Below are 56,877 nucleotides of genomic sequence, written 5' to 3'. Positions count from 1 at the left end.
CCTGGGCAACTCCTATTTCTACAGCAAGCCGACCCTGGAAGTGATCGCCGAGCACCTGCCGGCGACGCTGGAGCTGGTCATCGGTGCCAGTCTGATTATTGTGTTTCTTTCCGTGCCGATTGGTGTCTATGCCGCTATCCGGCCCCAGGCATGGTTATCCAAATTCTTTATGGGCGTCAGTACCGTGGGTATTTCCATCCCGGTGTTCCTGACGGCCATTGTGCTGATTCAGCTGTTCTCCATTGGTGTGACGGTGAACTGGTTTCCGTCCGATACCGGGTGGGGGCAGTGGCTGAACGACTTCTTTTCCACTGAGGGCGGCCTGCCCTCTTACGGGCGTGGTGATGAGCTGACTCACCTGTTCGCCACCTGGGAATCGGGCTTCTTCACCGGTACCGGTCTGATGCACCTGATCCTACCGTCGGTGTCGCTGGCCTCGATCATGCTGCCGCTGTTTATCCGGCTGATCCGGGCCGAGATGATGGAAGTGCTGCAGAGCGACTATGTGCGTTACGCCCGGGCCAAGGGCCTGAGCGCCGGCCGCATCAACTTCCTGCACGCACTCAAGAACACCATGCTTCCGGTGATCACCGTGGGTGGCGTGCAGATCGGCATTATGGTGGCGTACACCATCCTTACGGAAACCGTGTTCCAGTGGCCGGGCGTGGGCCTGATGTTCCTGGAGGCCATTACCCGCAGTGACATTCCGCTGATCGTGGCTTACCTGATGGTGGTGGGCCTGATTTTCGTGGTTACCAATACCCTGGTGGATCTGATCTACGGTCTGGTGAATCCCACCGTCAAACTGACAGGAAAGAAAGCATGACAACGGCAACGGTTTCCCGCTGGTACCGCTTCCGCGAGTCCTTCTTCTGGTACAGCTTCAAGCGCGACAAGGTGGCGATTGTCAGCTTTGCCGTGCTGCTGCTGATGGTGCTGGCGGCGGTGTTCGCGCCCCTGCTGGCGCCCGCCGATCCCTACGATCTGGCGCAGATCAACATTATGAATTCTGAGCTGCCCCCGGTGGGCATGAGCGGAGCCGATCCGGCATTTCCTCTGGGCACCGACGCCCAGGGCCGGGATCTGCTGTCCACGATTCTTTACGGTACCCGGGTGTCCCTGATGATCGGTTTCGGGGCGGTGGTCCTGCAGGCGTTTCTGGGCATTCTGTTCGGTCTCCTCGCCGGCTACCTGGGTGGCAAGGTCGATGCGGTGCTGATGCGCATTGCCGATGTGCAGCTGTCCTTCTCCACTCTGATGGTTGCCATCATCGTGGGCGCAGTGTTCAAGGCCAGCTTCGGTAACCTGATGTTCGGTGAGATCGCCATTTACATGCTGATCTTCATCATCGGTGTTGCCGAGTGGCCCCAGATTGCCCGGACCGTTCGTGCTTCGGTGCTGGCGGAAAAGAAGAAGGAGTACGTGGATGCGGCCAAGGTGATGGGTTTCGGGACCCGTCGGATCATGTTCCGGCACATCCTGCCCAATACGCTGTCGCCCATCTTCGTTATCGCCACGGTCCAGATCGCCAACGCCATTATCTCCGAGGCGGCGCTGTCGTTCCTGGGGCTTGGCATGCCGGAGACCCAGCCGTCGCTGGGCTCGCTGATCAAATCCGGCTTTGACTACATCCAGGGCGGTTCCTGGTGGATCACCCTGATCCCGGGCCTGGTGCTGGTGGTGCTCGTGCTGGTCATCAACCTGTTGGGTGACTGGTTGCGGGATGTGATGAACCCACGGCTGTACAAGGGGTAACACCATGGCACTGTTGGAAGTAAAAGATCTTGATGTACGTTTTGCCGTGCGTGGTGGCGACCTGACAGCGCTGCGCGGCATCAGCTTCAGCCTGGACAAGGGCGAGCGCCTGGGCCTGGTGGGGGAGTCCGGTGCCGGCAAGTCGGTGGCTGCCTTTTCCATCCTGAACCTGATTGCCAAGCCGGGCTACATCGCCGGCGGACAGATCCTGTTCGAGGGCAGGGACCTCGCCGCCATGAGCGAGCGGGAGCTGCGCCGAATCCGTGGTAACCGTATCGCCATGATCTTCCAGGATCCGATGATGACCCTGAACCCGGTCCTCACCATCGGAACCCAGATGGTGGAGGCTCTCCTTGCCCATCGGAAAATCAGTAAAAAAGAAGCCCGTGCCATTGCTCTGGACCGGCTGCAGAAGGTGCAGATTCCTTCTCCGGAGAAGCGTCTCGATCAATACCCCCATGAGCTGTCCGGGGGCATGCGCCAGCGGGTGATCATTGCCATCGCCCTGCTGCTGGATCCGGAAATCATCATCGCGGATGAGCCCACGACGGCTCTGGATGTCACCATTCAGGCGGAAATCATGGATCTGCTACTGAACCTGTGCGAACAGGAGAACGTGGCGTTGATGCTGATTACCCACGATCTGGGCGTGGTTTCCCAGGTGACCCAGCGAATGCTGGTCATGTACTCCGGCCGGATTATCGAGCAGGGGCCGACCCGGGAAATTATCAACGATGCCCAGCACCCCTACACCCAGGGGCTGATCAACGCGCTGCCCCAGATGGGCGAGCCCGGCGAGCGGCTGTTCCAGATTCCCGGCTCCATGCCATCGTTGAAGAACGTGCCCTCCGGCTGTCCGTTCCATCCCCGCTGCAACTTCGCCACCGAGCAGTGCAAGCAGGCCATGCCGGAGTATGTGCGCTCGGGCAATGTGAATGTGGCCTGTTACGAAGTTGCCAACCTGATTGAACAGGAGAAACGCATGCAGGAGGCCGAATCATGACCTCCCCTCTGGTAAGTATCAGCGGTCTCGAGAAACGCTTTGACCTGTCCGGCAGCCTGCTGGAGCAGATCACCTTTGAGGGTGGACGCTTCCGCCGCAAACAGGAGGCTGTCCACGCCATCAACGGCGTGGACCTGGAAGTGCAGAAGGGCGAGGCCCTGTGCGTGGTGGGCGAATCCGGCTGTGGCAAGTCGACCGTGGCCCGAACCGTGATGGGGTTGCTCTCGCCCAGCGCCGGCGAGATTCACTACGACGGCCAGCGCATCGACAATCTGGAGCGCAAGGATTCACTGCCGTACCGGCGCAAGATGCAGATGATCTTCCAGAATCCCTATGCGTCCCTGAACCCGCGCATGACCATCCAGCAGACCCTGGAGGAGCCGATCCGGTTCCATCATCCGGACTGGTCCCCGGTGCAGGTGCGGGACAAGATCCATGAGGTGATGCATTCGGTGGGCATTGATCAGGACTGGGGCAACCGCTTCGGCCACGAATTCTCCGGTGGCCAGCGCCAGCGGATCGCCATTGCCCGGGCCCTGGCAGTTGATCCGGAGTTCATCGTGGCCGACGAGCCGATCTCGGCCCTGGACGTCTCGATCCAGGCCCAGGTGCTGAACCTTCTGATGGACGCCCAGGAAAGCAGGGGCTTGACCTACCTGTTTATTACCCACGATCTGGCGGTGGTGGAGCATTTCGGCACCCGGGTTGCCGTCATGTACCTTGGGCGGGTTTGTGAGCTGGCGGATACAAAAACGCTGTTTTCCGCGCCCCGACATCCCTACACCCAGGCGCTGTTGTCGGCTATTCCGAAACTGGAGGATGATCGCCCCAACCACATCCGCCTGAAAGGAGAGGTGCCCACGCCGGTGAACCTGCCGTCGGGCTGTGTCTTCCACGGTCGGTGTCCCTACGCCAACGAGCGCTGCCGGCAGGAAATTCCGCAGCTGATCACCACGGATGGCGGTACCCAGGTGGCCTGCCACGCGGTGGAAGAGGGCCGGTTGTAACGGCGCCGCTGCGATAGGCTATGATGCCAGCAGCAGAACTCGCATCGATACAACGACATACCCTCAGGGGACTCCATGGAAGTAAGCTGGTTGGAAGATTTTCTGGCGCTGGCCCGAACGCGCCATTTTTCACGTGCTGCCGAGTTGCAGCACGTGAGCCAGCCTACGTTCAGCCGCCGGATCAAATTATTGGAAGAAGCCATGGGCAGCACGCTGGTCAACCGCCAGACGCTGCCGCTCTTGCTGACGCCTGCTGGCGAGATATTCCGGGAGCTGTGCGAGCGAATCACCCGGGATGTCCGGGATACCCGTGATCGAATCAGCGCCCTTGAAGCCGAGGTGTCTGCCAGGATCAGTGTGGGTTCCACGCAGGGTCTGTTTTCGCACTTTTACCAGGGCTGGGCGAAAGACGCGGGCATTGCCGAGCGTTTGCAGCTAAATCTGAATGCCACCAGTTGGGTGGGGGAGCAGTTTCTGGAGGCGCTGGACAGTGGCGAGTGTGATCTGGTGCTGTGCTATTGGCATCCCGATCTGCCCTGGGGCGGGAGGCTGACTGCCGATAGTTACGACTGGCTGGTGCTGGCTCGCGAATCCCTGGTTCCGGTCAGTGTTGCTGGCGATCAGGGGCATCCGCGGTTTGCCTTGCCGGGCAGCCCGGAACAGCCGGTACCGCTGATCGCTTATCACAGTCGTGGTTTCCTGCAATCGGCGATTGAGGGCCATCTTGCCCGCAACAGGTTGACGGCCAATCTGTTACCCCTGAACGAGAACACCCAGTCCGCCAGCATCAAGGCGCTGGTGAAGCAGGGGTTCGGTATGGGGTGGTTGCCCCGGCGCATGACAGAAAAAAGCGAACAGTTCGGCAGTCTGGTGCGAGCCGGTGACGAAGGCTGGGATGTCCCCCTGGAAATTCGCCTGATCCGTCTCCGTGACACCCGGTCGGACGATCTTTTAACGCTCTGGAAAACACTGGAAGATGGCCATGCCTGATGATGCGCTGTTGTCGCTGCAGACCGATCACCTGAAAGAACTGCAGGCCCGATACGAATCGGCCCTGGCAGAGCATGGCTACGACAGCCTGCTTATTGCTTCCGGCGCCGCGCCTTACCGTTATGGAGATGACCAGGCCTGGCATTTCCAGGGTTATGGTCCGTTTCTGCACTGGACCGGGCTGGCCGGTCGCGAACACTGCTGGCTCTGGATCCGGGCCGGGCACAAGCCCGTGCTCTGGCTGTTCGAACCGGTCGACTTCTGGCACGCCAATTCGCCACTGGCGGAAGAGCCCTGGCAGCAATTCATCGAGGTTCGCAGCAGTGCCTCACCCGAGGCCCCGTTGCTGGATGATCCGGAAAGTCTTGCGGTGATCGGGGATCCTGCCCTGATATCGAATATTCCGGGTGAGAAAAACCCGGAGGCTCTGTTGAGGGATCTGGACGAGACCCGCGTGTGCAAAACGCCCTACGAAATCGAGTGTCTCGCACAGGCGAACCGACTGGCTCTGGCAGGCCACGCGGCGGCCCGGGACGCGTTCCTGGCCGGCGAGAGCGAGTTTGGCATCAACCTGGCCTACCAGCAGGCAACCGGTCAGCGGGAAGCCGAAGCGCCTTATCACAGCATTATCGGGCTGAACGAGCACGCCGGGACGTTGCACTACCAGTATTACGATACGCAGCCGCCGGGGCAGACCCGTAGCCTGCTGATCGATGCCGGGGTCCGTTTTCGGGGCTACTGCTCCGATATCACCCGTACCACGGCAGGTCCGGAAGAGTCGCACTTCGCAGCGCTGATCCACGGTCTCGACCGGCTCCAGGTCAGGCTCTGCGACATGGTCGCGCCCGGGGTGGACTACATCGACATCCATCGCAAGGCCCATCAGGGGCTTGCCGCCCTGCTGTCGGCCACCGGTCTGGTTACCGGCCTGGATGACGAGGGTATCGTCGAAAAGGGCATCACCCGTGTATTCTTCCCCCATGGCATCGGTCACTTCCTGGGCGTCCAGGTGCACGACGTGGCTGGAAAACCAACGCCGCCTCCGGACGACGCGCCGTTTCTCCGTCTCACCCGCCGGCTTGAACCCGGTATGGTGGTAACCATCGAGCCGGGTCTCTATTTCATTCCGTCGCTGCTGGATCCACTGCTGGAAGGCGAGCTGGGGCAATATTTAAACCGGGAGCTGATTGGGCGGCTGAGAGGCTGCGGCGGAATCCGTATCGAGGACAACGTGGTGGTTACCGACGCAGGTTCGCGGAATCTGACCCGGGGTTTGTGAGTCTCGCAACACAAAAGTTGCACAAATTTAAGCCAGAAGGCTTGCATTTCTAGATGCCAATGACAATAATTATCACTAACTTTTATTGTCATTGGTGAGTCACTGCTATGTACGTTTGCCTTTGCCACGGCGTAACCGACCGGGAAATTCGCGAAGCTGCCGATAACGGCGTGTCATCCATGCGCCAGCTTGGCAAAGAGCTGGGTGTGGGCACCCAGTGTGGACGCTGTGCCTGCACCGCCCGCGAAATCCTGCGCGAGAGCCGCACGCCCGATTACCTGGCCATGGCCAACATGCTCGCCCAGCCTGCCTGACCGGCACGATTGGCCGGTTCTGTTTTTCTCCTGCGCCATAAGGGGCTATCCTAAGACACTGATTCATTCGGCCATCAGGGAGCCCGACCATGAAAGGCGATAAAAAGGTCATCCAGCACTTGAACAAGGTCCTCGGCAACGAGCTGACCGCGATCAACCAGTACTTTCTCCATTCCCGCATGTACAAGGATTGGGGTATTACCAAGCTGGCCGCCAAGGAATACGAAGAATCCATCGACGAGATGAAGCATGCAGACCAGCTTATCGAGCGGATCCTGTTCCTCGAAGGGCTGCCCAATCTCCAGGATCTGAACAAATTGCTGATCGGCGAAAACGTCGAGGAAATGATCTCCTGCGATCTCAAACTGGAAGAAATTGCCCACACCGACCTGAAAGAAGCGATCCTCTACTGCGAGGAAGTGCAGGATTTCACCAGCCGTGAACTGTTCCGCAGCATTCTCGATAGTGAAGAAGAGCACATCGACTGGCTGGAAACCCAGCTGGAAATGATTTCCCAGATGGGCATCCAGAACTACATCCAGCTTCAGTCATCCGCCGCGGAGTAATTTCAGACAATGGACTTGTCCTGTTTTAAAGCCTACGACCTGCGAGGCCGGGTGCCGGATCAACTGAATCCGGTCCTTGCTGAAAAAATCGGACGCGCTTACGTGGAAATCACTGGCGCGAAAAAAGTCATCGTGGGCTACGACATCCGGCTGTCCAGTCCCGACATTGCCGAGGCACTCAGCTCCGGCCTCATGGCCGCCGGCGCGGATGTGTTTGATATCGGCCTGTGCGGCACCGAGCAGGTGTATTTTGCCACCAGCCATTACAAGATGGACGGCGGCATTATGGTGACTGCCAGCCACAATCCCAAAGATCACAACGGCATGAAAATGGTCGGCCCTGAATCCCGGCCTATCAGCTCCGATAACGGTCTGAACGAGATCCGCGACCGGGTGCTGGAGCCATTCGGTGATGCACCTCAGCAGGGTCGCTACGAACCACTTGAGGTGATGAGCGCCTACGTGGACCATCTCCTGGGGTATATCGATGCCGGTTCGCTCAGCCCGCTGACCATTGTCTGCAACGCCGGTAACGGCGGCGCCGGCCTGGTGATCGATGAACTCGAACAGCACCTGCCCTTTGAATTCGTGAAAGTGCACCACCAGCCAGACGGCCATTTTCCCAACGGCGTACCGAACCCGATCCTCCCGGAAAACCGGGCGGCGACGGCCGACGCCGTTATCGCGGAAGGCGCTGCCATGGGCATCGCCTGGGATGGCGACTACGACCGCTGCTTCTTCTTCGACGAAAACGGCCGTTTCATAGAGGGGTACTACATTGTTGGTTTGCTCGCCGACCAGTTCCTGCGCAAAACCGGCGGCGGCAAGGTCATCCATGACCCCCGTCTGACCTGGAACACCCTTGATCTGGTGAAAGCCGCCGGTGGCGAAGCCATCGAGAGCAAGACCGGCCACGCCTTCATCAAACAGAGAATGCGTGACGAAGATGCCGTGTATGGTGGCGAAATGAGCGCCCACCACTACTTCCGCGACTTCGCCTATTGCGACAGCGGCATGATCCCCTGGCTGCTGGTTGCCGAACGCCTCTGCCAGTCCGGCCAGACCCTGTCGTCGCTCATCGATGCCCGAATCGAAGCCTACCCCGCCAGCGGCGAAATCAACCGCACCATCGATGATCCCCCCAAGGTCATCGCTGCGATTGAAGCCAAATACAGCGTTGGCGCCAAAAGCGTCAGCCACGTGGACGGCGTAAGCATCGAATTCGACGACTGGCGCTTCAACCTACGAATGTCCAACACCGAGCCGGTTGTACGGTTGAACGTAGAATCGCGGGCGGATATTCCGTTGATGGAAGAGAAGACGGAAGAATTGCTGGCAGAAATGCAGAGATTGAACGAGGAGAGGTAACTCCTTTTTTTGGGGCCGAGTGGGACGCTTGTCCTCATGAAACTGTGCGGAGCCAGGGATGGCGGAGCCCAAGCGTCACAGGGATGTGCCGTTAGGAGCGTGTTTCAGGAGGACAAGCGTCCCAGTCGGTCTTGCACCTGAAGTCAGAGCCAGTCGTTCAGCATAATCCCGATACCGAACCGCTGAATCCGGTGGTTATAGTCGATCAGACTCTCCCCATACCCGTTGTAGTACTGGAAGAACCCCTTAACCGTATCCCCCATTGGGAAACTGTACCCGAACTCCACCGACGTCTTGTTATCATCCGACCGCAGGTTATTCATCAGCCGCAACGAAAACGTCCGATCCTCGGTCAGCTTGTATACCGCATGGTAATTGGCATACCCCAGGTAGCGCTGGATGTCCGCATTATCATCGTCATTGTTCTCCGGAATCCGATACCAGGGCTGGACCATAAAGAGCCAGCGATCATAACTGTACGCGGCTGAGCCCATGATGCGATTCCAGCTCCGGGACTTCGGTTCAGACTGCCCGTTGGACTGGTGATTGAATCCGAGGGTCACGCCATTCAGTCGGCCCGGTCCGATATCCCAGTCGGTCTGGTATCGGGCGAATATCTCCGGCTCGTAGTTGGTTTCCCGGAAAGGCGCGGAGTCGTCCTGGTTGTACACCTGCCAGAACGAGGTCTGGGTATAGCCAAACCAGAGTGTTGTGCGGTCATCCAGAATTCCCGTCAGCAGTGGGACCTTGAAACTGATCTGGTACTTGGCTTCTTCCCGTTCCAGGTCGTAGTCATAACCGATGGACCCTAGCCGGGGACTGGATGGCGATTCGTTCGGGTCTTTCACCCAGCTCACCGGCAGGATGTAGGTGGGCCGGTGCCCCACAAAGCTGCCGGAAAAGGAAAACACGGCTTTCTCGGCGGCCACATAGCGGTCCACCAAGGCAGACATAACGCCTGCGTCGGAATCGCCTTCCAAGGCACTGCCGGCAACGGCATCGAGATCTTTACCATTGGGCGCCAGTTGCTCCGCGCTCTTCTCGGCCTGTTCCTTGGCGCTTTCCGATGCCTGGGCCTGGCTCTCAGTGGGTTTGTAGAGGCTGTCAAAACAGGCCAGTCGCTTGATGCCATCGTCAATCAGGGCGCACTGTTCGGGTGAATCAATGGAGGGCGCTTCCTCAGTCTGTGCCGACACGTTTACAGGCACCGACAGCATCAACGAGAAGGTAATGATGGCCGTGGGCGGCGCCAACAGGTGTGGGGATGTCATCAGGTGCTCTCCTAGCTGGCGGTCAGACTGAACCAGGTGTTGGCAATGCCATAGATCCAGACGCCGATCAGGGTGACGGCCAGAAGTGAGAAAATAACCTTGTGCTTGAACCGGTTGCCACTTTCCGCCGAGGCTACCCAGCGCAGGTACATGAGGCCGATAAAGCTGATGAAGACCCCGAGGCTGGCGAAGGCTGGAATCAGCAGCCAGCCGGCGCTGATGGTCTGACCGTCGCTGGTCTGGCTGGAAAACCACCCCATGGAAGCCAGCAAAACGGCAAGCGCCGTAAATTCGGCAATCAGCAGCGGTTTGCGCAACGGGTGGGGTGAAGTCGGTTCCGAATTGGTCATGGAAACAGGTCCTGAATGATGAAACGTCGGCGAACACCATGGTAACCGGATTGTTCGCGAAACACCCTCTGACTTACGAAATCGCAATTAAAATGGTTGAAATCAATTTATGATTTTGCTGTTTGGTTTTTTTGCCGGGTTTCAGTCGCTATAATGCGGCGACCGAAGATTATAACGCTCAAATGCGAGGTGCATTGTGAAGATGAAGAGAGTCCTGGCTGCTGTGTTGGTCGTTGCAGGCCTGACAGCTAGCGCCGTAATGGCAAGCGTCGAAGATGAAATCCGTGCACGTATCCAGCCGGTTGGCGAAGTGTGTCTGCAGGGTGACGAATGTGGCAGTGCTGCTGCTCCGACCGAGACCGCCAGCTCTGGTCCTCGTTCAGGTAGCGAAGTGTATGACGCGGTTTGCATGGCGTGTCACACCACCGGTGCTGCTGGTGCACCTGTGATTGGTGATGCCGATGCCTGGGCTCCTCGCATCGATAAAGGGCTGGACACTCTGGTCAGTCACGCGATCAATGGCTTCAATGCCATGCCTGCAAAGGGCGGTTGTGCAAGCTGTCCGGATGAAGAAATTCAGGCGGCTGTCGAGCACCTGGTGGCAGAAAGTCAGTAAGGCTATTTTGAGTAAAAGAAAAGCCCCCGATATTCGGGGGCTTTTTCTTATGGCCTTTCGGCCTTCCGGTTTAGGCGGTCAGGGGAGCGGTTTACGCCTCAGCTCGCCGACTATAATCGCTGTTTCGCCGGAGGCGGTTTGCAGGCTGATCGACCAGCTCTGATGTTCTGGTTCCTGGTGATGCATGCTCTCCATCGCTGCCAGGCGTGGGTCTAGCCAGCCAAAACTGGCACTTTGCGACAGCACTGCCCATCTGTCACTCTCCTCAACGGGCGTTCCCGAGAGAGTGGGGGCGTTTGGCAGAGACCGCCAGCTCGGGCTTTCGGTATTGACCATGACGGTCTTGCCAGTAAACCTGAGAAATGCCTCGTCTTGGGTTCCCAATACTGTCAGAGGGGTGTCGCCCCGGTAGCTCAACAGGATGCCCGGGCGTGGGGCATCCAGAATCATCGCGTTCAATCCCTGAATGTTCGGCTGCTCGGTAATGCGGGCCTGCACGATCTCAGAGGGAGCGCCCTCTGCGTCGGGTGCCCCATGCGCCCCCGCTGGCGAGGAAGCCAGCAGGGGCATCAGGCCGAACAAAACCAGTGGCAAGCCGCCAGTACTGATCCGTCCGTTTTTCATAATGTACTCCCGTTGCCTGGTTACAGAATCTCAAGTGTTGATTCGATAATTCCGTCGGCGGTCGTGGTGTCGCCCGCCATCTGGGTTGGCGCCATGCATTCGAGGTTCTCGTTGACCACGGTGATGGGAGCCGATATTGATGGCACCCTTCCTTCAGTCGTCTGTTTGCTCACGAACAGCATGTACTCGCCGGCGGGGACCACGTTGTGGTTGTCTGGCATTTTCAGGGTCAGCTTGTTGCCGTTGCCTCTTTCCATGACCAGTTCAATGGCGCGCTGGTCGCCATCAATCACATGGGTCATGACCGTCCGGCGAATCAGCAGCGCCTTGTCGATCTGGTCGGCCTGGTCAACCTTTATATTGAAGCGATCACCAATGCTCAGGTTGCGCGGCGCGCTCTGGATTTCCGGGCGGTCGTCACGCATGGCATAGGGTGGTGTGTAGATTTCAAAGCTGGGATCCCGTCCGTCATACGGCGCCAAACCGAAGTCCTGAAGATCGACGAAGGTCAGGTAGGCGGTATTGATCGGCGAATGCCCGGCAATCATCACACGACCGTCTTCCATAAGTACCGCTGTATTGTGGTAAGTCCGTGCCCTGTGGCCCGTTGCCATTTCAGTCCACGTGCCCGTTTCCGGATCAAAGCGCTCGGCCGTGCGAATTGGGCCCTCAAGGCCGGGTGCTACGACACCATCGCGGTTGCCGCCACTGAATACCATGACGCTGCCGTCAGGCATGAGAACATTGGTGCCATACCAGCGTGGCTGGTTGAGCGAGCCAGTGAGTCTTGATTCGTAGCCGATGTCATCGCCATTCGTGGTTATGCGGTCGATCCGGCTCTGATCCGTGGGCAGGTAGCCGCCGGGATTGGTCAGTAGAGCGTAACTGGGAACACCACCGGCAGTCAGAAGCTCGACGTCCGTGTACTCACCGTTGGCGTTTGGCTTGAGAGGTAACATGGTTGAGGACGTGGAGCCGCGCATGCCACCGGCAATGGCCATTCGAAGGTCGTCCTCTGAAACGCCCAGCTCTGCGCCGCTCTCCAGCAGATCAGACGGAGCTTCCAGCACATCGCCCAGCAATGAGCCGATCTGGTCCAGGGAAAGATTGGTGATATTCAGTGTGCTGCTGAGCTGGTCCAGCCCGACTTCATCCAGTCTCAGGGGCAGTCCGGCATAGCCGATGTCGTTCCAGCGCTGGGTTGCGGGATTGTAGCTGGCGACAATGTTCCACAAGGCCTGGTCATACCCCTGGCCAAATGGATTGAACGCCTGGCCGCCCGCGTTATAGAGCACGTGACCGTTGGGCAGGAGATGCATTCGCGGGTAAAGCGGCAGTGACCTGTCTGCGGTCGAAGGATTCTCCGTCCACACGCCTGCGCAAGGGTTGTAGGTTTCCGTTTGGACGACGTTGCGTCCGCTATTCAGAGGCTCGTCCGGATAGACGGGCTTCAAAAGCTTGGTGACGCCGCTCGCCACAAAGACGTCGCCATTGCCCAGAGTGACCAGCGACGGGTACCAGCGGCCGTAGGTCATATCACCGCTCTGGCGCCAGGTGTTGGTCGCCTCATCGAATATCCGCGAATTCTTGATGCCTTCCAGCTCTGCAACGCCGAGTGGCAGGCCGTCTATGCCGGGCTCCGAGTAGTAGTCGGTGCCACCGACAGCCATCACATCGCCGTTTGCGAGGCCAATAACATCCGAGCAGAACAGCGCACCGTCGTTTTTACTGGTGTTATCTGCAGTATCAATCAAGCCGTCGAGTTCGGTGCCGTTGAGGAGGGTCTCGCTGTCATTGCCGTCCGGATTGGCACCGGCATCCAATGGGGACGGTTTGAGCCAGGACGGGTTGTCGCTTTCATCAAGCGACAATACACGGGTCTGATCGTTGACCGAGACTTCGCCGAATTCGGCGACGATTGACAGCTCGACGTTTTCGGTACCCTCGAGCGCATTCAGGTAGAGTAGGCGACCGTCTTTCAGCAGGGCCATGGTACCTGCGGCCGGTTTGCACTCATCCATGCCATCGGCCCGGGTGATGCATTTCTCATCGGTTTCAACAGCTTCACCGTCGACGATGATGGTTGGTTCCGCAAAAGGTTCGCTGAAGTAGCCTTTTGCCGGGTCTCTGTCCTGGTTCGTCTGCACTATTGAATCATCGGTAGATGATCCGAGTAGCCCGCCAAGGAGCCCCGCGCTGGCTGGGGTGGCTCCTGCCGTGATGAGAAAGAGCGAACCGGTAAGCTGACACAAGCGATTGGAATTTCTGGACATGAAGTCCTCCTGATCTTGTTGTTGTCGGAGCGGGATGAGGTATCCCACTTGCAGAAACGGATCAGGTCTTCAAAAGTTGCAGTGATTGTAAAAAAATTTGAAATTTACAGGCCGAGATCGCCCAAAAGGGCACTGAGAGTCGCTTTTCCCTTTTTCTGATTGGCTTCCACATCCAGGTCGCCAGTCCCCTCCCATTTGAGGTCTTCCTCGGGCAGCTCATCAAGGAAGCGGCTCGGGATGGTTTCGAGTTTCTCGCCGTACTGTTTCCGGGTCGCCGCGTAAGTCAGGGTCAGCGTTTCCCGGGCGCGGGTAATGCCCACGTACATCAGTCGCCGTTCTTCCTCGATATTACCTTCTTCAATACTGCTTCGGTGGGGCAGGATTTCTTCCTCAAGCCCCATGATGAACACGTGGGGAAACTCCAGGCCCTTCGACGCGTGCAGGGTGAGCAGCTGAACCTTGTCGCTGTCATCGTCCTCTTCCCGCTGTTCCATCATGTCCCGAAGGATCAGTTTGGTGATGGCATCCTCGATGCCGAGCTCATCGGCCGTGCCCTTGCCATCGTCGAGCATGCGCTGGATGGACTCCACCAGGTACCAGATGTTCTCCATCCGCCGCTCGGCCTGTTTGGGGGTGCCGGAGTGCTGGTGCAGCCACTCCTCGTATTCGATGTCCGTGAACAGCTGTTTGATCACGGGTATCGGGTTCTCGCTGTGCAACCGCTCGCAGGTGGCATCCACCCAGTGGGCAAAACGCCGCAGGCGATCCAGCCCCTTCTCGGTCACGTGGGTCTCTGCGCCCATGTCACCCAGGGCCTTGAACAGGCTGACGTTGCGGGACCGGGCGTAGTGACTGAGCTGCTCCAGCGTGCGCGGACCGATCTCCCGGCGTGGCACATTGACCACCCGCAGAAACGCGGCGTCGTCGTCCGGATTGATCAACAGCCGCAGGTAGGACATGGCGTCCTTGATCTCGTTCTTCGAGAAAAACGACTGGCCGCCGGAGATGCGGTAGGGGATCTGGTAGGCCTGCAGTTTCATTTCCAGCAGTCGTGCCTGGTGGTTACCCCGATACAGCACGGCAAAGTCCCGGAAATCGAGCCCTTTTTTTAGTTTCTGGTCGAGGATCTCGGTGGCAACGCGGTCGGTTTCCGCGTCTTCGTTGCGGCATCGGACAATCCGGATTTCCTCGCCGATGGTGTGATCACTCCACAACGCCTTCTCGAACACGTGGGGATTATTGGCAATTACTGTGTTGGCACTGCGCAGGATCCGGGCAGTGGACCGGTAATTCTGTTCAAGCTTGACGATTTTCAGGCTAGGGAAGTCTTCCTTTAGCTGGGCCAGGTTTTCGGGCCGGGCACCGCGCCAGGCATAGATGGACTGGTCGTCGTCTCCAACCACGGTAAACGCGGCCCGCTCGGCCACCAGCTGCTTGACTAGTTCATACTGGCACACGTTGGTGTCCTGGTATTCATCCACCAGCATGTAGCGAATCTTCCGCCGCCATTTCGCGAGCACGTCCGGATTCGAGCGGAACAGCATCACGGGCAGCAGGATCAGATCATCAAAATCGACCGCGTTGTAGGCTTTCAGGTACTCGTTGTATTTCTTGTAGATAATGGCAATACGCTGTTCACGCTCATCGGCAGCCTTGCTCAGGGCCTCGGCGGGCCCCCGCATGGCGTTTTTCCAGGAGGAGATGGTCATCTGGATGTCGTTGAGTTCGTCCCCGGCCTCGGCGCTGGCTTCCCGGAGCATCAGATCCTGTAACAGGGCCTTGGCATCCTCGGCATCAAAGATCGAGAAGCCGGGGTGGTAGCCAAGATGCGTGTGCTCCTCACGGATCATGTTGAGGCCAAGATTGTGAAAAGTAGATACAATCAGGCCCCGGGTCAGCTTCCGGTCAACGATCCTGCCAACCCGCTCTTTCATTTCACGGGCAGCCTTGTTGGTGAAGGTGACTGCGGCAATATGACGCCCCGGTATTCCAAGTTGCTCGATCAGGTAGGCAATCTTGCGGGTAATCACGCTGGTCTTGCCACTGCCTGCCCCGGCAAGCACCAGCATCGGGCCATCGGCATAGCGGACTGCTTCGCTTTGTCTCGGGTTGAGCTTGTTCACAAATAAATGGCCAGAATGGAACGAAATGGGGATAACGGACGTGGGCTTATTCTACACCAGACAGAGTTGCTGTACCTTGACGATCTATCGACTATGATTGATAGAACGGACTTGGTTGTTCACGCATAAATGGATCCTGCTAGATGACACTGCCACTGGAAACCGTGAGGCCCGGACAGTTGCGCCTTTTGGTTCTGACACCAGATTACGCTGATTTTCTCTGGCTGAATGCTCTCCTGGCGGGTGACGTCGAAATCAGTGCGGACGCAACCTGGTGCCCGGATCTGGTGGATTGCGATGATCTGATCCGGAACGCCAGTTTTGATCTTATCGTATGGGATTGCGTGTTCCACGGTGGGTCTGAAGCCTCCTTCCTGCAGTACCTGGCCGTCGCCAGCAATGAAAAGCCGGTACTGGCCCTGAGTGCCGAGCCGCCGATGGAGCGCGCGCCAGAGTTGCTGGCTGCCGGAGCTGCCGATTACCTTTGTCGTCAAACCCTGGACCACTGGACGTTCCGTCGGGCCGTGAAATGCCTCTGGTATCGGGACCAGTTGTCCGAGTCCGCCCATGGTCAGCTGGGCCGCGAAGTCGCCACCGGTTTTATCAACCGGGACCTTTTCTTCGATCGTCTCCAGCAGGCCTTGCTGCGGGCTGAGCGTGCAGGCCATCGGCTGGCCTTGTTGCACCTCAATATCGATGACTTCCGCAGCATTAATGAATCTTTCGGTTACCAGAAAAGCGACCAGTTGATGATGAAGCTGGCAGAGCGTCTTCGTCATTCTCTTCGTCGCGTCGATTCGCTGATGCGTATCGGGGGTGACGAACTGGCCATTATTGTTGAAAAGGTCGAGGACTCCCTCGATATCACCCAGATTATCCGCAAGGTGGTCAACGCCCTTGATGAGCCGGTTACGATTGATGGCCAGACGGTCGTGGTCAGTGCCAGCCTTGGTGTCGCAACCTACCCGGAAGCCGGAGACAGCGCCGAGAATCTGTTGCGCCGGGCCAACCGCGCCATGTTCGAAGCAAAACGGGATCCGGGCACCAGCTACCGTTTTTACGACCGCCAGCTGCACATTTCCGCCGGTTACCAGCTTCGTCTGGAGGCAGACCTCCGCAACGCCCTTCGAGGCAAGGAACTGGAGCTTTACTATCAGCCCCGGATTGATCTGGCCACGGAAGAAGTACGGGGTGTCGAATGCCTGTTGCGCTGGAATCACCCGGAGCGCGGGCTGGTGGGGCCGGACGAATTCATTCCGGTTGCCGAGCGCAGCGGGTTGATCGTGCCCATTGGTTACTGGGTCATCGAGCAGGCCTGCAAACGCCTGCAGGAGTCCGCCGAGCTCGGTTTCCCCGGGCTGGTGTTCGCGGTCAACCTGTCGTTCAGGCAGTTTCACGATCGCAAGATGACCGAAACCATTTTCCGCATCATCTTTAACGCCAACGTGGATACCAGTCTGCTGGAGCTGGAGCTGACCGAGAGTGCCATGATGCACGACCCGGAGTACGCCCAGCGCTGCCTGCGGGAATTGAACCAGCTGGGTATCAGTTTTGCCCTGGACGATTTCGGCACCGGCTTTTCATCGTTGAGCAATCTCCAGCATCTGCCCATCTCGCTGGTGAAGATCGACAAGTCGTTTGTGCAGGAGTTGGGTAATTCCGCAGACGCCGAACACATTATCCGGGCCATTATCAGCCTGGCCCACAGCCTGCAGATCAGCGTCGTCGCCGAAGGCGTGGAAACCGAAGGGCAACTGGAGTTTCTGCGCCAGCAGCATTGCGATGAAATCCAGGGCTATTACTACGCCCGGCCCATGCCCTGGGCGGATCTTGTGCAATTCCTGAACAAGCGGGGACAGGCCGCTTGCCTGCAGCAGTAAGCCGCTGTACCTTTGCTGGTTTATTGGCAAAGCATCAGACAGAGGTTGCATGAACAGTATCTCCAGGCGTATCGCCGAGGAACTCGGTGTCCGCGAGCAACAGGTTAATGCCACCGTCGAACTGCTCGACGAAGGCGCGACCGTTCCGTTTATCGCCCGCTACCGGAAAGAGATCACAGGCTCACTGGATGACAGCCAGCTGAGGAACCTGGAAGAACGTCTGCGCTATTTGCGGGAACTGGAAGACCGTCGTGCCACTATCCTCAAGAGCATTGAGGAGCAGGGCAAGCTGACCGACGAGCTCAAGGCCACCATCCAGGACGCCGACACCAAGAACCGTCTGGAAGATCTTTACCTGCCCTACAAGCCCAAGCGCCGGACCAAGGCCCAGATTGCCCGCGAGGCGGGTCTGGAGCCGCTGGCTGACGCCCTCTATGATGATCCGACTCTCGATCCTGAAACCACTGCCCAGGGCTACCTGAACAAAGAAGCCGGCGTGGAAGATACCAAGGCTGCCCTGGATGGCGCCCGCTACATTCTGATGGAGCGGTTTGCCGAGGATGCCGAGCTGCTGGGCAGCCTGCGGGACTTTATCTGGCAGGAAGGCCAGCTGAACGTCACCGTGGTGGAAGGCAAGGAAAACGAGGGGGCCAAGTTCCGTGATTATTTCGACCACGTTGAGCCGCTTAAGAAAGTTCCGTCCCACCGTGCCCTGGCCATCCTTCGGGGCAGGAACGAGGGCGTTCTTGGTTACACGATTGTTGTTGGTGATGCCGAGGATGACCGCCGTGCGCCCCACCCGGCCGAGCAGCGCATCGCCGCTCGCTGGAATATCCGGGACAATGGTCGTGCTGCCGACAAATGGCTCTCGGAGGTGGTTCGCTGGACCTGGCGGGTGAAACTCTCCACCCAGATTGAAACCGATCTCATGGCACAGGTCCGCGAAGCGGCAGAAACCGAAGCCATCAACGTGTTCGCCGCCAACCTCAAGGATCTTCTGCTGCTTGCGCCGGCCGGTCCACGTCCGACCCTGGGCCTGGATCCAGGGCTACGCACCGGGGTGAAAGTGGCTGTTATCGATGGCACTGGCCAGGTGGCCGGCCACGGTGCCATCTTCCCCCATGCGCCGCAGAACCAATGGGACCGTTCCATCGAGCAGCTGGCGGCCTGGTGTCGGGAGTACAAGATTGAACTGGTGGCCATTGGCAATGGCACCGCTTCCCGGGAAACGGAGAAGCTGGTCGGCGACCTCAGCAAGCGTTACCCCGAATTGAAGCTGGCCCGGATCGTGGTCAGTGAGTCCGGTGCTTCGGTCTATTCAGCCTCCGAGTTCGCCTCAAAAGAACTGCCCGATCTGGATGTCACCATTCGCGGCGCGGTGTCCATTGCCCGCCGGTTGCAGGATCCGCTGGCCGAACTGGTGAAAATCGAGCCGAAATCCATCGGGGTGGGGCAGTACCAGCACGACGTTTCCCAGGTGCAGCTGTCACGAAGCCTCGATGCCGTAGTGGAAGACTGCGTAAACGGCGTGGGTGTGGATCTGAATACCGCGTCAGCGCCACTGCTGGCAAGGGTCTCGGGCCTGAACCAGACCATCGCCCAGAACATCATTGAGTTCCGCAACCAGAACGGCATGTTCCGCAACCGGAAACAGCTGCTCAAGGTCACCCGTCTCGGGGACCGCACGTTCGAGCAGGCGGCGGGTTTTCTGCGTATTGCCGGCGGCGAGAACCCCCTGGACCGGTCCTCCGTGCACCCGGAAGCCTATGGCGTGGTCGAGGCCATCGCCCGGAAAAATAATCGCGAAGTGGGCGATATCATCGGCGATTCCTCGTTCCTGCGTGGTCTGAATCCCCAGGATTACGTAACAGAACAGTTCGGTTTGCCGACTATCAAGGACATCATCTCGGAACTGGAGAAACCGGGGCGGGATCCGCGACCGGAATTCAGGTTCGCAAGTTTTGAGGAAGGGGTCGAAACCCTGAGCGATCTCAAACCCGGCATGGTGCTGGAAGGGTCGGTGACCAACGTGACCAACTTTGGCGCGTTTGTGGATATTGGTGTGCATCAGGATGGCTTGGTGCACATTTCCGCGCTGTCCCACACCTTCGTCAAGGATCCCCGAGAAGTGGTCAAGGCCGGGGATATCGTCAAGGTTAAGGTGATGGACGTGGATATCCCGCGCAAGCGAATTGCCCTGACCATGCGTATGGACGATCAGCCTGGCGAGAAAAACGAAGGCAAGCCAATGGCTGCCAACCGCTCCGGAGCCAGCCGCAAGGGCGGAAACCGGAATGCCGGTAATGGCGGTTCCGGTCAGAAATCCCCACAGGGCGCCATGGCTGGTGCGCTGGCCCAGGCACTTGCCTCGGCGCGCAAGGACAGCTGACGGGTTTACAATCTTTTCACCGGCCGGTTATGCACAAGAGCAAGCCGGCCGCAGCAGGAGTCGACCATGGCTGAATCCCGCCATTCCGTATTTCGTCAGTTCGCTGCCAGCGACTGGGATGGTTTCCTCAAGGGTGTCGAAAAAGAAGGGCTGCGGGTGGATCGCAACGGCTTCATCGCCCAGACTCCGCACCCCGAAGCCCTGGGGTCGGCGCTTACCCATCCGAGGATTACCACCGACTATTCAGAGGCCTTGCTGGAGCTGATCACGCCGGTGTTCGACAGCACGGCAGGCATGCTGAAATCGCTGCGGGATATCCACACGTTTGTGCAGCAGAACCTGGGTGACGAAGTGTTCTGGGCGACAAGCATGCCCTGTGAGCTGGATGGTGACCCGAGTATCCCCATCGCCGAGTATGGCAGCTCCAATATTGGCCAACTCAAGCATGTTTACCGGCAGGGACTGGCCGTGCGCTACGGCCGTATGATGCAGAGCATCGCGGGCGCCCACTACAATCTGTCCCTGCCCGACAGTTTCTGGCACAAGTGGCAGGAATTGCTGGGCAACGAGCAAAGCCTGAAAGACTTCAAGTCGGACCAGTATTTCTGGCTGATTCGCAATTTCCGCCGCCGCAGCTGGCTGCTGATGTTGTTGTTCGGTGCTTCGCCCGCCCTGGATGCCAGCTTTGTAGCCGGCGTGAACCATGATCTCTCGCGATTTGATGAACGCACCTGGTTCGGTGAGTACGCAACCTCGTTACGGATGGGCGATCTTGGGTACCACAACAACGCACAGGCATCCCTGAATATCTGTTTCAACGAGCTGAGCACCTACACCCAGACTCTGGATCGGGCCATTCACACCACCTGGCCGGCGTATGAGTCGATCGGCACCCGCCGGGGCGACAAGTTCATCCAGATCAACACCAGCGTACTGCAGATCGAGAACGAGTATTACAGCGCGGTGCGCCCCAAACGCACGACGCAGCGTGAGGAAAAGCCCATCCAGGCCCTCGAAGCCCGGGGTGTGGAGTACATTGAGGTGCGATGTTTGGACCTTGATCCCTTCTCGCCGGTTGGTGTGAACGAGGCCCAGATCGATTTTCTGGATCTGTTCCTGCTGGACTGCCTGCTAGCAGACTCTCCCCGAATTGGCGATGCCGAATGTGAACGCCTGGATGACAACTACAAGGATGTGGTCGCCAATGGGCGTTATCGAGAGTTGGCGCTTTGCCGTGGTGGGCATCGTACCCCGGTATCCGACGCTGCGAACGACATTCTGTCGCAGCTGGAGCCCCTTGCGGAACTGCTCGATAGTTGGCGGGGTGATGACACCTACCGCAACGCCCTTGCCGCCCAGCGCGAAGTGTTGACCGGTGAATGGACCGTGCCGTCTGCCCGGGTTCTCGATGCCATGCGTTCCTCTGGCCTGGGTCACCGGGAGTGGGGTATGGAAATGGCGCGGCAGCATCAGCAGAGCCTTAGGCAGGAAGGTCTTGGTGATGATGTGCGCCGCGCGTTTGAGGCTATGACGTCAGAATCCCTGACCGAGCAGGCCGACATGGAAAGCGCCGATACCCTGTCGTTCAGCGAGTTTCTGGAACAGTACCTGCGCTCTTGAACGTTGGGTTCGGGAGGCGTCGCAGGAGTCTGCGGACCTGACGCACAGAAACTGAACAAAGATTTGTCTCCCTCCGGTCCGGCTGTTAATTTTTGTAACATCAGGATCGGGAGGGGATTGCGATGGCAAGGGATATCAAACTCGGCTGGGACGTGGAAGCCCTGAACAAGGCTTACCGACAGGGCTATATGGCGGCCAACATGGGCATGGACAAATCCCGCTGCCCCTATCGTGGTGACGTCGTTATTGCGGCCTGGGAAGCCGGTTGGGATGATGCCGATCAGGTGGCCCGTGATGACCGCGACCAGTCAGATGATCTGTTCTCGCGGATCGCCTGAACCACTGGCCGGTTCCAGCTTCACTTCTGCACGACAAACTCCGTAAACAGCACGCCGGCTATGCTTTCGCCGGTCTGCTGCTCTTCCAGTACCGCATTGATTCGCTGTTTGGCTTCTTCGCGCAGCGCCTCCTGGCCCTCCATTGAGGTGAGGCGATCGGTATCCGTTTGCTCACCAAACAGCATGACCAGTTCGTGTCGCAATCGGGGCATGTGAGCATCCACGGCAGGCCGTGCGCTCGCGCTGTTTGCCCGCAGACTGACCGCGGCTTTCAGATAGGTTGGCTTGTTGCCGGGCGTACCCACGTGGGTCACGAACGGTGGATCCATGCTGATGTAGTCGGTAAAGCTGTTTTCTTCTTCAGCCACGTCCTCGTCGGCATTTTCCTCTTCCTGGGAAACGGCCGGCAAAGAGATCGTTGCAAACAACAGAAAAAGAAGCGTCAGAACAGATTTTGGCTGGCGTGTCATAGGCTTGAAGTTGATCGTGGTTTAGGGTTAAGTGACGAGAATAGCAGGCCCTGTGGCCGCTTGCAGTTTCAATTCACGATTCGAGGTGTTCTTTTGACCAGCAGATGGGTTTTCGGGCTTATTTTCCTTGTATGTGCCGCACTCCTTGGTGTGGCTTTTTATATGGAGCATGTGATGGGGCTCGAGCCCTGCCCGCTTTGCTGGTTACAGCGCTTCGGTTTCATGGGTGCCGGTCTGGTCAGTTTCCTGGCCTTTCTCCATGGCCCCACCGGATTCGGCGTGCGGATCTATGGGTTCCTGCTGGTGCTGACCGCCGGAGCAGGGCTGGGTGTCGCCGGGCGGCAGTTGTGGCTGCAGAGCCTGCCGGCGGACCAGGTGCCGGCATGCGGGCCTTCGGTGGACTACATGCTGGACGTTCTGCCGTGGTTCGAAGTTCTGTCTACCGCGCTCCAGGGCACCGGGGACTGCGCTGAAGTGGTGTGGCGGTTCCTGGGTTTGAGCATTCCCGGCTGGACTGCTGTCTTTTTCTCGCTGCTTGTCATCACCGGTCTGGTTTTGATGTTTCGCCGGCAAAAACCCCGGGAATGGATTCGAGGCTGAAACGGTTGCGGGGAACCGCAGCCATGGGGTAACTTGATCCAAACCTAATAAAAATCAAAACCGAAACAGAAGTAGTCAAGACAAGCGGAGAACAGGCGTCATGTTGGAAAATTGCCGAAATGCCAGGGAGCGCTGGGGCGGCGTCAGCGAGCTGATTGATCGCTGGCTCAAGGAGCGTCAGGAGCTTCTGGTGCATTACTGCGACCTGTCCGGAGAAAGCGACTTCTCGCAGACCGAAGCATTGAGAGAAAAATTCGTGCGCCTGTGTGAAGTTCTGGTGGACTACGTGTCTACCGGTCATTTCGAGATCTACGAGCAGTTGGTGCGAGAGGCCCGGGAATTTAACGATGGCGGGTTGGAGCTGGCTGCCAAGGTTTATCCCCGTATTGAGCAAACCACCGAGGTTGCCCTTAACTTCAATGACCGGCTGGATGGCCGGGATTTGTCCGAAGAGGATGTCAAAGAACTGTTCGGTGAATTGTCGAAGCTGGGTGAAACTCTGGAGACCCGGTTCGAGATGGAGGATTTCCTGATCGAGCATCTGCACAATGCCCATGCCGGCAAAGTAGCCTCTGCCTGAGAAATCCCTGAATCAAAAAAAGCCCCAGTCCGGCATCGCCGGCTGGGGCTTTTTCGTGTGGCAGCCTCAGAACTGACAGCTGCCTGTTCTGGCGCTTAGTCTCCGGAGCCAGGGTTGATCTCGAGTAGCTCGACATCAAACACGAGGGTCTCGTTGGGGCCGATCGCCCTGTTGCCGCCGGGGCCGTAGGCCAGATCGGACGGAATGTAGAGCTTGTAACGGGCACCCTCGCTCATCAGCTGCAGGCCCTCGGTCCAGCCGGGAATCACCTGGTTCAGGGCGAAGGTAACCGGCTCACCGCGCTCGCGGGAGCTGTCAAATACTTCACCGGACAGCAGTTCACCGGTGTAATGCACCTGAACGGTGTCTGTTGCTGCCGGCTTTTCGCCGTCACCCTGCTCAAGTACTTCGTATTGCAGGCCGGATTCAGTGGTTTCCACACCTTCACGCTCTGCGTTCTCGGCAAGGAAGGCTTCGCCGGCATCCAGGTTCTTCTGGGCCAATTCTTCCATCTGCTTGCCCTGCTCTTCCTGCAGCTGCTGCTGGTAGGTCATCAGAGCCTGCTGGATTTCCTCGCGGCTCATGCGCTTGGCTTCTTCATCGCCGGCGTGGCCGTGCTGGATGCCCTGGAGGAACTGGTCCATCTGCAGATTCGGCAGGTCGTTACCCATGCGCTCACCGAGAACCAGGCCCATGCCATAGCTCACCTTCTGATCGGTGGAATCCAGTTTCGGTTGTTCCGGGGCTTCGGGGGGTGTGGAACAGCCGGCCACGAGGCCGGTCACTGCCAGTGCAAGGAGCGTTTTCTTCATTGCATTATCCTTTAACGTCGGTGCTTGGGGCAGGGCCCCGCGTTGTGTTTGTCAGAACGCAGAAGGTAACGGGTTCCGGCATCAGATGCCACTGAACATGTGTTAAGAAACCGGACGTGTCAGCTCAGCTGCCGTTGGTACCGGCAGCTGAGGGACCCAGGGAGAAAGGTGCGCTGTAGGGAGATTGCCAGTCTGTTTCCGGCTCCTGCGGCTGAATCCGGGGGAAGACCTTGTCACGTCGCTCGATAGCGAGGGTGTTCCAGCGGCCCTGTTCGGGCGGCTGGTCAGCGTAGTGCCAGTTGCCGTCGGTATCCTGCCATTTGAACACGATTTCGGGGCCCTCGGTGGGAATCGGGGACGGGACCAGTCCTTCAAACGCGGGAATCTCGGGCTGCTCGTGCTCTGCCACAGGTTCGGAGACCTGCTCCGGGTCGTTCAGACCGAAGAAAATCAGCAACAGCAATAACCCGAGAGCCGGGAACGAGAGCCGTATGAGCCATTTCATCATCATGGCTGATGGTCTCCCTTGGGAAAGTGGGCCAGAGTATCGGCCAGTGTATTCAGCAAGGGCCTTGCATCGTCCTCAACGGGTAAGGTCGGTGCTGCCGCAAACAGATTGTTGATGATCAGTGCGTCGCGTCCCTGCATGTCTGCGTGTTCCGGGTTAATGGTCATTAGCGTTCGCCAGCTCAGGGCCAGTTCAATCTGTTCGGCTTCAAGCTCCAGGCCGGCGATGCCGGTGCGAAGCTTCTGACAGTTGTCGGCGCTGCCGGGCAGCGATTTCCGCGCGCTCCGGAGGGCAACGGTTACACGGTCGCGCCACTCTGTTACCGTAGCGTCCTCGACCCCGGCGAAGACCCTGCCAGAGAGTGCAAGCCAGGCCGCACCGAGAATCCGCGTTACGCTCCAGCCCTGATTCTGAAGCGCCAGGCAGCTGTTCTGGACATCCGGACGTTTCCAGAACGCCAGGGCAAAACGCCAGAGCGGGTTGTCCGGTTCCAGATCTGCCGGAAGTTCCAGCGGCGGTGTCGAAAAATCCGGGGTGGTCGCCGAGCGGACCGACATAGGCGCTGTGCCTTCCCTGAACACTTTACGTTGATAAAATGAAAGCATGTTAACGATAACCGATCTCAGTTTACAACGGGGCGGCGTCTGGTTGCTAGAATCCGTCAGCCTGACGGTGCAACCCGGCCAGCGTGTCGCGATCGTCGGTGCCAATGGTGCCGGCAAGTCCAGTCTTTTCCAGCTCTTGCTGGGCCAGTTGGCCCCGGAGCAGGGAACGGTTTCCCTGCCCGGGGGTTGCCGCATTGCCCACATGGCGCAGGAAGTCGAAGCAACCGACCGTAGTGCCCGGGATTTTGTGCTTGATGGCGATCTGGACCTGCGTCGCCTGGAAGGCGAGCTTGCCAGGGCAGAAGGCGCCGGTGATGACCATGCCATTGCCCGCATACACGGGGAGCTGGATGTGCACGAGGCCTGGTCTGCAGCTCGCAGGGCGGAAGCGTTGCTGCGTGGGCTGGGATTCTCCGACGAAGACGCCGACCGGCCGGTGGCTGCGTTTTCCGGTGGCTGGCGGATCCGGCTGAACCTGGCCCAGGCCCTGATGCGACCATCTGATCTGCTGCTTCTGGATGAGCCCACCAACCACCTGGATCTGGATGCCTGTCTGTGGCTGGAGAACTGGCTGCGCCGCTACCCCGGGACCCTGCTGTTTATTTCTCACGACCGGGATTTCATGGATCGGGTCGCCACCCATGTGGTGCATTTTGACCGGCGAAACCTGGAATTATATACGGGTAATTACTCAGCCTTTGAAGGCCAGCGCAGTGAACGTCTGGCCCAGCAGCAGGCCGGTTTCGAGCGCCAGCAGGCCAGGATCGCCGAAATTCAGCGCTTTATTGACCGATTCAAGGCCAAAGCCACCAAGGCCCGCCAGGCCCAGAGCCGGGTCAAGGCTCTGGAGCGGATGGAGCGGATTGCCCCGGCCCACATCGATTCGCCCTTCAGTTTTGAATTTCCGGTGGCCGAAAAGGTCTCCAACCCCCTGCTGTCGATCCGCAACGGCAAGGCCGGGCATGGTCATACTCCAATCCTGGACGGCATCAATCTGACTCTGCTGCCCGGCAGCCGGATTGGCCTGCTGGGCCCCAATGGCGCGGGCAAGTCCACGTTGATGGATGCGCTTCGGGGCGAGGGTACCTTGTTGTCCGGAGATCGAACCTGCGGCGAGCATCTGGCCATCGGTTCTTTCGCCCAACATCAGCTGGAGTCGCTGGATCTGGATGCCAGCCCGTTTCTGCACCTGCAGCGGCTGGCGCCGAAAGCGTCAGAGCAGAGTATCCGGAACTTCCTCGGTGGGTTTGATTTTCACGGCGATGAGGCCCTGAGCGCTGTCCGGTCATTCTCCGGTGGCGAAAAGGCCCGCGTGGCGCTGGCCGTGATCGCATGGCAGAGACCCAACCTGCTCCTGCTGGACGAGCCCACGAACCACCTGGATCTGGAAATGCGCCAGGCTCTGACCATGGCGCTGCAGAACTTTGAAGGCGCTATTGTGGTGGTTTCTCACGACCGGCACTTGCTAAGGAACACCGTGGACGAGTTCTGGCTGGTCAATGATGGTCGGGTAACGGAGTACCAGGGCGATCTGGAAGACTATGAGCGTTGGCTGGCGGACCGCCGGAAAGACGAAACCGAGGCACCTAGGAGAGTGCCGGTCGGCCAGGAGGGGGTGCCCGAGGCCGCTGAGGCGGTGGGCGAGAGTGCCGAAGATCGGAAGGCGCGCAAGCGGGCAGAGGCGGCTCTTCGCCAGAAACTCAGCCCCTACCGTAAAAAACAGAGTGCGCTGGAAAAGGAAATGGACCAGCTTCAGCAGAAGCTGTCAGCTCTGGAAGAGCAGCTATCCGAACCCGACCTTTACGACGACAGCGGCAAGACCCGTCTGAAAGAGTTGTTGGCGGAGCAGGCCACCGCAACCGCCCGCCTGGAAGAGGTGGAGGCGCAGTGGCTTGAAGTCAGCGAAGAGGTGGAGTCCCTGGAGGCCGAGTTGGCTGGCTGAGCGCGCTCAGCCGCCGTTCAGTTCCAGAACAAAGTCCTGTTTGGCGAGATAGTCCCGTTCGTTTTCCAGGTCGGCCAGGGTCAGTGGCCTGTCATCCAGCCAACCTGACGGAAACTCCAGCACCAACTTGTCCTTGTGTGCCGTCAGGGTGAAGGCCGGAGGCGGCTCCATGTTGCGTGGGTGTTGAATCAGAACCGCCAGGCGCACCAGCACGCAGAGGTAACGCAGCCTGGCAATGTCTTCCGGGTCCAGGCCCTCGAAGATTGCCGAGGCGAATTTTCTCCGGTGGCCGCGCACGAGAGTTGCCAGGTCGCGCTGGAACTGCTGGGTGAAGCCGGGCAGATCCGAGTAGCGCAACAGATAGGCGCCGTGTTTATGGTACTGGCTATGGGAAATGGTCAGGCCGATCTCATGCAGTCGGCAGGCCCAGCGCAGTACTTCTTCATCTGCCGGGGTGTTCAGGGCCCAGGCGTCGGCAACCTGCCGCCATGCTGCCACGGCCGTTTCCTCAACGGCAGCGCCATGTGCCTGGTCAACGTGGTAACGCTCCTGAAGCGCGGAAATGGTTCGCTCACGGACATCCTCGTGCTGGATTCGCCCGACAATGTCGTAAAGCAGACCTTCCCTCAGAGCACCATCGGCGAACGCCATGTCCTTGATACCAAGGGACTGGAATGCCCCCATCAGGATGGCAAATCCGGCCGGGAATATGCTCTGGCGGTCCGAGCGTACGCCCAGATCTCCCAGTTTTTCTGTTTTACCCATGTCCACCAGCCGCTTGCGAAGTTCCTGCATGGCGGCGAGGGTAATGGTGCCGTCGGTGATCTTCAGGGTCGCCAATACGCTGGCAATGGCTTTGATCGAGCCGGATGAGCCCACCGCACTTTGCCATCCCACGGAGCGGTAATGCTGGCGGATGTTGAGCAGTTCCTGTTCTGCGTGGGTCACTGCCTTGTCCATCTGCCGCCTGGTTATCTTGCCGTCCGGGAAATACCGGTTACGGAACGACACGCAACCCATGTGCAGGCTTTCAAGCTCCTGGGGTTCAAACCGCTGGCCGATGATGAATTCGGTGCTGCCACCGCCAATATCGATAACCAGTCGACGCCCGATGTCGTCGGAGAGGGTATGTGAAACCCCCAGATAGATCAGGCGTGCTTCCTCGCGGCCGGCAATGATCTCTACCGGATAGCCCAGCGCTTCTTCGGCCCGGGCCATGAACTGATGGGCATTGCGCGCCACGCGAAGCGCGTTGGTGCCGACAATCTGCACCGCCTCTGGCGGCATGCCCTTGAGCCGTTGAGCGAAGCGTCCCAGGCAGGCGAGGGCCCGCTCCTGGGCGTCTTCAGTGAGCCGGTTGTATTGGTCCAGCCCAGCTCCGAGCTGAACCTTTTCTCCCATCTTCTCGAGGGTCCGGATTTCCCCATGCACTAGTCTGGCAACCACCATGTGGAAGCTGTTCGAGCCCATGTCGATGGCTGCGAGTACCTCGGATGAGGCGGCAGCGTTTTCGGCGGTGGATGCGGCCGTCACGTGGTCGGAATCCTTTTGAGATGAACGTGCGGGGTACTATAAGCGAAATCCCTCAGGCCTGTCAGTAACCGGAAAACCGCGCATTTGACGACGGTCAGGCCTGGATCGGTTCTTACCGCTTCACATCCGGCTGATCAATCGCGTAAAGTATGTCTTACCGTGATTTGGGTGAAAGGTTGTCCGTATAACCCGGACAGCCTTCAGCGACAGTCAACAGCACCTGTGCCCGGCAGGTTATTCCCTGAAAGGGACATGCCGATGTGCAGCAGTAGTGCATGAATCAGGAAAAGGTAATGAGCGGAAATATCGTAAATGTAACCGACGCTTCTTTTGAGCAGGATGTACTGCAGTCCGACGTCCCCGTTCTGGTGGACTACTGGGCAGAGTGGTGCGGCCCCTGCAAGATGATTGCCCCGGTGCTTGAAGAGATTGCCGACGAATACGACGGCAAACTGAAAGTCTGCAAGCTCAACATTGACGAGAACGAGCAGACCCCGCCGAAGTTCAACATCCGCGGTATCCCCACCCTGATGCTGTTCAAGAACGGCAACGTGGACGCCACGAAAGTCGGCGCGCTCTCCAAATCCCAGCTGGCGGCTTTCCTGGACAGCAATCTCTGATTGCAGGCAGGTCACCAGAAACCGCCCCTGAGCCCAGGCTCACGGGCGGTTTTTTTATGGCCAGTTACTTCCAGTCCTCGGAGCGCGCCCGATCGGATTCTTTCTGTTCCACCCAGTGCTCCCCGTCTGAGGTGATTTCCTTTTTCCAGAACGGAGCGGATGTCTTCAGGGCGTCCATGATGAACTCGCAGGCCGCGAACGCGTCCCCACGGTGGGCGCTGCACACCCCGACGAAGACAATCTGGTCGCACAGCGCCAGCCTGCCCACCCGGTGAATCACCCGGGCCTTGCGCACATCCCAGCGCTTCGAGGCGTCATCAATGAGCCCCTGGATCACCTGTTCGGTCATTCCGGGGTAGTGTTCCAGGTAGAGCCCGGTAACGCCCTGCAAGTCACCGCTGTCCCGCACCAGGCCGGTAAACGTTGCAATGGCGCCGGTGCCGGCGCCACTGTCACGCAGCGCCGCGTACTCAGCGGCCACATCAAAATCGTCAGACTGGACCGAAATCATCTCAACCTCCGGTGACCGGCGGGAAAAAGGCAAGCTCGTCGCCGGCTTTCACCTCAGAGCCCGGTTTCGCCATGGCCTGGTTGATCGCAATCATAACCGGCTGGTCGCCCTGCAACTGATCCCAGGGGCCGCCCTGGCTGGCCAGCTCTGCAAGTACATCGCCCGCTGTGAGGCCAGGCCTGGCGTCGATAGCCAGCTGGTCGGTTTTCAGGTCTTCGCGCAGACGGGCGAAGAAGCGCACTGTAATCGTGTTATCACTCATGGTCAGCTCAACAGTTCCGCAAACGAGTAGTAGGTTAGCAGGTCGCCGGGGCTGACGGTGCTGTTTTCAGGCACCACGGCCAGGCCGTCAGCCCAACAGGTAGAGCTCAGGATGCCGGAGCTCTGGTTGGGATAGGCGGCCACCACCGGCCCGGATCCCCGGGATTCCTTGCGGGCCCGGACGAACTCCCGGCGTATTGACGGCGAGTCAATGGTAAAGTCTGCCGGTATCCGCTCGCCCGAGAGAGGTTTCGGGTTGCGCCCCTGGCGTTTCCGGATATAGGGCATGCCCACCATCAGGAAAGTGACCAGCACAGACCCCGGGTTGCCGGGCAGTCCCAGCACCGGGGTCCCCCCGATGGCACCAAAAGCCACCGGTTTCCCGGGCTTGATGGCCATCTTCCAGAGCGACAGACTGCCTGACTCCTCCAGCACTGCACGCACGTGGTCCTCTTCGCCCACGGATACGCCACCGCTGGTGATAACCAGGTCAGCGGCCTCGGCCGCACGCTGCAGTGTTTCGCGGGTCGCCTCGCGCTTGTCCCTGAGTGTTTCGCACAGAACGACCTCGCAACCGGCTTCGGTGAGCAGCCCCATCAGGGTGAAGCGATTGCTGTTGTAGATCTGGCCCGGCCCGAGGGGCGTGCCGGGGTCTACCAGCTCATCTCCCGTGGAGAGAATGGCGACTTTCAACCGCGCCAGGACGGCAACCCGGGCAACGCCCATGGAGGCCAGTAGTCCCATCTCATTGGGACGTACCTGTGTACCTTTTGCCAGAGCAAGATCGCCCCGGGTGAGATCCTGCCCCCGGCGGCGAATATTCTGCCCTTCGTCTACTTCCGCCTGTACAAGAATGCCGGATTCCGTCACCTCAATCCGCTCCTGCATGACCACCGAGTCGGCGCCCTCGGGAATCTCTGAGCCGGTAAAGATGCGCGCAGCGGTGCCGGGTTCCAGGGGCTTCGGCGCTTCACCGGCCGGAATCCGGGCCGAGACCGGTATTGGCCGGTCTCCATGCAGATCCTGTTTGCGCAGGGCGTATCCGTCCACCGCACTGTTGTCAGCCGGCGGCACGTCGGCCGGCACATAGTGGTTTTCGGCAAGTACCCGGCCCAGGGAGTCGGCCAGTGCGACGGTTTCAATCTGCGCAACCACCGGTGCTTCCGACAACAAGTGGTCCAGGGCATCTTCCAGGGGCGTGAGGTTTGGCTTGGCCATCAAGTCTTAACTCCGATCGGGATGTCTTCTGCCTCAGCGCTTGGCGCGCTGTCCAATGACTTCGTTGAGCCGCGACATTGGCTTCTCGGGTTTGCGCAAGACCAGCCCCGAGAAATTGCATGGTGTGTGACGGCTGTCCAGCTGACTGAGGAGAATACCTTCCCAGCCGGTGCGGCAGGCGCCGGTCGAGCCGGGCAGGCAGAAGATCACCGTGTGGTTTGCCATTCCCGCCATCGCCCGTGACTGCACGGTTGATGATCCGATTTCGGCGGCTGACAGGCGGCGGAATTCCTCACCAAAGCCTTCGATGGTTTTGTCGAGCAAAGGCCTTACCGCCTCCGGTGTGCTATCTCGTTCAAGCAGGCCGGTGCCACCGGTAATGATCACTGCGTGCACCTGTGAATCGGCAATCCAGCCGGACAACAAGGCCCGCACCAGATAGACGTCGTCCGGCAGGATCCGGCGGGCGACCAGGTTGTGGCCGGCTTCGACCACGCTGTCCTCCAGAAATTGCCCGGACGTGTCCTGTTCAGGCCCACGGGTATCGGAGACGGTCAGCAGGGCAACGTTCAGGGGTTTCATTTCGGTACTGGGTACACTGCTCATGGATGGGCTCCATAATCGTTGAAAAGTTGTTATACGCCAGTATCGCCATCACGGGCTTTTAATGGAAGGGAGTAACCCATCAGGGGGAGGCGCCAGCGGCCGGTTGTGGCCGGTTTGGCGTGAAATTGCTGTTAATTTGTGCAGTGCACTTGACATTCGCCAGTCAGGTGGCCGATGATCGCTCTTGACCGGCGAACGGTTGTTCCCACTCTCTGGCTTCAGTACCTGAATTCCGGACTCCATCTACACCGGTTGCTCCAACTGGCCAGCACCAAGTTCAGCGTTTTTTTACGATCAATACGTTCAGGGGCACCCCTGTCATTCCAATACTCGTTTACTTCCATTCCTGAAAATCCAACAAACTATGAATCTTACTGAACTCAAGCAGAAATCCGTGCCCGAATTGCTCGATATTGCGCAAGAGATGGGCCTCGATAACCTGGCTCGTTCGCGCAAACAGGATGTGATCTTCACAATCCTGAAGAAGCACGCAAAAAGCGGCGAAGACATCTACGGCGACGGCGTACTGGAAATTCTGCAGGACGGCTTCGGCTTCCTCCGTTCCGCTGACGCCTCCTACCTGGCAGGGCCTGACGACATCTATGTCTCTCCGAGTCAGATCCGCCGGTTTAACCTGCGCACGGGCGACACGGTCGCAGGCAAGATTCGCCCGCCCAAAGATGGTGAGCGCTACTTTGCCTTGTTGAAGGTCAGCGAGATCAATTTCGACAAGCCGGATAACGCCCGAAACAAGATTCTCTTCGAGAACCTCACGCCGCTGTTCCCGGACGAGCGCCTGATGCTCGAGGCCGGTAACGGCAGTACCGAGGATCTCTCCTCCCGGGTCCTGGACCTGGTTGCGCCCATCGGTAAAGGCCAGCGCGGGCTTATCGTTTCCCCGCCCAAGGCCGGTAAGACACTGCTGATGCAGAGCATCGCCCAGTCCATCACCCGCAACAATCCAGAGTGCCATGTCATGGTACTGCTGATTGACGAGCGGCCAGAGGAAGTGACCGAGATGCAGCGCACCGTGCGCGGCGAGGTCATCGCCTCCACGTTTGACGAGCCGCCGGCCCGCCACGTGCAGGTTGCTGAAATGGTGATTGAAAAGGCCAAGCGTCTGGTAGAGCACAAGAAGGACGTGGTCATCCTGCTGGATTCCATCACCCGTCTGGCTCGTGCCTACAACACGGTGATCCCGTCCTCCGGCAAGGTCCTGACCGGTGGTGTTGACGCCCATGCCCTGGAAAAACCCAAGCGCTTCTTCGGTGCCGCCCGTAACGTGGAAGAAGGTGGAAGCCTGACCATCCTTGCCACGGCGCTGGTCAACACTGGTTCCAAGATGGACGAGGTTATCTACGAGGAGTTCAAGGGCACCGGCAACATGGAAATCCACCTGGATCGCAAGATTGCCGAGAAGCGTACATACCCGGCCATCAACATCCGCAGCTCCGGTACGCGCCGCGAAGATCTGCTGATGAGCGAGGCGGATATCCAGCGGGTCTGGATCCTGCGCAAGCTCCTGCACTCCATGGACGATGACACCGCCGCCATCGAGTTCCTGCTGGACAAGCTCAAGGACACCAAGACCAACGACGAGTTCTTCCAGTCCATGAAGCGTCGTTGATCTCTTCCTAGCTAGGACTAGCGCCTCTGGTTTTGGGGGCGGGCAGAGCCGGGGAGAACCTCCCCGGACACGCCGTGAACCCATCCCTGGGGGCTCGGCATTGCCATCCCTGGCAATGCACGGTCCGGGGAGGTTCTCCCCGGCTCCGCCGTTCATGCCACGTGCGCGCAGTTTGTTCCAACTGCTTTAAAGCAGTCCAGCGACCACCGATCTCCGTAGTACTGGCATATCTGAACGGAGTAACCGATGAAATACAACGACCTGCGAGACTTCATTGACCAGCTGGAGAAGCTGGGTGAGCTGAAACGCATCAGCGTTGAAGTCGACCCCCATCTGGAAATGACCGAAATCTGCGACCGTACATTGCGGGCAGGTGGTCCTGCGTTGTTGTTTGAAAACCCCAAGGGCTATGACATGCCGGTGCTGGCCAACCTGTTCGGGACACCGAAGCGGGTAGCGTTGGGCATGGGGCAGGATAACGTCACGGCGCTTCGGGACATCGGTAAGCTCCTCGCGTTTCTCAAGGAACCGGATCCCCCCAAGGGTTTCCGCGATGCCATCGAAAAACTGCCGCTGTTCCGGCAGGTGATGCGCATGAGCCCCAAGGTACTGCGTTCCGCGCCCTGCCAGGATGTCGTGATCGAAAAGGATCAGGTGGACCTGTATCAGATTCCGGTGCAGCATTGCTGGCCTGGCGATGCCGGGCCGCTGGTGACCTGGCCACTGGTGATTACCCGTGGGCCCCATAAAGAACGCCAGAACCTGGGCATCTACCGGCAGCAGGTCATCGGTCGCAACCGTCTGATCATGCGCTGGCTGAGTCATCGCGGTGGTGCCCTGGATTTCCAGGAGTTCCAGAAGAGCAATCCCGGCCAACCCTATCCGGTGGCTGTGGCCCTCGGTGCCGATCCGGCGACCATTCTGGGGGCGGTGACGCCGGTGCCGGATACGCTGTCGGAATACGCCTTTGCCGGGCTGCTTCGCGGCAGCCGGACCGAGCTGGTCAAGGCGGGGCTGAGCGATCTGCAGGTGCCGGCAAGCGCCGAAATCGTGCTGGAAGGTTTCATCTACCCGGATGACATGGCGCCGGAAGGACCGTTCGGTGATCACACCGGTTACTACAACGAAGTGGACCACTTCCCGGTATTCACCGTAGAACGGGTCACTCATCGCCGGGATCCGATCTATCACAGTACCTATACCGGTCGCCCGCCTGATGAGCCGGCGATTCTCGGGGTGGCCCTGAACGAGGTCTTTATTCCGATTCTGCAGAAGCAGTTCCCGGAGATCGTGGATTTTTACCTGCCACCGGAAGGCTGTTCCTATCGCCTTGCAGTGGTGACCATGAAGAAACAGTACCCCGGCCATGCCAAACGGGTGATGATGGGGGTATGGTCGTTTCTTCGGCAGTTCATGTACACCAAATTTGTGATTGTCACGGATGACGACGTGAATGCCCGCAACTGGGAAGACGTGATCTGGGCGATCACTACCCGGATGGATCCAACCCGGGATACCACGCTGGTGGAGAATACGCCCATCGATTACCTGGACTTTGCCTCGCCGGTATCCGGCCTGGGTTCCAAAATGGGGATGGATGCCACCAACAAGTGGCCGGGTGAGACCACCCGGGAGTGGGGTGAGCCGATCGCCATGACCGAAGATGTGAAAAAACGCGTCGACGAGCTGTGGGATACCCTGGGTATTGAAAGTCCGGCATCGCGCCCCGACTGATATGGGCAGTGAACATCGGGCGGTGCGGCTTTGGCCCTCTGGTATCGCCTTCATTGCGGCGTCGGAGGCAGACTTGCTCGGCGCTGCCGCGCGGGCTGGCGTAGCTGTGCCGGCAGCCTGTCGCAACGGGGTATGTGAAATCTGCGAGGCCCGGTTACTGAAGGGCGCCGCGCTTAATACCCGAAACCAACAGACTATAAAGATCGGTGAGCGCTTGATGATGTGCCGTAGCATCGCGCTCACGGATCTGGAACTGGAGATATCCGCCGTTATGGCAGCTGGAAACAATCAGCCTGGCAAGTTTCAGGCAAAAGTCGTGGACGTAAGGTCGATCAGTCACGATGTCTATCGCGTTGAGCTACAGCTTCCGCGGCGTCGGGAGCTGTCGTTTCATGCCGGGCAATATCTGTCGGTCAATCTGCCTGATGCTGACCCCTGTTACTTTTCCATCGCCAGCAGTCCATCGGACCAGAATATCGAGCTGCATATCCAGGCGACCCCCGAGTGGGTGTCCGCGCAGAAGGTGATTGATGCCCTGACGTCCGGTGGCGAGGTAACCGTGGAGCTGCCCCATGGCAAAGCCTGCCTGGCGTCAGTGCCGACCAGGCCGCTGTTGCTGGTGGCTGCCGGCACCGGCTTTGCCCAGATGAAGAGCCTGGTGGATTACCTCCGGGAAACGTCCTACGACCAACCGGTCAAGCTGTACTGGGGAGTTCGTCGACACGAGGACATGTATCTTCGCGCCCTGGCACAGCAGTGGCAGGACGAGTGGCCCCGCTTCACCTTCCTGCCGGTAGTGGGAGATGATGAGGATAACGACTGGGCCGGCCATCACGACCAGCTGGTTCGTGCGGTTCTTGCTTCCGGCATGGACTGGAACAATGTGGAAGTCCATGCCAGCGGTTCGCCCACCATGGTCTACACCCTGATGGATGCCCTGGTGGATGCGGGCCTGCCCGAAGAGGCGTTCTTTTCTGACGTGCTGGAATACGCACCGAGGACCTGAATCAGGCCCTCGGCATCGGCAGTTCCGGCAGCCCATTATCCTTGGCCAGCCCCTGCATCAGCAATTTGACGCTGGCTTCTTCCTCGCCCATGTGGGCATTCAGGCGGCTTAGCTCTGCCAGTGCCTCCCGGCTCCGCTTCAGCCGCAGGCTGGTCTCGAAATATTCACGGGCCTTGCCCCAGAGTTCGTTGCGAAGGCTCAGCCGGCCCAGGGCCAGCAGAAGCTCGGGGTTGTTGGGCCGGTCTTTCAGCCATTGTTCGGCCAGTAACAACTGTTCATCCGGTTTCTGGCCCTTCACCCGCCCGTACAGATTGATCAGCTCATCGCTCCAGTGGTTGCGCAGCACCTTGCGCAACAGGGTTTCGGTCTGTACCTCGTCGCCAAGGCTGGCAAGCAGGCGGGCGTAGTCCCTTATGGTGTATTCGTCGCGACGCAGGAAGCCCGGCAATTCGTCCCAGAGCCTGGTCAGCGGTTCCAGGGATGCATCGGGATCCTGTTTCTGCTGGCGCCGGCAATCTTCCGCGGCACGCTCCAGCAGGTTATGCCAGACCTGGCGTTCCAGATCATTGAGTTCCGCTTCCGAGAGCACGCTGCGTTTGCGAAGTTCAGGCAATAACCTGGACAGTTCGCGCCAGTCTTCCAGGCGCAGATAGGTGTTTTTGAGCAGTTTCAGCACAAAGGGGTGATGGGGCGACTGTTTGCGAAGGCGAACCAGCGTGGCCAGGGCCTGTTCAAGGCGGTTGCCTGCCAGTTGCAGCTGGGCCTGGGTAATACCGACGGCCATGTCAGAACCGGGGGTGCTGTCGAAGGCCTTGCGCAGCAGATCATCCACGGCCTCGTGATCACCGGTTTCGAACGATGCTTGGGCGGCGGCAAGATAATTGATCAGGGGCGTGTCGGCATGGCTGGCGGAGGATGTCAGCAGTTTGCGGGCCCTGGGCCAGTTGCCTTCGGCCAGCGCCAGCAAACCCTGGGTGGTCCGGCGTCGGGCCCGGCGTTCATTGCCGCGGGCAATCCAGCCCGCCACCAGGCCGGTGCTGGTTCTGAGTCGGCGGATAAGGTTGATGGTCAGGACAGTCAGCACGATCAGGGCCACGATCAGGCCCAGCCCCACCCAGAAGTTGGTTTCGATCAGGTAATGGCCAAGGCTGATCCGGATGTAGCCCAGATCATATTGCAATCCGAGGGAAAGGCCGGTGCCAATCAGCAGCGCCAGCAGAACGATCAGTAACAGGCGAATCATGAATCATCGCCTCCATTACCGCCGTCGGCGTTGTCCTCGCCATTATCATTGTTGGCATTTAGGCGTCCGGCCAGCCGCTCCTTGAGCAGGTCCAGGGACTGACTGATATCCGGCAGCTCCGGGTCCACGTTCTTGCCGGCCAGCTCAGCCAGGGTGTCACTCAGGGCGGTGACCCGGGGATTGCTTGCGTTGTACCAGTCGTCAATGGTGGTTCGGGCCTTGGTAAGGGCGCGCTCATACAGCGGCTGGTTGCCCCGCAATACCGCCATCTCGGCCTCTTCCAGCATCAGCTGTAGGTTTAGTCGGGCATAGGCGCTCTGGTCGGGAGAGAGCAGCGGCTTGACCGGCTCGTCCATGCGGCGCACAACCACCACCTGCATCAGTGTTGCTTTCACCTTGTTCCAGGCCTGTACCACAGCGCCGGGTTCTTCGTCGGTTCCAGCGCTTTCTCCCTGTGCAGCGTTGACCACAAAGCCGGGCGCGTTCTCACTGATCAGGGCCTGGTCGGTAAGCTGGTGAATGCTGTCGATGGCCGCTTCCAGTGTCAGGTAGAGTCCGGTGCGGTCAACGCCGGTCAGGCCCTTGAGTGCGAGGATTTCGCGAGCCAGTTGCTGGCGAACCGGGTAGACACCGATGTCGTCGGATTCATTCAGCACTTCGTCTGCCGCTTCCAGGGCCGACATGGCTCCGCGGATGTCTTTTTCGATCATCAACCGCTGATTGGCAATGCGCAGAAGGTATTCCGCCTCGGCCAGCAGCCAGTCCGTGCGTGTGCGGTTTCCGGCTTCCAGCAGTTCACGGGCATTGTGGTCGATCTGGCGCTGCTGGGTGGCAATCAGTTCTCGCTGGCTCGCCAGTTTCTCTTCGAGGGACTGCAGGCGCTGGCTTTGCTGGCTGCCGCGGTCGCCATAGAGATCTTCAAGCTGGGCGGTGTCCTGCTTCAGGCTCTCGATTGTCTGCATGACAGCCTGGTGGTTGTTCCACTGTTGCCAGCTCCAGAGCGCCAGGGCGATTGCGATGATCAGGGCGAGAATGGCAACCAGCCATACCGGCCAGAGTTTCTGGCGAGCAGGCGGTTCCTTGGAAACGGTTGCGGGCAGTTGATTCGTTGTCTCTGTCACGGGCGTCCTTACTTGGCTTTTCCGGAGCCACCGTCCCGGCCGGCAAGTTGCGCTGCAACCGTGGCCACGATGTCGTTATCGGCAAGGCTTCCTGGTATACACGGATTTAGGAATCCCGCTGCCCGGGCCTGTTCGGCAACCCGATCTGCGGGAACAATCAATAACCTATCGTATAGATTATGGCCGCTATTCGCACATAGTGCGATGAGATTGTTCAAGGTTTCGCCCGACAGGGCGACGATGGCCTCCGGAGCAAAGGTATCGAGGGTGGCCCGGATCCGCTCCGGCGTGTGGTCAGGGCGAAAGCGGCGGTACAGGGGCAGCAGGGTTACGCGGGCGCCCCTGGCTTCAAGGGTTTCGCGGATCAGTTCGCGTCCGGTTTCCCCGCGAGCGAGCAGAACCCGCTCATGCTGGAGGTTTTGCAGTGACGGCAATGCCAGCAGTGCCTCGCTGGTCCAGCCCTCGGGCGGCCGCCGCGGGCTGAGACCGTGTTCCGCAAGCACGGATGCGGTGCCGGCACCAACGCCATACCAGCGGATGCCCATGGGAACCTGGGGCCACCAGGTGTCCACCTCTTCCAGCAGCAGTCGGGCGGCAAACGGGCTGACCGCGATCACATGGGAAAATTCATCCAGGCTCAGAATGAGTGTGCGGCGCTCGGGCGTTTCCGGCAGAGGTTCCCGGTCAATCAGTGGCAGGATATGTACATCGGCACCGGCTGCACGAAACCGGCTGGCCAGGCGCGATGCCTCGGGTTCGGGCCGGCAGATCAGAATCCGCCGGCCGTTCAGGTCGGGCTCAGGTTGGTGTATGGCCATAGATTTCAGCCAGCACCTTGTCGGCTCCGAGAGCCAGCAGATCCTCGGCCAGTTCCCGGCCCAGACGTTCGCCTTCGGCCCGTGGCGCGCGGCCTTCGACGCGGAAAATCTGGGTGCCATCAACAGCGCCCACCAGGCCTCGCAGCCAGATTGTATCGTCGTCTTCAAGAAGCGCGTACGCCGCGATTGGTACCTGACAACCACCCTCCAGCCGACGGTTCAGAGCCCTTTCGGCGGTGACGCGATCCCAGGTGTCTTTGTGCTTCAGGGGTTCAAGCATGGCTAGCAGATCCTGGTCATCGACCCGGCATTCAATGCCCAGGGCGCCCTGGCCGACCGCCGGCAGCGACAACGTGTCGGGCAGGCAGTAGCGGATGCGCTCGTGAAAGCCCAGGCGCTTGAGCCCGGAGCTGGCCAGTACAATCGCTTCGTATTCGCCGGCATCCAGCTTGGCCAGCCGGGTGTTGACGTTGCCCCGCAGCACGCGAATTTCCAGGTCCGGGCGGTAGGCCCGCAGCTGGGCCTCCCGGCGCAGGCTCGCAGTGCCAACCACGGCGCCGTGGGGCAGGGCGTCAACGTTGTCATAGTGGTTGCTTACGAAGGCATCGGTCGGGTCTTCCCGCTCGCAGATCGCCACCAGTCCCAGTCCTTGCGGGAATTCCATGGGCACGTCTTTCATGGAGTGGACGGCCAGGTCTGCGCGGCCGTCCAGCATGGCTTCTTCCAGTTCCTTGACGAACAGGCCCTTGCCGCCGATTTTGGCCAGAGGCACGTCCAGGATCTTGTCGCCCTGGGTCTTTATCTTGACCAGTTCCACGGTGATGTTGTCGTGCAGCCTTTCCAGCTCGGCCTTGATGAATTCCGCCTGCCACAGCGCAAGGGCGCTGCTGCGGGTTGCAATGCGAAGGGTACGTTTGGACATGACACTCACTGTCGGTTCGGAAAAATGTCCGCCAAGGTTACCTTGTGGCGGCAGAAAAGTCCCGTGGCTACCACCTTTTGGGGCCATGTTGATTCAGCCCGGCTGGTGCTCCTGAAGCCACTGGCGAACATTGCTGGCATGGCGGCGACTGACCGGCAGCTCGCCCCGGCCTTCCCTCAGGGCGACCAGGTTGTGGCCATCCGGCGTCCGTCTCAGTGCCTGGATAAAGCGAACCCCCACCAGGGTGTTCCGGTGGATCCTGAGCAGGATGCTCGGGTAGCTGTTTTCCAGTTCCTTCAGCGTGTAGTCACACACGGTTTCGCCCCGGGCGTGATGGATGGTGACGTATTTTTGATCTGCCTCGCAGTAGAGGATTTCCGACAGATCGATCAGCTCGGTGCCGCGGTGAGTGCGCACCGCCAACTGTTCCTGGCTGTGGGCAGCCTGGCCGTTGAGCGCCTGCAACTGTACCCGGTTGACCCTGCCGGCCCGGGCCAAGGCCTCCGCCAGTGCCTCTTTGCGAACCGGTTTGAGCAGGTAGGCGATGGCCTGCACGTCGAAGGCCTGGATAGCGTAGTGGTCGTAGGCCGTGCAGAAGATCAGCGCCGGTGGATTGGCCAGCTGGCTCAGTCTGCTGGCAGCCTCCATGCCGTCCATGCCCGGCATCCGGATATCCAGCAACAGTATGTCGGGCTCCAGTTCGGCCACCTGTTTCAAGCAACTGTCGCCGTCTGCAGCCTCGCCACAGACCCGATACCCCGGAACGGCCTCCACCAACCGGCGGATGCGTTCCCGGGCCAGGGGTTCGTCATCGGCGATCAGGACGCTGCGGGTATCAGTCATGTCTTGTCTCGGTTCCGTTGGTCAGGGGTTTATTGTTTTCGGGCGCTCTGCTCGCCGGCCTTCCGTCGCGGCAGTCGCAGGGTAACCGTGTACACATCGTGCTGGTGGCTGTGTTTGAGCACCGCCGGCTCACCGAAAAGCGCCCGTAGCCGTGACTGAATGTTGGCCAGCGCCATTCGGTTGCCGTCATGTTGCTGGTTATTCTGGTCCGGCTTTGGATTCTGTACCAGCAGGTAGACAAACTCGCCTTTGGCCTGGGCTTCAATCCTGACGGTGCCACCGTCCGGGCGCGGCTGGATGCCATGATAGATGGCGTTTTCCACCAATGGCTGCAGTGTGAGCGGGGGAATGGCCTGTTGCTCAAGGCCCTCTTCAATCTGCCATTCCAGTTTCAGGCGGTCGCCCAGGCGCAGTGCCTCGATGGCCAGGTAACGCTGGCACAACGCCAGTTCCCTCGATAGCGGGATCAGCTGGTCGCCGGTGCGAAGGCTGGCGCGAAACAGTTCCGAAAGATCCAGAACGGCTTCTTCGGCCCGTTCCGGATTGATGGCAATCAGGCTGGCAATGGTGTTCATGCTGTTGAACAGGAAGTGCGGCTGAATGCGGGCCTGCAGTGATGCCAGATGCGCCTGCATTTCCGCTTCCCGCTGCTGTTGCCACTGGTGCTGCAGGTAGAAATAGCGCAGCACCATGAGCACGATCAGCAACGCCAGCAGCATTTTCTTGGCCACGCCCTGCCAGACAGCCACGCCGTCCTGGGGGTGCAGGACGCTGTCTGCAAACAGGCTGAAGGCGAGCACATCCAGCAGCACAATGGCGACGATGGTGGTTGTCGCACCGGAAACGGACATCCGTGCAAGCCGGGTGCGCAAAAGGCAGATCAGCGCGGCACTGGTGAGGGTGGTCCACTGCACGAACAGCGACAGTAGCCCGAAGTAATTCCAGTCGATCCAGCCCCGCTCCGCCTGCACGATGGCAAGCACCAGAACCAGCAGTTCACTGGTGACCAGCAACAGGAACACGGCCCGTACCCGGCACAGGTCCGGAACGAAGAACTCGCTCTCTGTCACACCTTTGTCCCCGTTACGGGGTGTCTCCTTTACCCGGGTCAGAATGGTATACTCCCGCCACGTTCAATGTACCCAGCTCCCGCCAGATGATGCCGGGCTGTCAGCAGGAAAGATAGACCATGACGGATCAGAAAAAGTCTGACCAGACCACAAGCTCTGAAAAACCCTGGGGCGGGCGCTTCAGTGAACCCACCGATGCCTTTGTTGAAAAATTTACTGCATCTGTGGGATTTGACCAGCGCCTGTACCATCACGACATCACCGGTTCCATTGCCCATGCCACCATGCTGGCCGAGGTTGGCGTGCTTACCGCCGACGAGCGGGACCAGATCATTGAGGGCCTGAAAGGCGTCAAGGCAGACATCGAGGCCGGCAACTTCCAGTGGTCGGTCAGCCTTGAAGACGTGCACATGAACATTGAAGCACGCCTCACCGACCGTATCGGTATTACGGGCAAGAAGCTGCACACCGGCCGAAGCCGCAACGATCAGGTAGCCACCGATATCCGTCTGTACCTGCGGGACGAGATCGACGTGATTGCCGAGGAACTGAATCGCCTGAAATCTGGCCTGCTGGATCTCGCCGAGCGCGAGGCGGACACCATCATGCCCGGCTTCACCCATCTGCAGACTGCCCAGCCGGTGACCTTCGGGCACCACTTGCTGGCCTGGTACGAGATGCTGGTTCGGGATGCCGAGCGTCTGCAGGATTGCCGCAAGCGGGTGAACGTAATGCCCCTGGGCGCAGCGGCCCTGGCAGGCACTACCTATCCCATTGATCGGGCAATGACCGCCCGACTGCTGGGCTTCGACCGGCCCACCGAGAACAGCCTGGACTCTGTCAGCGACCGGGATTTTGCCATCGAGTTCTGCAGCTTTGCGGCACTGCTGATGACGCATCTTTCCAGATTCAGCGAGGAGCTTGTGCTATGGACCTCCGCCCAGTTCGACTTCATTGATCTGCCGGACCGGTTCTGCACCGGCTCGTCCATCATGCCCCAGAAAAAGAACCCCGACGTGCCGGAACTGGTCCGGGGCAAGACCGGTCGTGTCAATGGCCACCTGATCAGCCTGCTGACCCTGATGAAAAGCCAGCCGCTGGCCTACAACAAGGACAACCAGGAAGACAAGGAACCACTGTTCGACACGGTCGATACCATCAAGGGCTGCCTGAAAGCCTACGCCGACATGATTCCGGCCATTCGCTCCAAGGCCGATAACATGAGAGTGGCAGCCAAGCGCGGTTTCTCGACCGCTACCGATCTGGCGGATTACCTGGTCAAGAAAGGCGTGCCTTTCCGGGACGCCCACGAGATCGTGGGCAAGTCCGTGGCGTTCGGTGTGGCTGAAGGTCGTGACCTGTCTGATATGACCCTCGAAGAGCTGCAGCAGTTCTCCGATCATATCGGCGCCGATGTTTTCGATGTGCTGACCCTGGAAGGTTCGGTCCAGGCCCGTGATCATCTCGGCGGCACGGCGCCGGATCAGGTGCGTGCGGCGGTCGGTCGGGCCCGCAACCAGCTGGGCTGAGCCGGCGCACTCAGCGGGGCGAAACGGTTAACCGCCGATTCGCCCCGTAGCGAGGTCTACCGCCGCCGGCGTGAGTTCGTCCAGTGGCTCAGGTCGGCATAGCCGGTAGCCCTGTCCGTAGTGAATGCCCAGAGTCCGTACCTTGCGAAGGGCATCGTCGCTTTCGATAAACGTGGCCACCGTCACTTTGCCGGCGGCCTCGGCAATCCGGTGCAGTGCTTCCAGCATCACCTGCTGCACCGGGTCTTCCTCCAGCTGCTGAACCATTCTCCGGTCCAGTTTGATGATATCCACGGGTAATCTCGCCGCCAGGCTGTAGCTTTCCACCGATGCGCCGGCACCGTCCAGGGCGACGCGGAAGCCTGCCCGATGCAGGGCGTCGCAAAGCACGGCCACGTCGTCGGGATACTGGGTGGCGTGGGCCTCACGGATTTCCAGGCAGAAACAGTCCGGGGCAAACGGGGATTGGTTCAGGGCATCGGCCATGAAGTCGGCGAAGGTGTCATCCAACACAGTTGCCAGTGACAGGTTAAATCCACAGTACTTCAATCGGGGTTCCAGCAAGGGCTGGTTACCGAGCCATTCCAGGGTTTGCCGGATCACCTGGCGATCCAGGCGCTTTGCCAGGTCAAACCGTTCCGCAATGGGCAGGAAATCGTCGGGCAGGAGTGTCGTCTCATCATCCGACGTTGTTGGAATCCGACAGAGGATTTCGATGTGATCGCCCCAGGTGGGGCTGGCCACCGGCCTCATGGCCTGGTATTTCAGAATCAGCGACTGTTTGTCCAGCGCGTCGCGGATCTGCTCGACCCGTTTGCTGGCCACTGAATCGTCCGTCTGGTTGGCAATGGCCCTGGCCGCGTGAACCCGGTTGCGTCCGGAGGTTTTGGCGGTGTGGCACAGGTCCGCAGCCTGGCCCAGAAGCTGCTCCGGATCCGCAGGGACGTCGTTGTCCAGAATCAACAGGCCGCCCGATGCGGTGGTCTGGAGGCTGTGACCCTGCCAGTCGAAGACAAAGTCGCCGATCAAATCAAGGGTTTCCTGGGCAATCTTGCGGGCCCGCGCTTCCGGGCAGTTCTCGATCAGAAGGGCGAAGGTGTCGCCAGCGAGGCGGGCGAGGGCGTCACGCTGCCGGACGCGCACGCCGAGGTTGCCGGCCAGCTCCCTGAGGTAGCGGTCACAGGTGCCGCTGCCAGCAAGATCGTTAAAGCGTTCGAATTCATCCAGATCCAGGTAGAGCAGGCTGTCGCAGGATTCCCGATGGGTTTTCTGCTCCAGGGTTCTTAATACCCGAGCGATGAATGCCTTTCTGTTCATCAGGCCGGTAACCGGATCGTGACGTATCCGGTATTCCTCACTGGAGGCGTGATTCAGCCTGGGCTCAATGCGACGGGCCACGTGCACCGCGCCGGTGATTTCGCCCTGGTCGTTGGTCAGGCGCTGGTAATGGAACTCATGCACTGGTAGCTGGCGCGACTGCTGGGCCATGGGCATCTCGACCACGAAGTTGTCACGTTCGAAAGCCCGGTGCCAGAGCCGTTCCATCAGCCTGCGTTCGTTCGGGAACTCCTGAAGCAGGTCGCTCAGGTTGTCGCCTGCCTCCGGGCGCCCGCCAAAGGTTTCAGCAAACTGTCTGGCCCAGGCGTCATTGAAGTGGAGCAGGTTGAACGAGAGATCGACTGCCACAACCAGATCGGAGGTGGCGCTGGTGACCGCTGCGAGCATGGTGTTTGCGTGCTGGCGAGCCCTGTCGAGTTTCATATCGGCGGTCCGGTCTACCAGGGTGCCGCCGAGCCCGGTAATCCGGCCGCCCTGTTTCAGGGCCCGACAACTGAGGGTCACCCGCCGATGGTTCTGTTGCGAGGTAACAATATCGAGATTGAGGGAAAATGCGTCTCCGGTTCGGAGGCAACGGCGGAACATGGCCCGGACCCTGGCCTGGCCGGTCTGGCAGTAGAAAAGCGCCTGTTCGGGCGTGATTTCGGCGCCCGGTCTCAGCTCAAGAAGCTGGAACATTCCCTCGGTCCAGGTCATTTCATTCGTGCGGGTGTCCAGTTCCCAGATCCCGAAACCGGCAATGCTCTCCGCTGCTCGCAACAGGCGGGAATCCCTGCTTGAGCTGTCGCACAGGGCAATCGTGGCACTCGCCGCCTTGTCGGAATCCCGAACGTCGAGTCGCAGGCTCAGGCAGGCGGTGTAGAAGAAACCTTCCTTGTGCCGGAAGGTCACCAGGACGTTCTGGCCACGCTCGATCCGGTGGCGGTTTGCCGGTGCAAAAGGATCATCCTGGCGAGATGCCAGGATCCGGTGCACCGGTTGGCCTTCCAGTTCACTACTCTCATAACCGAGCACTGCCTCGGCCTGGTGGTCAGCGAACAGTACTTTTCCTTCATCGTCGATGCGTAAAACGGTCTGGCGCCCGGAGGTCGCGGACTGGTCCGAACGGTAGCGGCGAATGATGAATTCTTTCACAGCGGGTAAGCCTCGCGTGTCCTGCAGCTTTTATTTTTTTAAAGGTTTTGCCACGATGCCGACATCATACTCATACTGATGCTGAAAAGAACCTCTCTGCGGAGCCGCCTTGACCGCCCACGTTGCCCCGATTTCCCTCGACTTTGAGGAGGGAATAGATCGCAAGACCCTCCGTCGCCTGAGGGACCGGTTTCTGCTGGTCAATCAGCAGCGCTGGGACCGTGCCCATTCTGCGTTGTCCTATCGCCAGCAGATGGTGCTGGAAATTCTGCCGCTGGTGTTTCATCTCAACCATCCGGCCCTGCCCGGTTACCTGGACAGCGATTGCCCCTATGGCCTGAGCAACTATCAGCCGTCACCGGCCACCATCAATGCGGCTCGTCGACTGGCCCGGACTTTTTCGCTGAAGGATGAAGGCAAGCGCAAACCGGATCTGGACGCCATGTTCCTGATGGGCAGCCCGGGAACCCTTGGCCATTCCGTGGCCAGTGACCTCGACGTCTGGCTCTGTCACCGCAGTGACCTGCCCGAGCGGGGCATCCGCTGTCTTGAGCGCAAAGCCGAGAAGCTGGCCCGCTGGGCGGAATCTTTCGGTGTCGAACTGCACGTATTCGTCTTCTGTGCTTCGGATTGGCGTGCCGGTCGGCAACGGGTAGAGGTGACCGGCGAGAACTGTGGCAGCGCCCAGCATTTCCTGCTGCTGGACGAGTTCTATCGGACCAGCATCCATCTGGCCGGTGCCTGGCCCATGTGGTGGCTGATTCCTGCGGAGCGGGAGGAAACCTACGATGACTGCATGCGCAAGCTGGTAGATTACCGGTTTGTGCGCGCCGAGGACTATATCGATTTTGGCCCGGTGCCGGCGATTCCGGAGGAAGAATTTCTTGGTGCGGGCGTCTGGCAGTTGTACAAGGGGATTGATGCGCCCTGGAAGTCGATTCTGAAACTCCTTCTGATCGAATGTTATGCGCGGACCACCGGTGAGGCTCTGTTGTCCAGCCAGTTCAAGCGGGCCGTTTTCCGCGGCGAAACCGATGCCGACCGTCTGGACCCTTACGTCATGCTCTACAATCGGCTGGAGGGCTGGCTGACCGGGCCGGAAGTGGCGTCGAGGCTGGACCTGATTCGCCGGAGCCTGTATCTGAAAGCCGGTTTGCCACTGACACGGTCCGAGGTCTCCGGTGAGCAGTGGCGTGCCCGCCTGCTGCGCCAGATGGTGACAGGTTGGGGCTGGAGTGAAAACACGCTGGCGGAGCTGGATGATCGTCAACGCTGGCGGGCAGAGGATGTCACCACCCTGCGTCGCACCATCGTCAACGAATTGACCCACGGTTACCGCCTGCTGTCGAAAATGGCCAGGGAGCATGGCCAACGCGCCGCCATCAGCGCCAACGATATCAATCTCCTCGGCCGCAAGCTTTATGCCGCGTTTCAGCGCAAGGCGGGCAAGATCGAGCAGATCAATCCCGGGCTGGCCCCGTCGCTGGCGGAGGAAAACCTGGCATTTCATCATCAGTCGGAGCAGGGCGGCGACGCCGACGGCTGGCTGCTGTACCGGGACCTCGAAGACCCGGCAGACGCTTTCTGGCAGCCGGTTATCCGTCGCTCTGGAAATCTGGCGGAACTGATGGTCTGGTGCTATTGCAACGGTCTGCTGACCCGCTCGACTCGGCTGAATGTGCGGTCGGGCAACAGTATTGCGTCCGTCAGCGAGTTGCGTGAAATGCTTGATGCCCTGTCTGCGTTCCTGCCATTTCCGATTGCCCCGGCGGAACGGGAAGCGTTGTCCCGGGGCGTCCGGCCATTGAGGAATCTGCTGTTGGTGAACGTCGGCATTGACCCTCAGGCCCACCTCACGGAAAAGGGCCTTCACAAGCTCAGTTCCCGGCACGATTCCCTGGGCTTTAGCGGCGGGCGGGAGAATCTGGTCATCAGCATCGACCAGATTACCTTCAACAGCTGGCATGAAGTCAGTCTCCAGCATTACGCAGCGGGCGATACACTGATCCAGTGCCTGAAGAATGTTCTCGCCTCGGTGGCAGCCAATCCCGACGAATTGCCGGCCGTTCAGGTGCACTGCCACAACCGTGGTCATGGCTCTGCCATTGCCCGCCGGGTTCAGGAGCTGTTTGCCGATGTCCTCCGGCCCTTTTTTGCCGGAGGTACCGGCCCGCATCCGCTGCGCTATGTGATTGAAATGGATCGTCGCTACTTCCTGCTCCAGTTCAACGGCCTGGAACCGGGGTTTGTGGCACTCGACAGCTTTGAGGCGCTGATGGAGCATCTGGCGCTGCCCCAGGAGCGGTACCTGCCGGTGGTGTTCGATCGTTACGCGTTGCAGGACGAGCCGGCCTTGCGGGCGGTTTGCCTGGCCAGCGAACCGGACAACATCCAGGTGTTTTATCGTATTCTCGGCGATCAGGCCCGGCTCTGGGTCGTTGACGAACTGGGTTCTGTGTTCAGCTGGGAACAGGCGGTGACCAGTCGACGGCATTTGCTGGTGCCGGTACTGCGTTTCCTGGATAACCTGATCGAGCGGCGATTGCTGCGCCATACCGATTCCGCCGGCGTTGTGGCCGGCGTCCAGTGCTACGAGATTGTCCGGCGGGACGGGGCCTGGCGGGCCGAGTACCGGCCGGAGTCGGATTCGGGAGTGCCTCTGCCCGGATTTGAGGTGCAGGCCGTGGGCATCCACGAGGGCGACAGTCGCCTGCGCTTTGACATTTTCTGTGGTGACCAGGAATTCAGCGTCCAGGAGTACGGCGACCAGTTGATTCCGGCAGTGGCCCACTACATCCGCTCCCTCCGACATAGCGATGAGGTCTACCCGGTGTACCTGACCGATATCCACCTGCCCCACGACCTCGACCCCCGGGTGTATCAGCAGGATATCCAGACCAGCCAATACCTGTATTACCGGTCTGTGCTGGAAGATTCCCTGAACCGCCACCTCGCGAGGACTCGCTGACCTCGCGGCCCGGGGCGGGTGTCAGGTATACTGCGCCCATAGTGAACTCAGGGGTAGGTAGCCGATATGCGAGCGTGGACTCTGTCGATCATGACGTTGATGCTGGCTCTGGTTGTGAGCGGTTGCGGTCAGAAAGGTCCGTTGTACCGTGACAGTCAGGCCGCTTCGATAACGTCCGGGCCGGATTCGGCCCAGGAGCAGCCCGATCGCGAAGAAACCCGCGACTAGCGCCATGGCCTCCCGGCCCCGTTAAACGAATCAGGAAACTCATGGATCATTTCAACTACCGCGACGGCGAGCTGTACGCCGAGGATATCCCTGTCTCTGCCATTGCCGATCGTTTTGGCACGCCGGCCTATGTCTACTCACGGGCAACACTTGAGCGACATTACCGGGCCTATGATGACGCTCTTCGGGATCACCCGCACCTGGTGTGCTACGCCGTTAAAGCCAATAGCAATCTGGCGGTGCTGAACGTTCTCGCGCGGCTCGGTGCCGGCTTTGATATCGTGTCGGCCGGTGAGCTGGAGCGGGTACTGCGGGCCGGTGGTGATCCGTCGCGGGTGGTCTTCTCCGGCGTTGGCAAGCAGGAATGGGAAATGAAGCGGGCCCTTGAAGTGGGCGTGCGCTGCTTCAACGTCGAATCCGATACCGAACTGGACAGGCTCAATGCGGTGGCGGGAGAACTCGGCGTAAAGGCGCCGATCTCTCTGCGGGTGAACCCGGATGTTGATGCCGGTACCCATCCCTATATTTCCACGGGTCTGAAAGAGAACAAGTTCGGGATTGATATTGCCGAAGCGCAGCAGGTCTATGCCCGTGCGGCAGGTATGCCGAATCTCGACGTGAAGGGTGTGGATTGTCACATCGGCTCACAGCTGACGAGTGTGTCACCGTTCCTCGACGCACTGGACCGGGTGCTGGCCCTGATTGATTCCCTGGCGGACCAGGGCATCCACATTCATCACCTGGATATGGGCGGTGGCCTGGGCGTTACCTACAACCAGGAGCAGCCACCACAGCCGTCGGATTACGTGAAGGCGCTGGCCGAGCGCCTGGGTGACCGCAAACTGGAGCTGATTCTGGAGCCCGGCCGATCCATTGCCGCCAACGCTGGCATCCTGATTACCAGAGTCGAATTCCTGAAGTGCACCGAGCACCGGAACTTTGCCATCATTGATGCCGCCATGAATGATCTGATCCGGCCGGCCCTGTACAGCGCCTGGCAGGCGATTATCCCGGTCAAGCCACATCAGAATGGTGAGGAAAAGGCCTGGGATCTGGTTGGTCCGGTCTGTGAAACCGGCGATTTCCTGGGCAAGGACCGTCACCTGCGCCTGCAGGCCGGGGATCTGCTGGCGGTTCGCTCTGCGGGAGCCTATGGCTTTGTCATGAGCTCAAACTACAACACGCGGAACCGGCCGCCGGAACTCATGGTCGATGGCGACCAGGTGCATGTGGTCCGCCGCCGTGAAACTCTCGAAGACCAGCTCGCACCCGAGAGCTGCCTTCCGGAATGAGCGGGAGCGAGGAGATGACACAGCAACGCCGGACCCAGGGCCCCATGCTTCGATTCACCAAGATGCATGGGCTGGGTAATGATTTTATGGTGGTGGATGCCATCAGCCAGCCTTTTCGTCTGCGCCCCGAGATGATCCGCGAACTGGCCAACAGGAATTTCGGAATTGGCTTCGATCAGTTGCTGGTGGTGGAGCCGCCCGGGCTGCCGGATGTCGATTTCCGCTACCGCATTTTCAATGCGGACGGGTCCGAGGTGGAGCAGTGCGGCAACGGTGCCCGCTGCTTCGCCCGGTTTGTCCGGGACCAGCGACTGACCAACAAAAAGGTCATCCGCGTCCAGACCGCCAAGGGCGTGATCGAGCTCCGTGTCGGCCGGGAAGGCATGGTGATGGTCAATATGGGCGTGCCCGAGTTCAATCCGCCGGCCATTCCGTTCGCCGCCGACCGTCGAAAGGATGTCTACACCGTGGATGTGGACGGCCAGACAGTGGAACTGAGCGCCTTGTCCATGGGTAACCCCCATGGTGTGCTGCTGGTTGAGGATGTAGACCAGGCGCCGGTGGAAACGCTGGGGCCCAAGCTCGAGCGGCATCCCCGCTTCCCGGCACGGGCCAACATCGGGTTTCTCCAGATTCTGGATCGTACCCATGTCCGCCTGCGGGTGTTTGAGCGTGGCTCGGGCGAGACCCTCGCCTGCGGTAGTGGTGCCTGTGCCGCCGTGGTGGCCGGCTGCCTGCGAGGCCTGCTGGATGCCCGCGTGGAAGTGGAATTGCGGGGTGGCCCTCTGGTCATTGAATGGCAGGGTGAAGGGACCCCTGTTATGATGGAAGGGCCTGCAACCAGCGTATTTGAGGGGCAGTTGAGGCTGCCGGGTGATTCTGGTGGTCGTCGACGCAGGAGCGCTCGCCCCCATAAACAACGATCCTGACAGCCAGGAGTACTCCATGACAGAACAAACGGCCCGCCAGAAGGCCGGTGAGCTCACCCGGGAAGAGGTGGCGGATTACCTGCGCGCCAACCCCGATTTCTTCATCGACCAGGACGAGCTGCTGCGCAGCCTGACCCTGCCCCACGACAGTGGCCGGGCCATTTCGCTGGTCGAACGCCAGGTGCATCTGTTCCGGGAGCAGCGGGACACCCTGCGCAGGGAGTTGGTAGAGCTTGTATCCATCGCCCGCCATAACGACCGGTTGTTCGAGAAGAGCAAGCGTTTGCTGATGCAGGTGATTGAAGCGCGGACGCTCAACGATATGGCTGCTGCCATTGATGACAGTATCCGTGGTGATTTCGGTCTCGACGCCGCTTCCGTGTTGTTGTTTACCGATGTTGAGCTGCCTGAGGCCTCTCAAGGCGCCCTGCATGTGGTCAGTCCTTCTGCGGCCCGTGAGCGCCTGGGCAGCCTGCTGGAAGGTGAGCGTGCCGTGTGCGGCCAGTTCCGGGAGAGCGAACGGGAGTTTCTGTTCCCGGACCGTGAAGAACCCATTGCCTCGGTCGCCCTGGTGCCGCTGAGGCATGACGAGCTGGCGGGCGTGTTTGCGGTCGGTAGCTGCCAGCCCGGCTATTTCGACCAGAGCATGGGTTCCCTGTTCCTGAGCTACATCAGCGACACACTCAGCCGCCTGCTGCCGCCCATGGTGCAGCGCCACACAGCGGCTGCTCCGGTCACCGACATGGCGACGGAGTCCCGCTAACGTGTCAGAAGCCCCGGAGAGTCCGGCAGTGCCCAATGAGCTGACCGGGCCGCTGGCGGAATTTATCCGGCACCTGGCTTCTGAGAAACGCCATTCTCCAAGAACCTGCGACAGCTACCAGCGCGACCTGCTGCGTCTGGCGGACTGGCTGGGCCGCACTGGATTCGTTGCCTGGCAACGGGTGACCAACCACGACCTGCGCCGCTACGTCGCGACGCTCAGCCGGGAGGGGTTGTCAGGCCGGAGCATTGCCAGACATCTCTCGGCGACCCGCCGTTTCTACCAGTTCCTGCTCAGGGAGAAGCTGGCATCGGATAATCCGGCGCTGGATATCCGGGCCCCCAAGAGTGGCCGCCGTCTGCCTCGCGTTGCAGATGTGGATCAACTGAATCATCTACTGGACGGACAGCCGGACGATCCCCTGGAAGTGCGGGATCTATGTATGTTCGAGCTGATGTATTCTTCCGGGCTGCGGCTGGCGGAGCTGGCAAGCCTGGATCTGGATACCGTCGATCTGCGCAGTGGTGAGGTTCGCGTGATGGGTAAGGGTGGCAAGGAACGGCTGCTGCCCGTCGGACGAAAAGCCATTGCAGCCATACAGGCCTGGCTACCGTACAGAGCGGCGCTGGCCAATGACGGTGAGGCTGCTCTGTTCGTCAGCCAGCGGGGCGAACGACTCAGCCACCGAAGTATCCAGGCCCGCCTGAGCCGCTGGGGAATCAGCCGCGGTGCCGACCAGAAGCTCCATCCGCACCTGCTGCGACACTCGTTTGCCAGCCACATGCTTGAATCCAGTGGTGACCTTCGTGCCGTACAGGAACTTCTGGGCCATGCCGACATTGCCACGACCCAGGTCTATACTCATCTTGATTTTCAACATTTGGCCCGGGTTTATGACCAGAGTCACCCCAGAGCACGACGCGATCGGTATCATGGTAAAACCAGTGACGAGAGTTCCTGAGACCAGCACGGGTCATCTAGGGGTTTTTCACACATCAACAGTACAGCAAGGATAGGCGGGAGCGCTCCATGGCATCGGATCAGTCCTGGAAGGAAAAATACCTTCAGGAACTCGAGTCTGCAGACAATCGGGAAAAGCAGTGGAAGGCGGAGCGGAATACCCTTGAACGCATGCTGGTGCGCACCAGTCTCGCCTCCGAAGGCCAGACCCCGGAGCTGGATCGGTTGCTGGCTCGCATCCGGAAGGACCTGCGGAAGAACCGGGTAGATGTGGACGCCTGGAAGGACTTGCAGGATCAGATTGATCGCCAGGTCGCCTTGCTCGATGAGCGCCAGTCGGCCAACGACAGGAAGCCTTCCTTTTTCTCCCGTCTGGCGCGAGAGCCAGAGCAAGAGTCCCAGCAACAGCAGCAACAGGTCAGCGCGGAACCTTTACCGGAAAGCAGCGAGCAGCCTGAGTCCCTCCCGGGCAATGAACAGGATATCGAGGACAACGTCCAGCGGTTGCGCATTGCCCGCCGTGTGGGCCAGCTGTTGGGTCAGATGCTTACCCAGGTCTCCCTTGAGCCCGCCGCCGAGGCCCGGGCACGGGCGCTGCAGCAATCTCTGCTTGCCAGTAACGACTGGAACGAATTGCGCGAAGGCCTGAACCACGTGGCTGAGCTGGTCATCGCTGCAGTTACCCGGAGCAAGCGAGAATTCGAAGCCTTTCTCAAACGCCTTGATGAACGTCTGGAGCTGTTGAAGGAACACTTCTCGGCCCAGTCCTCGGCCCAGTGCGGCCGGCTGGATGCCTCAGAGCACCTTGATCGCGAGATCCGCGAGGAAATTGAGCGGGTCGGGCAACGTTTGCAGGAGAGCGATGACCTTCAGGATCTCAAACAGTCGGTCAGTCGTCATCTTGAGTCCATTGGTCAGGCGGTAGGCCGTTTCCGTACCCAGGAATCCGAGCGCGAGCGTGCGCTCTCCGAGCAGCTTGAGGCCATGCAGGAGAAAGTGGCGGCCATGGAGGCCCACTCAGAGCAGATGCAGGAACAGGTCCGTAAGGAGCGGCTCCGGGCCATGACTGACCTGCTTACCGAGTTGCCCAATCGTGAAGCCTGGCAGGAGCGACTGTCATTCGAGTACAACCGCTGGCAACGCTACAGCCATCCGTTGACCATCGGTGTGCTGGATATCGATCTTTTCAAACGGATCAACGACTCCTATGGTCACAAGGCCGGCGACAGGGTGCTGCAGCTGGTTGCGAGGGAATTCAGGGATCGCTTGCGCACCACGGATTTTGTGGCTCGTTTTGGCGGCGAGGAATTCGTGGTGTTGTTCCCGGAAACCGAACCTTCGGACGCGCGAGCAGTGGTGGACAAGTTGCGGGAACATGTCGGCAAGCTGCCGTTCCACTTCCGCGGCGAGCCGGTCACTGTGACCTTCTCAGCCGGCCTCGCGGGATTCATTGCCGGCGACACCGAGGAGTCGGTGTTCGACCGGGCCGACCGGGCCCTCTATCAGGCCAAGGACGCCGGCCGGGACCAGGTGATGATCAGCGACAGTGCCGACGTTCAGTGACGCATCATTGCGTCCAGCTCGTCGATCACCTCCGCCCAGTCGCTGTCTTCCTCCAGGCCTTCTTCCAGGAAGTGAGACTGGCTTTCGGACCAGATGGGAGCATCCTGGATCGCAACTTCGCTCGGCAGGGGCGAGTACCTGGCGACAAAATCCTCAATGCTTTTGGCGTCGGACGCCAGGCCTAGCTGCTCGAACAGAGTACTGAGGGTGTGTTTGCTGGTGTCCATGGACATTCGTCTCCCGTTGGCCGTTTGCCTGAATGAAATCAATGGCGTTTGCAGGTATTGTTCCCTGAAATGTAGCGGAACCCTTAAGGATATCCAGTGAAGGTTACCCTTGCCTTTCTACTATGCTGCCTGTTGGCGCTGTTTCAATCCCCCCTGCGGGCGGAACCGCCGCAAGCATCGCCGGCCCCCGTGCTAGGCAAAGAGGAGTTGACCTGGCTGGAAGGGCAGGACCGGTTTCGTATCGGTCTCCGCAGCGATCAGGTGCCGCTGGTTTTCGATACCGGCAATGGCGTGCTTGCGGGCACCTACATTGACTACCTTGCCCGGCTCTCCGACAAACTGGGCGTCGCCATGGAGCCAATCGTCCTCGAGACCGGGCAGGATAGCGGCCCGGTCAGGAGTGAGCTGGCAACCGATGCGGTTCTGACCACAAGAATGCCGGGGATGCCGGTGGTGCCCGGCAAGCGTTTCACCGATCCCCTGATGTCTCTTACCTATGGCGTGTTCGTCAGCGCCGGCGATGCGGCTATCCGGACCCTTGCCGATCTTGAGGGCAGCCGGATTGCGGTTATTGCCGGTGACCCCAACCAGTATCCCATGCTGGACCCCGTCGAGGAGTTTACGCCGGTGCCGGTCAGCAACGTCAGCGAAGCCGTCGGCCAGATTCTTTCGGGGCAGGCCGATGCGTTTCTGGCGCCGGTGCCCGTGGTGTCCGATTACCTCCAGTCGGCGATGGTGAATGGGATCGGTCTGTCGGTACTGCTCGATAACAGCCCGGTAGATGTGGTGTTGCGGGTGGATACCGATCGGGACCTGCTTTACCAGGTGCTGAACAAGGCCATTGCCGCAATCGGCCATAACGAACACCGCACCATCCGCCAGTCATGGCTGCAGGCCGATCAGCCGTCCCTTGAACGAAGTGGCCTGGAATTGTCCGGATCGGATATGGAGTGGCTCAAACAGCATCCGGATCTGAAAGTCGCGTTTCGCGCGGACTGGCCGCCGTTTGAATACACCCAGGACGGCCGGCCCACCGGCCTGGTTCCAGATTTGCTGACCCGGCTGGAAACCGAGCTGAACGTGCGGTTTACGCGCACTGTCGCTGGAAGCCGCATGGATGCTGAAGAAAAGCTGCGTTCGGGCGAGGTGGATATTCTTCCCGGGTTGTCCCGGACGCCGCGCACCGAAGAGGCATTTCTGTTTACCCGGGCCTATCTGACCGTGCCCATCGCCCTTGCCATCCGGGACGACGGTCGCTTTATCGGCGATCTCCGGGAACTCCGCACGGAACGGGTGGGTGTGGTGAACCGGCATGCGGCCCACGATTACCTGTTGATCAATCATCCGAACCTGGATCTTTACCCGATGGATACGGTGGAGGAGGGGCTTCTGGCACTATCCAACGGCGACCTGGATGTCATGGTTACCCATATTCCGGCGGTCAGTTACACAGTCGCCCGGCTGGGACTGTCGAACCTAAGGATTACCAGCATTACTCCCTACCAGTACGACCTGCGACTGGCCGTACGC

Annotated in this window: 52 protein-coding genes (2 of these 52 only partly in view); 30 read left to right on the top strand and 22 right to left on the bottom strand. The window is 59.8% G+C overall.

Features of this window, described 5'->3' with window-relative positions; translation table 11 throughout:
• The 9 genes from MDHKLMBL_RS17135 to MDHKLMBL_RS17095 form a co-directional block, all read left to right on the top strand.
• Window positions 1–826 carry the 3' portion of an ABC transporter permease gene (locus MDHKLMBL_RS17135; protein ID WP_104271568.1) on the top strand. It extends 224 nt beyond the left edge of the window, so only the last 826 of its 1,050 coding nucleotides appear in the window; its start codon lies beyond the left edge, outside the window; it ends in the stop codon at window positions 824–826.
• Window positions 823–1,755, top strand: a complete 933-nt coding sequence (locus MDHKLMBL_RS17130; protein WP_104271566.1) for an ABC transporter permease — start codon at window positions 823–825, stop codon at window positions 1,753–1,755. Before MDHKLMBL_RS17135 ends, MDHKLMBL_RS17130 begins: the two co-directional genes overlap by 4 nt.
• A gap of 4 nt (window positions 1,756–1,759) precedes the next feature.
• Window positions 1,760–2,758: an ABC transporter ATP-binding protein gene (locus MDHKLMBL_RS17125; RefSeq protein WP_104271564.1), complete on the top strand. Its 999-nt coding sequence runs from the start codon at window positions 1,760–1,762 to the stop codon at window positions 2,756–2,758.
• The gene (locus tag MDHKLMBL_RS17120; protein ID WP_104271562.1) at window positions 2,755–3,765 is read left to right on the top strand and encodes an ABC transporter ATP-binding protein; all 1,011 of its coding nucleotides are present in this window, start codon (window positions 2,755–2,757) and stop codon (window positions 3,763–3,765) included. Before MDHKLMBL_RS17125 ends, MDHKLMBL_RS17120 begins: the two co-directional genes overlap by 4 nt.
• Before the next feature lie 75 nt (window positions 3,766–3,840).
• Window positions 3,841–4,755 carry a LysR family transcriptional regulator gene (locus MDHKLMBL_RS17115; protein WP_104271560.1) on the top strand — a complete coding sequence of 305 codons (915 nt, stop codon included), beginning with the start codon at window positions 3,841–3,843 and terminating at the stop codon, window positions 4,753–4,755.
• Complete coding sequence (gene pepQ, locus MDHKLMBL_RS17110) at window positions 4,748–6,034, top strand: Xaa-Pro dipeptidase (RefSeq protein ID WP_104271591.1); 1,287 nt, start codon at window positions 4,748–4,750, stop codon at window positions 6,032–6,034. The genes MDHKLMBL_RS17115 and pepQ overlap by 8 nt, the downstream gene beginning before the upstream one ends.
• 107 nt (window positions 6,035–6,141) lie before the next feature.
• A complete protein-coding gene (locus MDHKLMBL_RS17105; protein WP_012139146.1) occupies window positions 6,142–6,348 on the top strand; it encodes a bacterioferritin-associated ferredoxin in 207 nt (68 codons plus the stop codon).
• Between the two features lie 89 nt (window positions 6,349–6,437).
• Window positions 6,438–6,914, top strand: coding sequence for a bacterioferritin (bfr, locus tag MDHKLMBL_RS17100; protein ID WP_014575823.1), 477 nt, complete (start codon window positions 6,438–6,440; stop codon window positions 6,912–6,914).
• A 9-nt stretch (window positions 6,915–6,923) separates the two neighbouring features.
• The gene (locus MDHKLMBL_RS17095) at window positions 6,924–8,282 is read left to right on the top strand and encodes a phosphohexomutase domain-containing protein (protein ID WP_092033518.1); all 1,359 of its coding nucleotides are present in this window, start codon (window positions 6,924–6,926) and stop codon (window positions 8,280–8,282) included.
• A gap of 143 nt (window positions 8,283–8,425) precedes the next feature.
• Here MDHKLMBL_RS17095 and MDHKLMBL_RS17090 read toward each other — a convergent pair whose 3' ends face one another.
• Window positions 8,426–9,553, bottom strand: a complete 1,128-nt coding sequence (locus tag MDHKLMBL_RS17090) for a phospholipase A (protein WP_104271558.1) — start codon at window positions 9,551–9,553, stop codon at window positions 8,426–8,428.
• Window positions 9,554–9,564: 11 nt separating this feature from the next.
• Complete coding sequence (locus MDHKLMBL_RS17085) at window positions 9,565–9,903, bottom strand: hypothetical protein (protein WP_014575826.1); 339 nt, start codon at window positions 9,901–9,903, stop codon at window positions 9,565–9,567.
• A 202-nt stretch (window positions 9,904–10,105) separates the two neighbouring features.
• Between MDHKLMBL_RS17085 and MDHKLMBL_RS17080 the strand changes: the two genes are divergently transcribed.
• A complete protein-coding gene (locus tag MDHKLMBL_RS17080) occupies window positions 10,106–10,519 on the top strand; it encodes a c-type cytochrome (RefSeq protein WP_053114121.1) in 414 nt (137 codons plus the stop codon).
• A 78-nt stretch (window positions 10,520–10,597) separates the two neighbouring features.
• On the opposite strand, the gene MDHKLMBL_RS17075 is transcribed toward MDHKLMBL_RS17080, so the two are convergent.
• The 3 genes from MDHKLMBL_RS17075 to rep form a co-directional block, all read right to left on the bottom strand.
• Complete coding sequence (locus MDHKLMBL_RS17075; protein ID WP_104271556.1) at window positions 10,598–11,143, bottom strand: hypothetical protein; 546 nt, start codon at window positions 11,141–11,143, stop codon at window positions 10,598–10,600.
• Window positions 11,144–11,163: 20 nt separating this feature from the next.
• Window positions 11,164–13,416, bottom strand: coding sequence for a galactose oxidase early set domain-containing protein (locus MDHKLMBL_RS17070; RefSeq protein WP_104271554.1), 2,253 nt, complete (start codon window positions 13,414–13,416; stop codon window positions 11,164–11,166).
• A gap of 104 nt (window positions 13,417–13,520) precedes the next feature.
• Complete coding sequence (gene rep / locus MDHKLMBL_RS17065; RefSeq protein ID WP_014575829.1) at window positions 13,521–15,539, bottom strand: DNA helicase Rep; 2,019 nt, start codon at window positions 15,537–15,539, stop codon at window positions 13,521–13,523.
• 143 nt (window positions 15,540–15,682) lie between these two features.
• On the opposite strand from rep, the gene MDHKLMBL_RS17060 reads away from it, so the two are divergent.
• From MDHKLMBL_RS17060 to rmf, 4 genes are all read left to right on the top strand, one after another.
• Window positions 15,683–17,419, top strand: coding sequence for a putative bifunctional diguanylate cyclase/phosphodiesterase (locus MDHKLMBL_RS17060; protein WP_104271552.1), 1,737 nt, complete (start codon window positions 15,683–15,685; stop codon window positions 17,417–17,419).
• A 49-nt stretch (window positions 17,420–17,468) separates the two neighbouring features.
• Complete coding sequence (locus MDHKLMBL_RS17055; protein WP_053114130.1) at window positions 17,469–19,808, top strand: Tex family protein; 2,340 nt, start codon at window positions 17,469–17,471, stop codon at window positions 19,806–19,808.
• A gap of 66 nt (window positions 19,809–19,874) precedes the next feature.
• Window positions 19,875–21,428 (top strand): glutamate--cysteine ligase, encoded by a 1,554-nt coding sequence (gshA, locus tag MDHKLMBL_RS17050; protein WP_008169925.1) that lies wholly within the window; start codon window positions 19,875–19,877, stop codon window positions 21,426–21,428.
• A gap of 122 nt (window positions 21,429–21,550) precedes the next feature.
• Window positions 21,551–21,766 (top strand): ribosome modulation factor, encoded by a 216-nt coding sequence (rmf, locus tag MDHKLMBL_RS17045; protein ID WP_008169923.1) that lies wholly within the window; start codon window positions 21,551–21,553, stop codon window positions 21,764–21,766.
• A gap of 20 nt (window positions 21,767–21,786) precedes the next feature.
• Here rmf and MDHKLMBL_RS17040 read toward each other — a convergent pair whose 3' ends face one another.
• Window positions 21,787–22,236: a flagellar basal body-associated FliL family protein gene (locus tag MDHKLMBL_RS17040; RefSeq protein ID WP_053114134.1), complete on the bottom strand. Its 450-nt coding sequence runs from the start codon at window positions 22,234–22,236 to the stop codon at window positions 21,787–21,789.
• A gap of 93 nt (window positions 22,237–22,329) precedes the next feature.
• Here MDHKLMBL_RS17040 and MDHKLMBL_RS17035 point away from each other — a divergent pair, with 93 nt between their 5' ends.
• A complete protein-coding gene (locus MDHKLMBL_RS17035; RefSeq protein ID WP_175497417.1) occupies window positions 22,330–22,836 on the top strand; it encodes a disulfide bond formation protein B in 507 nt (168 codons plus the stop codon).
• A gap of 100 nt (window positions 22,837–22,936) precedes the next feature.
• Complete coding sequence (locus MDHKLMBL_RS17030; RefSeq protein WP_008169916.1) at window positions 22,937–23,416, top strand: Rsd/AlgQ family anti-sigma factor; 480 nt, start codon at window positions 22,937–22,939, stop codon at window positions 23,414–23,416.
• A 95-nt stretch (window positions 23,417–23,511) separates the two neighbouring features.
• On the opposite strand, the gene bamJ is transcribed toward MDHKLMBL_RS17030, so the two are convergent.
• From bamJ to MDHKLMBL_RS17015, 3 genes are all read right to left on the bottom strand, one after another.
• Complete coding sequence (gene bamJ / locus MDHKLMBL_RS17025) at window positions 23,512–24,228, bottom strand: BamJ family beta-barrel-assembly machinery protein (protein WP_008169914.1); 717 nt, start codon at window positions 24,226–24,228, stop codon at window positions 23,512–23,514.
• A gap of 124 nt (window positions 24,229–24,352) precedes the next feature.
• Window positions 24,353–24,739 (bottom strand): DUF4124 domain-containing protein, encoded by a 387-nt coding sequence (locus MDHKLMBL_RS17020; protein ID WP_008169912.1) that lies wholly within the window; start codon window positions 24,737–24,739, stop codon window positions 24,353–24,355.
• Window positions 24,736–25,293, bottom strand: a complete 558-nt coding sequence (locus MDHKLMBL_RS17015) for a TIGR02444 family protein (protein WP_008169909.1) — start codon at window positions 25,291–25,293, stop codon at window positions 24,736–24,738. The genes MDHKLMBL_RS17020 and MDHKLMBL_RS17015 overlap by 4 nt, the downstream gene beginning before the upstream one ends.
• 46 nt (window positions 25,294–25,339) lie before the next feature.
• On the opposite strand from MDHKLMBL_RS17015, the gene MDHKLMBL_RS17010 reads away from it, so the two are divergent.
• The gene (locus tag MDHKLMBL_RS17010) at window positions 25,340–27,283 is read left to right on the top strand and encodes an ATP-binding cassette domain-containing protein (RefSeq protein WP_104271550.1); all 1,944 of its coding nucleotides are present in this window, start codon (window positions 25,340–25,342) and stop codon (window positions 27,281–27,283) included.
• A gap of 6 nt (window positions 27,284–27,289) precedes the next feature.
• Here MDHKLMBL_RS17010 and ppx read toward each other — a convergent pair whose 3' ends face one another.
• Entirely contained in the window at window positions 27,290–28,816 is a 1,527-nt protein-coding gene (ppx, locus tag MDHKLMBL_RS17005; RefSeq protein WP_053114142.1) for an exopolyphosphatase, read from the bottom strand.
• A 293-nt stretch (window positions 28,817–29,109) separates the two neighbouring features.
• Between ppx and trxA the strand changes: the two genes are divergently transcribed.
• On the top strand, window positions 29,110–29,436 hold the full coding sequence (gene trxA, locus MDHKLMBL_RS17000; RefSeq protein ID WP_008169901.1) for a thioredoxin TrxA: 327 nt from the start codon (window positions 29,110–29,112) through the stop codon (window positions 29,434–29,436).
• Between the two features lie 64 nt (window positions 29,437–29,500).
• On the opposite strand, the gene MDHKLMBL_RS16995 is transcribed toward trxA, so the two are convergent.
• The 4 genes from MDHKLMBL_RS16995 to moaB are packed head-to-tail and all read right to left on the bottom strand — an operon-like array spanning window position 29,501 to window position 32,032.
• Entirely contained in the window at window positions 29,501–29,947 is a 447-nt protein-coding gene (locus tag MDHKLMBL_RS16995) for a molybdenum cofactor biosynthesis protein MoaE (RefSeq protein WP_014575841.1), read from the bottom strand.
• 1 nt (window position 29,948) lies between these two features.
• Entirely contained in the window at window positions 29,949–30,209 is a 261-nt protein-coding gene (locus tag MDHKLMBL_RS16990; RefSeq protein WP_041644897.1) for a MoaD/ThiS family protein, read from the bottom strand.
• A 2-nt stretch (window positions 30,210–30,211) separates the two neighbouring features.
• Window positions 30,212–31,426: a molybdopterin molybdotransferase MoeA gene (locus MDHKLMBL_RS16985; protein WP_053114148.1), complete on the bottom strand. Its 1,215-nt coding sequence runs from the start codon at window positions 31,424–31,426 to the stop codon at window positions 30,212–30,214.
• A gap of 33 nt (window positions 31,427–31,459) precedes the next feature.
• The gene (gene moaB, locus MDHKLMBL_RS16980) at window positions 31,460–32,032 is read right to left on the bottom strand and encodes a molybdenum cofactor biosynthesis protein B (RefSeq protein ID WP_053114150.1); all 573 of its coding nucleotides are present in this window, start codon (window positions 32,030–32,032) and stop codon (window positions 31,460–31,462) included.
• A gap of 364 nt (window positions 32,033–32,396) precedes the next feature.
• Between moaB and rho the strand changes: the two genes are divergently transcribed.
• The 3 genes from rho (at window position 32,397) to MDHKLMBL_RS16965 (ending at window position 36,399) form a co-directional block, all read left to right on the top strand.
• On the top strand, window positions 32,397–33,659 hold the full coding sequence (gene rho, locus MDHKLMBL_RS16975; RefSeq protein WP_008169890.1) for a transcription termination factor Rho: 1,263 nt from the start codon (window positions 32,397–32,399) through the stop codon (window positions 33,657–33,659).
• A 246-nt stretch (window positions 33,660–33,905) separates the two neighbouring features.
• Window positions 33,906–35,393 (top strand): 4-hydroxy-3-polyprenylbenzoate decarboxylase, encoded by a 1,488-nt coding sequence (gene ubiD / locus MDHKLMBL_RS16970; protein ID WP_062782888.1) that lies wholly within the window; start codon window positions 33,906–33,908, stop codon window positions 35,391–35,393.
• A gap of 1 nt (window position 35,394) precedes the next feature.
• Window positions 35,395–36,399 carry an FAD-binding oxidoreductase gene (locus tag MDHKLMBL_RS16965; protein WP_104271548.1) on the top strand — a complete coding sequence of 335 codons (1,005 nt, stop codon included), beginning with the start codon at window positions 35,395–35,397 and terminating at the stop codon, window positions 36,397–36,399.
• Between the two features lies 1 nt (window position 36,400).
• Here MDHKLMBL_RS16965 and MDHKLMBL_RS16960 read toward each other — a convergent pair whose 3' ends face one another.
• From MDHKLMBL_RS16960 to MDHKLMBL_RS16935, 6 genes are all read right to left on the bottom strand, one after another.
• Window positions 36,401–37,642: a heme biosynthesis HemY N-terminal domain-containing protein gene (locus tag MDHKLMBL_RS16960; protein ID WP_053114155.1), complete on the bottom strand. Its 1,242-nt coding sequence runs from the start codon at window positions 37,640–37,642 to the stop codon at window positions 36,401–36,403.
• Entirely contained in the window at window positions 37,639–38,763 is a 1,125-nt protein-coding gene (locus MDHKLMBL_RS16955) for a uroporphyrinogen-III C-methyltransferase (protein WP_092033532.1), read from the bottom strand. The genes MDHKLMBL_RS16960 and MDHKLMBL_RS16955 overlap by 4 nt, the downstream gene beginning before the upstream one ends.
• A gap of 8 nt (window positions 38,764–38,771) precedes the next feature.
• Window positions 38,772–39,581, bottom strand: a complete 810-nt coding sequence (locus MDHKLMBL_RS16950) for a uroporphyrinogen-III synthase (protein WP_104271546.1) — start codon at window positions 39,579–39,581, stop codon at window positions 38,772–38,774.
• Window positions 39,562–40,503 carry a hydroxymethylbilane synthase gene (gene hemC, locus MDHKLMBL_RS16945; RefSeq protein ID WP_104271589.1) on the bottom strand — a complete coding sequence of 314 codons (942 nt, stop codon included), beginning with the start codon at window positions 40,501–40,503 and terminating at the stop codon, window positions 39,562–39,564. Before hemC ends, MDHKLMBL_RS16950 begins: the two co-directional genes overlap by 20 nt.
• 93 nt (window positions 40,504–40,596) lie before the next feature.
• The gene (locus tag MDHKLMBL_RS16940) at window positions 40,597–41,346 is read right to left on the bottom strand and encodes a LytR/AlgR family response regulator transcription factor (RefSeq protein ID WP_104271543.1); all 750 of its coding nucleotides are present in this window, start codon (window positions 41,344–41,346) and stop codon (window positions 40,597–40,599) included.
• A 29-nt stretch (window positions 41,347–41,375) separates the two neighbouring features.
• Window positions 41,376–42,416, bottom strand: coding sequence for a sensor histidine kinase (locus MDHKLMBL_RS16935; RefSeq protein ID WP_104271541.1), 1,041 nt, complete (start codon window positions 42,414–42,416; stop codon window positions 41,376–41,378).
• Between the two features lie 119 nt (window positions 42,417–42,535).
• On the opposite strand from MDHKLMBL_RS16935, the gene argH reads away from it, so the two are divergent.
• On the top strand, window positions 42,536–43,945 hold the full coding sequence (gene argH, locus MDHKLMBL_RS16930; protein WP_092033137.1) for an argininosuccinate lyase: 1,410 nt from the start codon (window positions 42,536–42,538) through the stop codon (window positions 43,943–43,945).
• A 27-nt stretch (window positions 43,946–43,972) separates the two neighbouring features.
• Here argH and MDHKLMBL_RS16925 read toward each other — a convergent pair whose 3' ends face one another.
• A complete protein-coding gene (locus tag MDHKLMBL_RS16925) occupies window positions 43,973–46,417 on the bottom strand; it encodes an EAL domain-containing protein (protein ID WP_092033140.1) in 2,445 nt (814 codons plus the stop codon).
• Window positions 46,418–46,526: 109 nt separating this feature from the next.
• On the opposite strand from MDHKLMBL_RS16925, the gene MDHKLMBL_RS16920 reads away from it, so the two are divergent.
• The 7 genes from MDHKLMBL_RS16920 to MDHKLMBL_RS16890 all read left to right on the top strand — a co-directional run bounded on the left by MDHKLMBL_RS16920 (window position 46,527) and on the right by MDHKLMBL_RS16890 (window position 55,120).
• A complete protein-coding gene (locus tag MDHKLMBL_RS16920) occupies window positions 46,527–49,385 on the top strand; it encodes a class I adenylate cyclase (protein WP_104271539.1) in 2,859 nt (952 codons plus the stop codon).
• Window positions 49,386–49,451: 66 nt separating this feature from the next.
• Window positions 49,452–49,613, top strand: a complete 162-nt coding sequence (lptM, locus tag MDHKLMBL_RS16915) for an LPS translocon maturation chaperone LptM (RefSeq protein WP_227497818.1) — start codon at window positions 49,452–49,454, stop codon at window positions 49,611–49,613.
• Window positions 49,614–49,654: 41 nt separating this feature from the next.
• A complete protein-coding gene (gene lysA, locus MDHKLMBL_RS16910; protein ID WP_104271537.1) occupies window positions 49,655–50,905 on the top strand; it encodes a diaminopimelate decarboxylase in 1,251 nt (416 codons plus the stop codon).
• A 14-nt stretch (window positions 50,906–50,919) separates the two neighbouring features.
• The gene (gene dapF, locus MDHKLMBL_RS16905; protein ID WP_008173211.1) at window positions 50,920–51,834 is read left to right on the top strand and encodes a diaminopimelate epimerase; all 915 of its coding nucleotides are present in this window, start codon (window positions 50,920–50,922) and stop codon (window positions 51,832–51,834) included.
• A 16-nt stretch (window positions 51,835–51,850) separates the two neighbouring features.
• Entirely contained in the window at window positions 51,851–52,597 is a 747-nt protein-coding gene (locus MDHKLMBL_RS16900; protein WP_053114167.1) for a DUF484 family protein, read from the top strand.
• 28 nt (window positions 52,598–52,625) lie between these two features.
• Window positions 52,626–53,558 carry a tyrosine recombinase XerC gene (xerC, locus tag MDHKLMBL_RS16895; RefSeq protein WP_104271587.1) on the top strand — a complete coding sequence of 311 codons (933 nt, stop codon included), beginning with the start codon at window positions 52,626–52,628 and terminating at the stop codon, window positions 53,556–53,558.
• A gap of 68 nt (window positions 53,559–53,626) precedes the next feature.
• Window positions 53,627–55,120, top strand: a complete 1,494-nt coding sequence (locus MDHKLMBL_RS16890) for a GGDEF domain-containing protein (RefSeq protein ID WP_008173222.1) — start codon at window positions 53,627–53,629, stop codon at window positions 55,118–55,120.
• On the opposite strand, the gene MDHKLMBL_RS16885 is transcribed toward MDHKLMBL_RS16890, so the two are convergent.
• Window positions 55,114–55,347, bottom strand: a complete 234-nt coding sequence (locus tag MDHKLMBL_RS16885) for a DUF2789 domain-containing protein (protein ID WP_008173223.1) — start codon at window positions 55,345–55,347, stop codon at window positions 55,114–55,116. The two genes, MDHKLMBL_RS16890 and MDHKLMBL_RS16885, sit on opposite strands and share 7 nt — an antisense overlap.
• A 96-nt stretch (window positions 55,348–55,443) precedes the next feature.
• Here MDHKLMBL_RS16885 and MDHKLMBL_RS16880 point away from each other — a divergent pair, with 96 nt between their 5' ends.
• Window positions 55,444–56,877 carry the 5' portion of an ATP-binding protein gene (locus tag MDHKLMBL_RS16880; RefSeq protein WP_008173225.1) on the top strand. It continues 1,368 nt past the right edge of the window, so only the first 1,434 of its 2,802 coding nucleotides appear in the window; it begins with the start codon at window positions 55,444–55,446; the stop codon falls past the right edge of the window.

The organism is Marinobacter flavimaris (genome assembly GCF_002933295.1).
Classification (GTDB): Bacteria; Pseudomonadota; Gammaproteobacteria; order Pseudomonadales; family Oleiphilaceae; genus Marinobacter; species Marinobacter flavimaris.
This window is presented reverse-complemented; position numbering and strand designations above follow the sequence as displayed.

Bases quoted from the DNA above. Each gene is read 5' to 3' on its own strand.
- bamJ (WP_008169914.1), bottom strand. From the start codon at position 24,228: ATGAAGAAAACGCTCCTTGCACTGGCAGTGACCGGCCTCGTGGCCGGC.
- MDHKLMBL_RS17015 (WP_008169909.1), bottom strand. From the start codon at position 25,293: ATGTCGGTCCGCTCGGCGACCACCCCGGATTTTTCGACACCGCCGCTG.
- MDHKLMBL_RS17105 (WP_012139146.1), top strand. From the start codon at position 6,142: ATGTACGTTTGCCTTTGCCACGGCGTAACCGACCGGGAAATTCGCGAA.
- MDHKLMBL_RS17095 (WP_092033518.1), top strand. From the start codon at position 6,924: ATGGACTTGTCCTGTTTTAAAGCCTACGACCTGCGAGGCCGGGTGCCG.
- MDHKLMBL_RS17070 (WP_104271554.1), bottom strand. From the start codon at position 13,416: ATGTCCAGAAATTCCAATCGCTTGTGTCAGCTTACCGGTTCGCTCTTT.
- rmf (WP_008169923.1), top strand. From the start codon at position 21,551: ATGGCAAGGGATATCAAACTCGGCTGGGACGTGGAAGCCCTGAACAAG.
- argH (WP_092033137.1), top strand. From the start codon at position 42,536: ATGACGGATCAGAAAAAGTCTGACCAGACCACAAGCTCTGAAAAACCC.
- moaB (WP_053114150.1), bottom strand. From the start codon at position 32,032: ATGAGCAGTGTACCCAGTACCGAAATGAAACCCCTGAACGTTGCCCTG.
- hemC (WP_104271589.1), bottom strand. From the start codon at position 40,503: ATGTCCAAACGTACCCTTCGCATTGCAACCCGCAGCAGCGCCCTTGCG.
- MDHKLMBL_RS17055 (WP_053114130.1), top strand. From the start codon at position 17,469: ATGAACAGTATCTCCAGGCGTATCGCCGAGGAACTCGGTGTCCGCGAG.
- MDHKLMBL_RS17125 (WP_104271564.1), top strand. From the start codon at position 1,760: ATGGCACTGTTGGAAGTAAAAGATCTTGATGTACGTTTTGCCGTGCGT.
- rho (WP_008169890.1), top strand. From the start codon at position 32,397: ATGAATCTTACTGAACTCAAGCAGAAATCCGTGCCCGAATTGCTCGAT.
- MDHKLMBL_RS17075 (WP_104271556.1), bottom strand. From the start codon at position 11,143: ATGAAAAACGGACGGATCAGTACTGGCGGCTTGCCACTGGTTTTGTTC.
- MDHKLMBL_RS16885 (WP_008173223.1), bottom strand. From the start codon at position 55,347: ATGGACACCAGCAAACACACCCTCAGTACTCTGTTCGAGCAGCTAGGC.
- MDHKLMBL_RS16890 (WP_008173222.1), top strand. From the start codon at position 53,627: ATGGCATCGGATCAGTCCTGGAAGGAAAAATACCTTCAGGAACTCGAG.
- MDHKLMBL_RS16965 (WP_104271548.1), top strand. From the start codon at position 35,395: ATGGGCAGTGAACATCGGGCGGTGCGGCTTTGGCCCTCTGGTATCGCC.
- pepQ (WP_104271591.1), top strand. From the start codon at position 4,748: ATGCCTGATGATGCGCTGTTGTCGCTGCAGACCGATCACCTGAAAGAA.
- MDHKLMBL_RS17020 (WP_008169912.1), bottom strand. From the start codon at position 24,739: ATGATGATGAAATGGCTCATACGGCTCTCGTTCCCGGCTCTCGGGTTA.
- MDHKLMBL_RS16990 (WP_041644897.1), bottom strand. From the start codon at position 30,209: ATGAGTGATAACACGATTACAGTGCGCTTCTTCGCCCGTCTGCGCGAA.
- MDHKLMBL_RS17130 (WP_104271566.1), top strand. From the start codon at position 823: ATGACAACGGCAACGGTTTCCCGCTGGTACCGCTTCCGCGAGTCCTTC.
- lptM (WP_227497818.1), top strand. From the start codon at position 49,452: ATGCGAGCGTGGACTCTGTCGATCATGACGTTGATGCTGGCTCTGGTT.
- gshA (WP_008169925.1), top strand. From the start codon at position 19,875: ATGGCTGAATCCCGCCATTCCGTATTTCGTCAGTTCGCTGCCAGCGAC.
- bfr (WP_014575823.1), top strand. From the start codon at position 6,438: ATGAAAGGCGATAAAAAGGTCATCCAGCACTTGAACAAGGTCCTCGGC.
- MDHKLMBL_RS17060 (WP_104271552.1), top strand. From the start codon at position 15,683: ATGACACTGCCACTGGAAACCGTGAGGCCCGGACAGTTGCGCCTTTTG.
- MDHKLMBL_RS16940 (WP_104271543.1), bottom strand. From the start codon at position 41,346: ATGACTGATACCCGCAGCGTCCTGATCGCCGATGACGAACCCCTGGCC.
- MDHKLMBL_RS16995 (WP_014575841.1), bottom strand. From the start codon at position 29,947: ATGATTTCGGTCCAGTCTGACGATTTTGATGTGGCCGCTGAGTACGCG.
- MDHKLMBL_RS16950 (WP_104271546.1), bottom strand. From the start codon at position 39,581: ATGGCCATACACCAACCTGAGCCCGACCTGAACGGCCGGCGGATTCTG.
- lysA (WP_104271537.1), top strand. From the start codon at position 49,655: ATGGATCATTTCAACTACCGCGACGGCGAGCTGTACGCCGAGGATATC.
- MDHKLMBL_RS17080 (WP_053114121.1), top strand. From the start codon at position 10,106: ATGAAGAGAGTCCTGGCTGCTGTGTTGGTCGTTGCAGGCCTGACAGCT.
- MDHKLMBL_RS17090 (WP_104271558.1), bottom strand. From the start codon at position 9,553: ATGACATCCCCACACCTGTTGGCGCCGCCCACGGCCATCATTACCTTC.
- MDHKLMBL_RS17120 (WP_104271562.1), top strand. From the start codon at position 2,755: ATGACCTCCCCTCTGGTAAGTATCAGCGGTCTCGAGAAACGCTTTGAC.
- MDHKLMBL_RS17030 (WP_008169916.1), top strand. From the start codon at position 22,937: ATGTTGGAAAATTGCCGAAATGCCAGGGAGCGCTGGGGCGGCGTCAGC.
- dapF (WP_008173211.1), top strand. From the start codon at position 50,920: ATGACACAGCAACGCCGGACCCAGGGCCCCATGCTTCGATTCACCAAG.
- MDHKLMBL_RS17040 (WP_053114134.1), bottom strand. From the start codon at position 22,236: ATGACACGCCAGCCAAAATCTGTTCTGACGCTTCTTTTTCTGTTGTTT.
- ubiD (WP_062782888.1), top strand. From the start codon at position 33,906: ATGAAATACAACGACCTGCGAGACTTCATTGACCAGCTGGAGAAGCTG.
- MDHKLMBL_RS16900 (WP_053114167.1), top strand. From the start codon at position 51,851: ATGACAGAACAAACGGCCCGCCAGAAGGCCGGTGAGCTCACCCGGGAA.
- MDHKLMBL_RS17085 (WP_014575826.1), bottom strand. From the start codon at position 9,903: ATGACCAATTCGGAACCGACTTCACCCCACCCGTTGCGCAAACCGCTG.
- trxA (WP_008169901.1), top strand. From the start codon at position 29,110: ATGAGCGGAAATATCGTAAATGTAACCGACGCTTCTTTTGAGCAGGAT.
- MDHKLMBL_RS16985 (WP_053114148.1), bottom strand. From the start codon at position 31,426: ATGGCCAAGCCAAACCTCACGCCCCTGGAAGATGCCCTGGACCACTTG.
- MDHKLMBL_RS17115 (WP_104271560.1), top strand. From the start codon at position 3,841: ATGGAAGTAAGCTGGTTGGAAGATTTTCTGGCGCTGGCCCGAACGCGC.
- MDHKLMBL_RS17010 (WP_104271550.1), top strand. From the start codon at position 25,340: ATGTTAACGATAACCGATCTCAGTTTACAACGGGGCGGCGTCTGGTTG.
- MDHKLMBL_RS16960 (WP_053114155.1), bottom strand. From the start codon at position 37,642: ATGATTCGCCTGTTACTGATCGTTCTGCTGGCGCTGCTGATTGGCACC.